The sequence below is a fragment of the Reichenbachiella faecimaris genome, from assembly GCF_900176375.1.
In the GTDB taxonomy this organism is placed as follows: domain Bacteria; phylum Bacteroidota; class Bacteroidia; order Cytophagales; family Cyclobacteriaceae; genus Reichenbachiella; species Reichenbachiella faecimaris.
On the sequence record NZ_FWYF01000004.1, the window covers coordinates 230,687 to 288,357 of the forward strand.

A 57,671-nucleotide genomic window follows, 5' to 3' on the forward strand; every position below is an offset into this window, starting at 1 on the left:
TGATCCCAAGTCAACTCACCAGCTTTGGCCGAGGTGCTTATTCCACCTAACTGACCATCTAAGATAGAAGTTACTTGATCCACATTGTAGTAGATAGATCTTGCACTAGGCCCTGCCGGGTTTTGTGCATTAAAAGGATCAGTGAATCCAAAATCCGAATGATAAGCGATAATCGTTTCATCTCTAACCGTTACTGAAGCACCAGGTAGCACGTCAGCAATATCTGCTTTCAAATTTGCAGTTGGCGTATTGATTTCAGTTCCGTCCGTATCTTCATCCGACACACTTACAAATTCTTCGATCAACACATTTTTAGATCGCTCTTGGATTGTAAAATCTGCCAATGCAAATCCAAAATATCCAGTTTTATCAGCAGAAGTTGCTCCCAGAGCAAATCTAAATCTGACATTGGAACGATCTGCATCTGGAATATCATCCAAGGTGTGTCTGGCACTCACCCATGAAGGTGTGGCCTGATTTCCTGACCATCCAACCGAGGTAGACAAGGTTGGATCTTCAATTTGTTGCTGCCCAGGATCAGAACCAACGTTATCAAAATTATACCATTCAAGGCCAGTTGTAATTCCATTCGAGTAGTTACCCAATGTCTCCCAAGATTCTCCTCTATCTGTCGAATATTGAACCACGGTTCCATCTTTTGATTCTTCAAAATTAAATGCCATGGTTAACTTCAACATGGGTTTGTCAAGTTGTGAGAAATCAAAAGCTGGGCTATATAACCAGGAATCTTCACCAGTCAAATAGTGATAACTAGAGCCATCCTGTGATAATGTACCCCAAGCCCAATTTTCAGTATAGCTGGTAATTAAATCATCATTTACCACACCATCAAGAGCCAAAGAATCAGCATTTAGATTAACCTCATTCCATATCCAACTGCTTGACCTGATTGATTCGATCCCCTCAAGACTCATTTGAGAAGTAATGATTGCATCATCAACTAATTTCTCGGCATACCATCCGTTGTTATCAGGATCGAAACCACTTGACGGGTCAAAAGTTTCGACAAATCCTGTAACAGGATCAATCAATTCAATAGGAATAATATTTACTTCTCGTAACAAACTATCGAAACAACCATTGCTATTTTCTAATATCACTTTCAGGTCGTACTTACCAACACTTGGGAAATCATAATCAAATGGTCCAAAAAGTTGAATATCATCGCCCGTAGAAATTGTTCTATTAGTCAGTGGCGCATTTACCGGGTCTAGCCATGATTCGTCAATTATTGTTATTCCATTAGTCTCATCCAATACTGTAATTGCTCGAATTTGATTCAAAGACAATTCGTTTTCATTCACATAAAAGGTAGTAGGCTGATCTACAATCACCTGATCCCATTCAATAGAAATATTTGGATTTATTCTAATTAATATGGATTGCTCTGTAATGCCCACTTCATTCAGGTCACTTGAGCATCCGTCCGCAGTTGTTGCAACTAGCACTACTCCAAATTGAGCATCGAGTCCATCAAATCCGTCGAAGTCATGTGTAACCATTTGACCATTTTTGACTGAGCCACCACCATCATCATAAGGACTGGTTTTCTGGATTACGCCATTATCATCAGCATTATAGAATTGCCATTCAAAAGTCAACTCATCCAAAGTGAATGGTGATTCTCTAGGAGGTTCTGGAATTTCTTCCGTTTCCCAAACATCGGTACCGTCATTCAGTAACTCCACATCAAATTGAACCTGAGGATCAATACACCCTCCATTTACAACTGCGAATACCTCAGGAAGGATGTTAACCACTATTTGTTTGGTTACATCATTATAACATCCAGTTTCGTTATCAGTGAATTCATACCTGAGATCAAAAGTCCCGGACTGAGCTTGAACTTCATCCGTAAAGTCTCTTAGGTCATACTCGACATCATCAGTACCGCTACCTGACGTAGAGCTTGTGAACAATTCTTGCTCCACTCCCCCATTATAAGAATGAAATATGAATCTATTTCCAGCATTGACAGTATTTCGATCACCTCTTAGAGTAAACGACTCATCGCTTTCACAAAATACAACACCATCATCCCCTGTTTGGAAATTATCCAAATCACTGTATAATTCCATCTCTGGAAGTGGTTCAATCGTCCATTCACTTACCAGTATGTTTTCACAACTATATGAGCCAGAAGCATCAGAATAAGTGAATTCTACATAATACACCCAAGTATCTCCATCAGAGCCATTTACATTAGCGTCATTTTCTACTGAAATTGCCGTAGCATCAACTGACGCCGTTCCGTCCCCATTGTCCACAAATCCAGAAGTAATTTCATCTGTTAATGCTTCGTCCGTAAAGAGTCTGAAGGAACCCGAGGTAGCATCTGATTCGCCTGACGCTGCTCCTGATATATGTGTGCCTTGAATGGTGAATTGTCCTTCATCATAACAAACATGTGTGCCATCTATAGACTCACCAGCAGAATTTCCACCAGCACTACTTGTATATTCTATATCCAGAGTAGGCTGAGGTTGGATGACAAATGAGGTTTGATATACATTTTCACAAGCATATTCAGAAGCTGATTCATCTGTATAAATAAATTCCACATAATAAGTCACAGGAACTCCGTCTCGATCAATGCCATTATCCTCTGAAATATCTGCTGGAATCACTGATGCTGTTCCATCACCATTGTCTACAAATCCAGAAGTCGAAAGCTCTGCAGTATATCCTGAGTTTGTATAAAGAGTGAAAATACCGGAAGCTGCGTCTGATTCGGCACTAGCAGCTCCAGAAATATGTGTACCCCGAATATCAAAAGAAGCTTCATCATAACAGACTATCGTGCTTGCCAAATCATCTCCAATTGCATTGGCTCCCGCAGCTGTATTATACTCTATTCCTAAAGTCGGTTGAGGATAAACAATAATTGATCTAACAATAATCTCTTCACAATTGTAACTACCATCATCATCTATATAGGTATACTCTATATAGTAAGTATGTGGCGTTCCCTCTCTTCCTCCGCTGTAGTTATCATTTTCAGCAGCATCAGACACATCAGCTGCTGTGAAGTCTGCAGTTCCATTTCCATTATCAGTAAATCCAGTGGTGATTTCATCAGTTAAACCAGAATCACTAAATAGTCTAAACACACCGTCAGTAGCATTAGACTCAGCTGTTTCGTCTCCAGATATATGCTTACCTCTAATCGTAAAAGTAGCCTGATCATAACACACCTCGGTAATTTCTGTTCCTACATCCTCAATTAAATCGCCATTGGAGTTTTCACCAGTATTAGCTGAATACCTCAATTCCAATTCAGGTTGTGAATTCACAGTGAACGTACTTTCGACTGTCCTACTCGTACAACCTTCTGCATCAGTATAAGTGAAACTTACAGTATGATCAGAATTCACACCAAATTCTGTGGTATATATTAATGCTGCTGTAGAAGCAGTCACGTCCGCGGTACCGTCAGCATTGTCAACAAGACCATCAGAATCTATTGTGAATAGACCACTAGTAGCATACCCGTCAACTGCATCTTTATCTTCTGTTCCTTGAATTAAGAATTCTGATTGATCATAACAAACTTCTGTTCCATCTAAGTCATCGTCAACTGCATTTTCATCAACAACCTCTCCATAAACTATATCCACCACAGGCAGTCTATTTATATCTAATGTTACCGTTGTTGCATTGACGGGATCATTGTGATCGCTTTCACAACCGTTTTGGATAGTGGTGACATAATATTCCAAATCAAGTACAGTGTTATCACCACCAAAAGTATAAGAAGGGTGATCCGAAACATTGATGACAGATCCGTCGGAACTAGCACCAGTTGAAATTTGATTGGTCAATGAGCCAGAATTATCTGCATACCATCTAAATGAGGGAGACGTATAGTCTCCAGCATTGGCTATAGCCATAGTGGTTATAGAGCCATCTGCACAATAGACATGCGTATCATCAAGCACTAGGTCTCCAGGTAAGTTGCCTACACCTGTCACAGTTGGTGGCACTGGTATTTCATATTTGGTGAAATCTATCTGTGTTTGGTTGATACTTTCACATCCAGTAAATCCAGAGCCTCCAATATTGTAATTAATGGTCTGTGTAGCAAAGAAAGTGAAATCACCTGTTGTTCCAACTGGATCCAAATGTGATGGTGCATAGATATTTGTTTGCGAGAATGTTGACCCTGTAGCCAACGTTATTCCATCAGCAGCATACCAGTTGAAGTAGGCATTGGCCTCACCATTGTTGATCTGGAAAGTGGGTATATCATCACTATCAATATCCGTACAAGTATTACTATAACTTGCTAATATGACATCAACAGGTTTACGAAGTATACGCACAGTGATCGCACGAGCAGCACTTTCGCATCCAGCGAAATTTGGAGGGCCTGAAACAATATCTTGCGTTTGAGTCACATAGAAAGTGTATGTACCTTCTTTAGGTGAACCGCTCAAATCTGTGACTGTGCTGCCATCTTCAGATAGCTCACTAGGAATTAACTCTGTAGGTTGTATGATACTTCCATCCGCATCAGCTACAGTCAATTCTGTAGATAAATCAGAATCATCATACCATCTGAATATTACTCCTCCTTCGCCCTCAACGATGATAGGCTGCACAGCATTATTATCTCCTTCACAATAATAGAATGTAGTCACCACGCCATCAGTAGCATCTTCGGTAGGTGCAGCCGGAATATCTCTTACACTTATGGTAAGAAAGGCCATATCAGCATCTTCAGTTTCACAACCTACATAACCTGAACCATCTTGATTAATATAATTAGTTTGAGATACTAAAAAGTAATAATTTCCATCAGACTCTTCAGCTGCTGTAACTCCTAAATCAATACCAGTTGCTGTTGTTCCAGTAAACCTTGGAGTAGGGCTTAGTTTTGCCCTTGATACATCAGAACGGTACCAGTTAAATTCTACTGGATCATCCGTTGTTTCATCTGTATCTCCAGAAACAGAAACACTCAGCCCGCTCAAATCACCCTCGCAGAATCTAAGTTCCAAATCAGTGGTTGCATCTAAATCAGCAGCAGATCCATCATCATCAAATGTCGGAGCAACTGGGTCTGTAAGAACATATATATTGATAGTAGTCCAGTCACTGGCACATCCATTGAAGTTTACAGCCTGATTTTCATCTGTATATTGTCTCACATAATACGTGTATGTTCCGGGCACATCTGGATCGTATGCAAAGTGATCGATCAATTCTTGTTCTGTTACTAATCGATTGGCAAATGCGGAAATGTCATTGGTAACTCCGCCCACTTCATCAACAAAAACCTCTGATCCCATGGTATTATCCGTAGCCCATTCATATACTGAGCCTGTAACTGACGGGGTTTCGATTTGACCAATGGACTCTCCTTCACAGATATAAAAATCTGCAGTAGCACCAGTCACATACGCACCATTGAAGCTATTGATATCAGGCGCATTTTGAGTCGCGTTTACGTTTATTGTAATTTTTGTAGAGCCACTTTCTGCACCCACATACTCAGCAGTAACACTGCCATCCTCTGTATTGTCTCTGTCTGTCTGAATCACATGTACTGTAATACTCGTACTCGCCGTTCCTGCGAAATCAAGTCCTAACAGCGCGTTGGTATTGGTAGGTACAAAAGTCACTAAATCTGTAGTCCCATAAGTTGAGAATAATTCTGAACCCAAATCAATATTCCCATTGCCATCATCTGCATAGAAAGTATAATATGATTGAGCAGGCTCATTATCCTCCATGTTATCTATTAGAATAATATCATCCAAGGCCACGGTACCCGTACCACAATACTCATATACATAAGTATCACTACCAGCGTCATATACAAAAGTCGAAGACCCGGTATCCACGATTGGTTCATTCGGTACTGAGTAGACGTCAATTGTGATCTCTCTAATATCGGACTCACACCCTTCAAAATCCGAATCATTGATTCTAAGATCCGTTGTCTGCGTAAAGAAAAATTCTTTCTCGATACCACCGTTTGGAGTAGTAGTACCGAATAAGGTAGTAGTGGCCATCACTTCACCAATCGTTCCAGCGTTTCCTGTGATTTCACCAGTCTTATTAATATTGTTATACCACCTTATAGAATCAGCGCCCGTAGTTGCTGTCATATTAGCAATTACAGTACCTGTAGTATATTCAAGTACGTATTCTCCTGACACATCCAGTTCTCCAATACCAGTTAGTGTATTAGCCAAGGTAGGCTGTGCAGGTTTAGATAAAAGTTCTACATACACAGAATCAAGGTTTACACACCCCTTAGTTGGGAAGTCTCCATCAGAATCAATTAGGAAATCTGACTCTTCAGAGGTATAAACTAACCTATATAACGCAGGCCCTGTTCCAATTGCACCAGGGTCTGTTAAGTCAAATATTGCTGAACCTACTGCCGCAGTATTTAATATTGTTGTTGAATCTGGATTTGGGTCTATTTCTTTTAATGTGTAACCCAGCAATGTAACAGCATTCCCGTCCACTTCAGCCGTTACATTGAATGAGCCAACTTGCTCACAATAGTAAGTATCATCAATGTCCAAAATTTCTACTGTAGGTAGTGCATTAATTCTGAAAGTGTTTGTAAGTAAGGTTAGCGTATTGGATTCATCAAAACCATTAATGGTTGTGTCCATTACAATCCTTTTAATGGTATAATTTCCTGGAGCCAATCCAGAAGGGTCAAATGTCCAACCATCAGTATATAATTGATCAAAATCATCTGGTACACCGTTTGCAAAATCTGGTCCAGCTGGTGCTTCACAATCTACCACGCCATCGCCATATCCATCATTCGTATTCTCATAACAGTTAGGAGCAGTCAATCCGGCCACAGGTGTATTCGTGTCATCAACGAGCTCAAATTCATAGAAAACATAGCGTTGGGTATCAAACCCATTAGCTGACAATGTATCGGCATTTAAGATTACAGCTGCATCGTCTTCACAAAAATCTTTATCCACTATATTATTGAATATAGTCGCAGTATTGGCAATTGAAAATATCTTTTCAAAAGTATACTCCTTTTGCGTTAGGTCACTTTTTAATTTATATGAAAAAGCATAATCTCCTTCACCAATACCTGGGTTGAAATTGACTGTAGCTGGATCCGATACTACGTCTGTACCTACTAAGCCTTGTCCAGAAAAAGTAACGGTATGATCAGCTGGGTTCGAACCCGATATTGCTATTTGGTTATCTTCTACCAAGAAGTTATCGCCAAGAGGAGTCTGAGTAATGTTTACAACTGCAATACTTATTTCTTCTGAAGCACTAATACATCCATCAACTTCAGTCTCATCAACAAATAGTGTATAAATACCAGTGGCGGAGACATCAAAGTTTTCTGGGTACGGATTGGTAATATCATATAAATTGACTTCTGTCGGACTGGCTCCTGTGTATGCCAGTTCGCCAGCCTCGTCAAAAGTATCGTCATAATAATACCAATTGTAGGTTCCTCCAGCTCCAGTGGCAGTAATTGAAAAGGATTCATTTTGATCCACTTGCATCACATCATTAGTAATAGTACCAGCAGGGTATGAAACCGTAGGTGCACCAAGTCCTGCTCTAGTCGAAACATCTAAGTGACTAAACTCATGCGACACACTGTTACCGTAAAGATCAGCTGAACCACCTGTACGAACTATGGTTGCAGATGTGATGGCTGGTGTAGAATTATTAATAGCCAAACCTGAAATCACAATTTCATCTAATTGATCTCCATTACCGTCATTTGAATACGTTACTGTAACCAAATTGCTAGTAACAGATAGATTAGTAATGGTAATGTTATTTTCGGTCGAGGATGCCACAGAGCCTATGCCAGGCTCAAATTCGTATCCTGCACCTAATGTCAATTCCAATGTATAACCTGTCCCATTAGCATCTCTAAAGTCATCTGGATTTGTTTCAGATATATAGATACTCTCACTACCACCTAAAGCATCAGTCACAAATCCATTGACACAAGATGCTAATGTAGCGGTAGAACCCGCACCATTATCAACTACCACTCCATCAATTGTAGTGAATCCCCACGTGGCATGTACATATTGATTAGATGACGCATCTACAAATGCGGTATTTGGCATGGTTACAGTATAAACAGTTCCTGTAAATAAATCGTCAGTAGGATTAATAGTAATTGTTGAAGTTCCATTGCCCAATACCTGAGAGGCATCCGTAACAGGTATTACTATATTACCATTTGGCCCTCCCGAAATTGTAATACTACCACTTCCTGAAATCACAGGTTCGTTAAAACTAAGAACAAGGTTCCCTCTGATATCCACGTCTATTGTCGTGTTTAACGGAGACAAAATCGCTGTGGGCGCATCAGAATCGCCTGCTATTGTCGTGAAATTCCATGTGGTTTCATCGGCAATGGCAGCAATGGCATTTGGTGTTATGTCGTTATCCTCAAACGATCCTGCATCTATTTGCACATAGTATGACGTATTACCCTGTAATCCAGAATTAGAATAAGAATAAGTAGTGTTTCCGTTTGATGGTGTACCAGAATTGGCTGCAATACTAAAAGCCAGCACATCATCAGACTGGTAGTAGAAATTTATATTAGTTAAAGCGACTGGATTCACTGGCTCATCAAAATTGATTTCAAAATCAGCGTTTAAAGTCAAGATTGAAGAACCATCTATTGGACTGAATACACCCGTATAATTCGGTTCCACACCATCATCTGCCATGCTAAATGCCCAACCATCAGCTTCAATCAATGCGCTGGAAGTATTACCAGTGGCGTCTTCAAATGCAGCAGCATCTAAAACTACATAATAATTTACACCTCCACTTAACTGATTGGAAACATCATAGGTATACACAGAGCCGGTTCCACTATTATCAGCTGTTTCACTATTTACTGCTATAGCAAGTGCTTCTGTATCATCAGAATCATACATCACCCTGATGAATCTACTCGGTTTTGCACTGGCGCGCTCATCTATAGTCACAACCAAACTTGTACTTGTAGGATCTTGTGAAGCTCCTGTAGGCGCAAAAGTTATTCCAGGGCTTGTAGCATCGGATCCAGTAGTAAAGTTCCAATCCGTGTTATTAGAAATCGCCAATGATGCATTAGGTGTCTTGTCTGCAAATGCACCAGCATCTACATTTACATAATATCCCGTACTTCCTGATAAAGTAGTAGAATACGTTACCGTAGATCCTGGAGCCGTAGCAATTGACTCATCATAGAGGGCGTCTGCATCAGCATCAAAAGTATGAGCCAAAACACCATCGTTATAATATATTTCAATATTATTCCCACCATTTCGATCTACTCTTTCATCGAAAGTAAAAATTAGATCAACATTAACGTTTTGGTTGGTTGTACCATCCGTAGGCGTAAATGAGAAATTAGGAACTGTAACATCTCCTGTAGTGGTAATTCCCCAGGTAGCTGCGTCACCAAATAAGGTATTCCCATTTGGGGCGGCATCAGAATCTTCGAATGCCGAAGCTTCTAGCTCGAAGAAGTAACCAATACCGCCACTCAGTTCCTGTCCTACTTCATCAGAAATATCATAGGTAAATGTTGCTTCGCCACCAGATACCACAGCGCTGACTGCATCCACTGGAATCTGGAATGCAAGTAAAGCATCGGAAGTATAATAGACATTAATAAAACTTCCAGGCTGAGGTGTAACGATTTCATCAAAAGTTAAAACAATTTGATCTGCTGAAGTTACATTCACTGAAGCCGAATTGGCTGGGCTAAATGCTGTCAAAGCTGGTGGAGTGGCGTCATCGTTTGTACTAAATTTCCATCGTCCTGAAACAGGAGATGCAGCATATCCTCCAAAGTCATTATCTGTAGCTCCTGCATTAAAAGTTACATCAGTTATTGCACCAGCATCTACAGTGATATAATAATCCGTACCACCTGAAGCCAGGTCAAATTCAAAACTTAGATGCGTATCAGAGGTATATATGAAATTATCTACAACAACATTAGATCCACCGTTTCCATTGCTTTTAATGATCACATAACCATCCACAGCACCAGCTAAGGATTGACTAAATGTGGCGTATGTCGTACTTGAGGTGTTGACAAAAGCACCTAATTGAGTGGTCAAAGAAGATCCATCAGTCGAATACCAAACTTCAAATTCAGCAGCACCTCCATCTTCAGATCTATATTCAAATTCAATGGCTTCAAAATTTGAAATAAGTGGTGTAACTAAACGATCATTATCTGCAGGCGAAATACTGATCGCATCACCAGTACCACCTACGGCAAGCCCTGCTCCCGCCAATGCGGCATTAGTTTGTGTCCAAGTTCCCGTTTCAAAATCGAACGTTCCTTCATCATAGTCAAAGTCTTCTATAACTTCATTTACTGGATTCACATCAGACGTTACGTCTAGAGATGCAATAGCTGAACCGTCAGCATCTGTGTAGTACAAATTGATATTTCCAGCACCCCATTGCACGGGTTCATTAAACTCCATCACAAAAGTTCTGGAAGCACGAACATCAGTGGTTCCATCAATAGACAAATCAAGACTCACAATTTCTGGAGCATCAGTATCTAGGATAGTAGTAAACTCCCAAACACCTGATCCACCAATGGCAGCCAGATTCTCATTGCCAGAGTTGTCCTGAATGGTATTAGCAGGAATCTCTATGTAATAAGTTGTGTTATATTCTAAGGTTACATTATTGATCTCAACAGTCTTACCTAAATAATCAATGCTGAAATCTGTGGCATCCAAGACTAAATGATTCTGTGCATTAGTTACATCATATATGATAATATTAGCTCCACCAATTCCATTTACTGGCTCAGTCATAGTGAAACTGATACTTGGTGTAATGCTCACCACTTTGTTTCCAGGGTCATGCGCAGGAACAAAGAAGTCTGCCACACCCGCATCTACTGTTGGGTTTGTAGCATCAAAATTACCAGTTGTAAAGTTCCATCCGTTTGCAGTCAAAATGCCTGCAAACGCATTTCCAGAATAGTCTTCAAAAGCACCCGCTGTGATTCTTACATTATATCCCGTAAGACCAGATAATTCATCAGTTGGAATGATCGTCAACTCATTACCTTCTAAGGAAAGAGAACCTGCGGCACCTGAATTTAGAATATCTGAGGTGACATCGAACTGATCTACTATATCTCCAGAGGCAGACAAGTAAAGCGTGACTGTCCCTGATGCACCTGCAACTACAGGTTCATCAAATTTCAGTACCAGATTATCGGTAGTAGATACATCCGTCTCATTATCCTCAGGGGTAAGTGTATTGACTTTAGGTGGAATAATTTCACTTGAAGTAGTAAAGTTCCAAGTGTATTTGTTGTCTATTCCCTCGAATGGGTTTCCAGCCAAATCTTCAATGGCACTTTCTGAAATTCCTACATAGAAAGTTACACTACCTGGAAGGTCACCTAAAGACGAAATGTCGATAGTCAACTCATTGCTATTGTAAGTCAAGAGGCCACTATTTGCACCAAATTGCAATACGGTAATATCTGGATCTGTTTTTGCAAAAAGCCTGATGGCGCCAGAACCTGGTTGAATATCTTCGTCAAACGAAATAGTCAGCGATCCTGTAGCCAAAGCCACATCGTCATTACCATCATAAGGACTAAACCCTCTATCCACACCTAATTCGTCAATAATGATACCTATGTCAGAAGCTCCTTCATCAATTTCAAGTCTAATATCTCCAGAATATGGTGTACCGAATTCATGATAAAACTCAAGGAACTCGCTATCATTTGTGGCATTGATGACATCCAGAACTACAGAACCTCCAGATTGATCAACTAAGTTGAGCACTGCGGTACCAACAGCACTTGTTTTATACAAGAACGTTATGCTATTAGCTGAAGCTAATGTAGGCAGTTGAATATATGCGGATGCCACATCAGGGATTCCAGAAGCATCCCCGCTTCCACCTACAGCATTTGCTGCACCTGCCAATACGTCATTGGAACTTGTCCAGCCGGCAAGGTCAGTACCAACATCAGTAATCAGGCCGTCAAAATTTTCATAAATCTGTGCCGAAATTTGTGGTGGCGTATTGTCTCCAGTATCAATAGTTCTGAATTCAATAGTTTCAATATTATCAGCAGGAAACGCATCAGTACCCGTTTCTTCAAAGTCAGTGCCATCATCTACTGATGCAAATGCTGTTTCAGGGATATCTACAGTGACCAATTCGTCAGAAACAAAACTAAAGTCGGGGTTGATGACAATAACATTTGTCCCATCACCTGTGACTTGCGATGGAGCCGTCCCTATGTCATAATTTTCAGTTACAAATCCATTATCACCTGATACTGTAATTGTACCAGTACCAAAATTAACTGCTTCATCAAAGGTCAATGTAATGTTGGTGCTTCTACTTATCGTTCCATTAGGAGAGCCAGGATCTATTGATACGGGATTGAAATTAACAATCGTGGGTGCCGCTGCATCTGCCGTAGTAAAAGACCAAGATCCAGCACCAATTAAACCTGCCCAATCATTTCCTCCATAATCCTCAAACGAATTGGCGGCAACAGTTACGAAGTAAGTCGTTCCCTTTTCTAGAATAGAAGACAAGGTGAATGTAACAACATTATCTACAATGGTAGTTTTGGATAAGTTAGTTACACTTATCGTTTCAACTACATCGAGCGTATTAAAATCCCTTAGAATCAAGTTACCCGAATTGGCGCGAACCTCTTCTGAGAATGTTATTACCAATTCTGTCACAGCCACTGCTGCACTTTCTGTATGTGCTGGAAGCAACGTTAGATCAACTGGAAAAGAATTGTCTTCAACCACCACAGAGGTGAAATCAATCTGCGTCAAATCTGGATCATAGAAATCATCAATTCCATCTCCATCTCCATCACTTCCTCCCGTATTAACTACTTCAAATCTATCGTCTATGCCATTCACAGGAGATACATCTAGCCCTAAAGTAAGGTCAACATCTACCACATCTGGAATACCATCTAAATCCGTATCTAGTGGTAGATTATCAATGGATACAGTACCACTAGGGAATACACTATTTATAACAATTCCATTTTCAGATAATATACCTGCAGTAAAATTAGTTGCTATCGGATCAATTGGAGAACCTGCAGGTAAGGTCAAAACTACCTTACCATTGACATCAGCATCAATATTGCCATTGGCATCTTGAGCTTCAAGTTCTATAGAAAATCCTGGGTCTCTTTCGAAAGTAGTTGCACTAGTCAGAGGATTGGCAAAAGTTACCACTTGTGTAAAGGCGTATGCCTTAACCTCAATTTCGTTATCACCTGAATCTGTAAAATTGGCAGTTGATGCTCCCCCGGCATCAGCAAGTGCAAAATCAGATCTTCCATTTCCTGTATTGGCCACTGCGCTACTAACAGTTAAGGTAATCACCTCATTGTCATCTACACTTACATCCTGTTTGAATGTAGCTCTAATAATGAAGGTAGCCTCCGAGTTATCGCTTGCTTCAATATCACTACCACCAGCATCAGCATTCAAAAATGCCACGGTTCCACTTGTTACTGCTACCTCCTCTTTTTCAGTAGTTCCGTTATAAATTGCCATACGATCCAAGTTTTCCCAATTGGTGACATTGAAAGTAATGTCTGCTAATCTGGTTCCGTTTGTATCTGTATCACTAGCACCAGCTCCACCATCCCGTACGATGAATTGAGCGATCACAAGTTCATCATCACCTGTGGCATCTATGTTTGTGGCATCGTATTGAGTATAATCAATATATTCAGGGTAGTCAAAAGAGTTATCTTCTATGATATCAGACTGAGCGTCAGATACGTCAAAAGCTACTGTACTAGAAACAAAATCCCCACTTCCCGCACTAAAATCATCAGTTACAGTGAAAGTATAGTTACCCACTAGCGTAATAGTTAAATCAGACCAGGTAGCCACTCCATTAGAGAATGGGTTGTCCGTTAAATTCGTGCCTGTTATATTAGATGCAGGAGAAGTGATATCAATAGTATATGGACCACCATTGTAATCCAAGTCCACATTACCCTGCGCATCCTGTGCTTCTACAATGGCAGTAAAAGCAGTATTCAATACCACCTGTATATTAGCATTTGAAACTTCTGCATCTGTGGCTCCACCAAATGAAGTTATCACTACATCAGAGGCCACTACATCAATATCAACATTACCACTATTTACAGATTGCGCTGCAGCCAGGGTACTTGAACCAGAAGCAAATGTAAAGTCAGTCGTATTCACTTCAAACTCAAAGGCCTCCTGATCAACAACAAATGTATTGGCGGCAATATCTGTTCTAAACCAAATAGATAAAGTATAAGTTTTGGTCTCATTATCTACAACATCACCTAACGCAGTAGAACCGTCTGTTGGTAAATTTGCAAATGTGATATTGTCAGCATTAATGGTAATAGTAGCTCCATTAGGAGTGTCTGTTGTAATTGAGGTAGATCCATCAGACAACGCAACTCCAGCAATGATTTGATCCAAATCCTCATCCAAAGTAACACCAGCACCTTCCTGAAAGACCATTTGCGAAATTACAGTATTGAACAAATCATTATCTAGCCCATTGTCTTCTACAAAATCAAAATCAAATACAGCTACTGCCGTTCCTTCACTAATCGCGATAGCAGGATTAAGAGACAAGGCAGACTCATCCAATGTTCCATTTGCAGCAAGAATTGAACTGTTGTCTGGATCAACAATGGCAATAGTAGTTGCATAAGTTCCATCTGCCTCAGCTGTGGTACCAGATGTCAAAATGACACCGTCATCAGAAACAATTAAGTCCAACGTGGCATAAGCCGTATTGTATGAAATGTCATCAAAGTCTGTAGTACCAGAAGCTAAAGTTTTTGACAAACTTGTTGCGGAAGATAAAGTGCCCGGTCCTGCAGAATTTTCGGCCAACGTCACATCAGAAACATCGTCTGTATCAATGTTACCATTTACATCTACTGCATTTACCGTTACGGTAAATTGCTCTCCTGTAGCAATGGCTACAGCTGGGCCTGCCGCCAAATCAAGCTCGCTTGCCGTTACATCTAAAGTGTTATTAGTTGCTTCTACTGCATTTGCAGCTCCAGTATTCATGCCTGAGCCTGTTGCTAAGGAGGAAGCTGAAGAAGCTAAAATAGTTACATCTATGTCGGTAGTTTTATCTACTACTCCTGTTGTGTTCGCAAAAGTTACTACCACGCTGAACGTTACGGTCTCATTGCCAGAAGCTCCAGTTTTGATCTGTTGAGCATCAGGCAAAGCAGCCAGACCTGAGAATACCGCATCAGTACCCGCTATGGCTACTTCAGCAACCTCTACAGGCGTACCTTCAAAATCGTTGTACAATGCTACTTTCTGAATAGTTGCTGCATTTGTGAATTGGACGGTTACCCCATCAAGAATAGTGGCTAGACCATCTCCATCGTCAGATCCGCCGCCATCACGCAATACGAACTGAGCCACTTCAACTCCATCTGTTCCAGCTCCTTCACGATCAATATTGGCCGCCATTTGACCATTGTAGTCTAAATTTGAAGCAGCCGTAAAGCCACCATTCGCCACAATATCCGATAATACAGCAGGTGTTACCCCTGTTCCTAGTATGTCAAAATTATAAGATCCATCTACAGCATCTGTAGCAAAAGAAACCGTATTATTTCTGACGCCATCCGCACTTGGATCAAAAGTGACTATCACATCTTCGGTAGCACCAATTGCCAGCGCACCTGTGATATCTGCATCTCTGGTAAAGTCATTGTCCGGACCAGCAAAAAGTAAATCACCAGCAATGCTACCAGCAACAAATCCAGCATTTTCAATCGTGTAAGTAAAGCTTACTGAATTCGTACCAGCAGTTACTATTGATCCAAAATCAGTACTGTTCAATGTACTTGGTGAAACTGAATTATCTTCAATCAAATCACCTTCAGCGTCATACACTATGATGTTCGGTACAGTAGCTGCAGTAGAACCTGTATAGTCGGAAAGCACCCAGTTGGAAGTGGCGCCAGTTTCGGCGAAACTGAACAAATTGGCATGATTGCCATTACCGCTTAAATCGATTAACTCAGGTGCAACTATACCTGTATTATCTTGTCCAGGTGATCCCACGTTAAAATCGTAATAAGCGACCAGATTACCTTGTCCAAACAGAGTGGTTTCGTCTGTTTCAAGAGCATTTCCTCTTATTTCAGCAGCAAATCGCTCGTCACTCCAAACTTTGAGTTCATCGATAAAGCCATCAAATTCCCCTGAACCAGAATTGTGATTACCTATTGTCAAGAGATCACCCGTTGTGTATAAAGTTCCCAAAGTTGTTGAAGTTGCTTCTTCTACACCATTCACAAATAGTCTACCTGGTTGGCCATTGGCAGCCACAATGGCCACATGATACCATTCACCAGGTGTTACCGTGGTAGTACCAGTCATTGTAACTGCTCCACCATCATTCGTGTAGTGCGCAAATTGACCAGTGCCATTGATTAGCATTCGATGAGAAAAATGTGACCCATCTCCTGTGTAACCATATTCTGATATCACCTGCGTACCACCTACTGAGGCTGGCTGCACCCAGGCTTCTACTGTATATGCAGTAGCAAATGTCATTGATACTTCGGCATAATCATTACCAGTGGTGAAATCTAATGTTCTATCAATACCATAGCCAAGAGAAACAAATTGTCCATTGACTAAATCAATTCCTTCGAAAGTCAGCAAACCTGACCCTCCATTGTCATCAGAAACACTATAGATGGTAGCACCAGACCAATCGCCACTATTGTTGCTTACTAAAAGCACATAATCACCACCATCTGTACTTGGCCAGCCACCAGTCGCAGTTGAAATATCAATAGAAAAGTCTATGTCTGATATGTTGCTTGTCCCTTCGTTGGGTTCATTGACCAACCATGCTCTGTGCATTCGCTCAGATATACCGACAGGTCTATCCGTCGCACCAGAGACTACAGCACCATAATCTGCACTTCCAGCATACCCCATTGACAGGAAAATATTGTCTACAGCAAACTGAGAAGTAGCTCCAAGTGCCACATTGGCTGCATTATCTGATTCAATGGTAGTATGTCCCAATTCCACGTACAACGCATCAGAGGCACTTGTTACCTGTCTGGTATCAAGGTTAGAAGCATCGTCCCGACCGATTGTAATTACCCCATCACTAAACCCAGAGGCAAAATTCCAAACCGTAGTAGCACTTCCTGATGATACCACATCTTGCGCGTAAGAAACACCATACTTCATCGCTAGGTAAGATTCTACTTCTTGAAGTTCTGTACCTGAAAGTACGCGATTATAAATAATGACCTCGGCAATATTACCATCAAAAAAGTTTCCTGCCAGATTTGCTCCTAACTGAAGTTTGCCGTTGTCAGTATAAGTAGATGTGGAATTGTCAACCGCATCAAAAATCCCATTCAATGCAATTTGCGAACTAGTAGCACCTTGATCATACTGATACGTAATAATGGCAGCTTGATCCGTAATACTAGTTGAATTAGTTGCCTCGGTAGCACCATGATAAATCATCGGAGTTTCGTCAGCCTGCACGCCGACAGCAAAAGTATTTCCAGCTTCACTTCCAATTATATTTTTGGGAGAAGCAGTGTCATTTGGTCGGACTATTGCCACAATCGTATAATTCGAACCATTTAAAATTCCAGTTGTTGTTTGAGACTCAAAATATTGCGTACTAGCAGCTGTGAAATTCAATCCTGGTTGGAAACCTATCGCTGTATTGGATGGTACTGGATCATTTCCAGTAGAAATAAAGTCTTCTCCAGTTCCACTAAAGTCATTCCAATTTGCAGCTGCGGCTTCTTCACCTCTCAACCATGTGACAATACCGTCACTTACTCCTGTTGGTCCTTGAACATTTCTTCCTTCCAGTGTCAACTGATAATTGGTTTCGTCTGGATCATTTGTAGTAAAGGTCAAGGCATTTACTTCTTGATCGAGACCTAATACCGTACCAGTAAAACTTACTGTAAATGTTTCTGTGGCGCCTGGGGATATGGCAGCGTTGCTAATATCTCCATTGTATACAAAATCTCCTACGCCAGCACTGATGCTGCTGATATTCAATACGGCTCCACCTATGTTGGTAATATCAAAAGTGGCCGTAACAGAGGCGTCATTGATATCTTTATCACCAATAAAGGCAACATCACTGTTATAGTATTCTGCTCCTGCGATTTGTACGGATATGTCTGGTGCTAATACCCCAGAATATACCCAGTTGGAAACATCAGTGTTCATTAAGAAGTTTTGTGCCGTACCATCATAATTTCCTGTTTTGTCTGTTACATCATTTCTAGTTCCAACGCCAGAGTTGTCTGCTAATGGTGAAACTGTCGTATTATCAAATGAGTAGTAAGCCACTAAGCCTGATTCAGTACCTACCAGGGAGGTGTACATAGTTGATTGTATAGCTGCATCATCCCGAGTCTCATCCCAAATGCGTACTTCATCCATTTGAGATTCAAAGAAATAACCAGGAACTACTCCTGTATCAAATCCAGCTCCTATAGAACTAAACGCTGTCTGTCCGGTTTCATAAGTAATATTACCAGAGCCATCAATTACCCCGTCCACGTACAAGTTGATATCACCAGTGGCCTGATCGTGCGTGACGGCTACATGGTGCCATGTACCATCACTAACTGTCGTACCTCCGTCAACATTGAACCAAGATCCTCCATCATAATGAGCATATCTCAGTAAACCTCCGTCAATTCCAAATGAAAGTCTTACGTTATTATTAATATCTCCGATAATAGCTACTGCAGGGTTTGTTGCCTCATAGGCATTTCCAGAAGCCATATTATCCGTTCTTATCCAAGCTTCAAATGTCAATCCACTTGCCAATCCTACTCTAGCTGTGCTGATATAATCATTCACGCCATCAAAATCGAGGGCTAAATCCTGAACAGATGCACCAGCTACATCAAATGTAAATGGTGGAGTACCAACTTCAGCATCATTGGCTATGGAGATGGTGGTAGCATCAGTCCCACTATTTGGTGTATAGATGATATCAAATTGCTCAAAACCTAAAGTAGAAGGCAATGTTGGTTGGTTGTCGATATCAAAAATGGCATCACCAGTGATTCCCGAAACGGTCAAATCATTGATGCCTAAGTTTTCCATGTAGAAAGTCTGACGAGCAGTTCTGGTTTCTGAAACATTTCCGAAGTCAGTACCTGTAGCAAATGCACCTGGCGTATCACCATCTGTTATAAGTGTTGCGCCATCTACAAATACACTGAGTTCGCTGGCCGCAGTGGCTAATGCTCCAGAAGCTTGCCAATCCGTACCATCCAGGTCGAATGCTGCGTCTAATGTTCCGTCGACACCATTTCCAGTAATATCTCTCAATAAATTAGTTCCACTTCCGGCATTATTAAAATCATACGAGGCAATTAGTCCTTCAGCCTCTCGTAATGAGACTCCTGCGCTAGCTGCAATTTCGTTTTCTGTTTTGGCATAATCCCAAATTCGGAATTCATCCATTAGGCCATTAAAATTATTAGGATGCGTATCGACACCTAATCCAAGATTAAATTCATCCAGTGTATTATATAAACTACCTATTGACCCTGTACTTCCTTCTTCTACTCCATTAATGAACAATTTTATGTCTCCACTATTTTCTGCAGTAATAGCTACATGGTACCAGGTTCCGGGCGTTAGTGTGGTTGAGCTTGACACAGTATATGCAGCTCCTGCAAAAGTGTAATGTTCTAGGACTCCAGAGGTATTGATACCTAATTTTTGACTAAAATCTAAGCCCTCATTTCCATCCAATGTTGAATAAAATATTGTTCTATCAGAAGCAAGATCAGTCACATTGATCCAAGCTTCCATTGTATAAGCAGTGACACCTGAATTATCATATGGGATTTCGACGTGATCACCTGTACCATCAAAATCCAGAGCATTTTCGACTACACTGGTGATGGCAGTATTAATTTCAAAAGTTCCTTCTGTAGCATCTGTATCATTATTGGTAATAGTAATGACTTGAGTCAATTCTGTACCAGATAAAATATCAAATGTCATATCACCGCCCGAACCAATAATAGCAGGCAAAGTTTCTGAGGTATTGATCACACTCCAATCTCCATCAGGAAGGATTGAAGTTATTGATAAATCAGCCAATCCTGTATTTCTTATAGTAAAAGTCTTGGCATAACCGATTGCACCTACATAGCCATAATCAGTATCATTCGCAACTACAGTTGCATCGTCGGCAATGTTGGAAGACAGTGGCGAGTCTACTTCTATTTCTGGGCTAGTTGAAGCGCTTACTGTTGAAGCTACCCAATTGGAAGTTGTAGTATTAAGTGCAAAGTTTATTAAGGTTCCATCAAATCCATTCCCAGAGATATCAGGTAAATTGTTAATAGGGCCTCCAGTATTGTCTGCCCCAGCATCTCCATTATTAAAATCATAGGAGGCTGCTAGACCTGTACCTGTAGAAAGACCAAAGTTTGTCATATTAGCAGCAATTTCAGACTGGTCTCTAGCCACATCCCAAATTCTTACTTCGTCTATTCTTCCATCAAAATTATTTGTGGCATTATTGGTATAACCAATATAAGTCTCTCGTACACCACCGCCTGATGCCGACCCAGTAATAGAAAGCGTGGTAGCGTCTTGAACTCCATTTATATATATGTACAAATCACTATTATCATATACCATGGCCACATGTGACCAAGCGCTCGCTGATATAGTTGTACTTGATGTTAAGGATTGTTCAGTGCCACCAGCTACAATAGTTGCCACTATATTTCCAGTACCATTGATCGCTAAATAAAATTCACCATTGTTTGTAGAAGAGGGCTGTGTCCATCGACCTACTATATGCCTTACTCCTGAAAGTAAATTAGGGTAAACCCAGCTTTCTACTGTCAGTTGATCATTTGCGTCAGCTGGATTAAACGAGGTAGGAAGAATATCTACTCTATCATCACTACCATCAGAAGCACCATTGAAATCCAGAGCATTGTTATCCACACCTGTTCCTTGAACATTCAAAGTAAAGGCCGCATCGTTGGAAGTGATTGAAATAGCCTGTGGCCCATCTGTTTCTACTAGAGCTGGATCATATTCCACAGCAAAAGCGGTCGATTCGCTTGGCTCTAAAGTAGCTAAGGTACTTGCAGAATTTGAAGTAAAATCTCCTCCAGCGGCACCTACAGCAATAGTATTCAATTGTCCAACCCCATGATTTTCAATGGTAAATATTTGGGTTCTCACACCATCGTCAACACCTACATTGCCAAAGTCTGTACCATCCGCTGTGGCAGGTGTGTTGGTATTGTCAATAGCGTTTTTATCATCCGATCCGAATATCTTTATAACTGGTTTTGCATCTTCAAAAGCAGTAGAAGATGTCCAGCTGTTAGCAACTGCTTGGTCAACATACCCATTTAAAGTTCCGTCAATTCCTCCTTTTGAATCTACTGCAGTCAAAGCATGACCAGCTTCGTCCAACCTATAGTAGGCCAAGAGTTCTGGCTCACTTGTATTAACAATGCCTGCTGCGCTGGTTCTAATATCTTCTGCTTTTCGAGCTTCACTCCATATTCGAACTTCATCAATTTGTCCATTGAAATAAGCGCTCAGATTGGATTGTGCACCTAGAGTCACGATACTTGAACTTGCAAATAACTGATTTGGAGCCCCCGAATTAGAATCTATCAATTCACCATTAATATATAATTCCATTGTTGTGTTCGCTCCATCATATGTTCCTGCTACATGCGTCCAACCATCAGCTACGCTGATCCGTGGAGCATTCAATACTGTGTATCCACCACCAGATGCTTGTACATAAAAACGCGTAGTCCCACCAGAAAACAGGTCAAATGAATATTGCTCATTAGGCCCACCTCCTTTATTCACCATGGTATAGTCATTGGCCAGGTCACTTCCAGCTTTCACCCAAAACTCCACAGTAAAGGCATCGCTGGCTGCACCAAAGTTATTGGATGGGTCGTCAGGGATAGAAACGTACTGAGAAGACGCATCGTCAAAGGACAATGCGCTTCCATTTTCGCTAAAGGTTAACGAAACCTCTCCAGTATTAGGAAAATCATACTGTAAAATCCATCCTTCTGGAATAACCGTAGTTGCAAAACTTCCCGATATGGCGTCAGCATCTATTAGTATTATTTGATTTAGATCATCTGGTGCATATTGTACATCCACTTCCAAAGTACCACTCAAAGTAGCCGTCCCGGTCACTTGAAGCTGATCATATCCGGAACAAGCCGCGGTACCTTCTACTTCAATCTCAAGGGTTCCCCCACCGTCATCGTATCCAGATGCAAATACCATGCAGCCTGGAGATGTACCTGGTGCTACTGTACCTGTCGATGTATTGGTGAACAAACCATTACAAGTAAATGTACCGCCTAGCGTTCCATTATTTATAAGTTGCGTTCCGTCGGATATGGTAGCATTAGTCAAGACAACTGTACCATTATTCGTAAAAGTTCCACTTGTTAAATCAAGTGAGTTACCTCCCAAATCCAATTCTAAATTGACGCCAGTCTCTACTACAATGTCTCCACCAGCTGTCATATTGGATGCTATATCCAAATCAATATCTGCAGAGAAAGTAAGTCCTGAGGTTACATTCGTATAATCAGGCAATATATTATCACACCAATTGGCCGGATCAGATGGGTCGCTATTATGATCCCCAATGTAGTCTCCAGGTGTACACCCAACGCTACTGACCCAGTTAGAAACCGATCCATTTTTGTCAAAACCAGAAAGGTCTCCATTATAATTTCCTGTCAGATCCAAAATAGCTCCCGTATTCGAAACTCCAGTGTTATCAGCGAAAGCTGAGTGTTCGTCAAAGCGGTACACGGCTTTAAACAAATTTATACTCTCTTCTACCTGCTCACTTCCTTTGACCTCCAATTCACTTACAAAATCTATGTCTCCAGATTCCAATGGGAAATCCCAGAATCTAAGATTTTCAAGCGTCCCTCTTAATGGCCCCAAATCATCTGGTGTTTGTCCAATTTTCAACAAACCAGATAAACTAGAACTGAATGATGAGGCTCCATTGAGCCCAGAGTCAGTGACATCTACTCCATTGATATAAACAAACCCTTCTGGTATAGATCCATCACTCACGACTGCTAGGTGAAACCAATCTCCTGCGGATACTGCGGCAGAGGTAGATCGCAGTACCAAACTATTGCTACCATCTACTACTTCAACAGTCCCATTATTAATGCTTATTGAATTGGCATTTCCAGTCCCACTGGTCCCACCTATGATACCATTGTAACCTGAAATATCGTCAATGAAGATCCATGCATCCAACGCCCAACTATTCTGTCCTAATGACAGGTTGTCGAACATGGCTTCACCACCAGGTACGTTCACCACATCATCTCCGCCATTAAAATGCAATGCACGGTCTTCTTCTGAAAAGCCTTCCACTGTAAATGTGTATTGATCTTCGTTTGAAGAAGGGTCGTCACTCGTGACTCTCACTGTGGCAGTATGTGTACCTAAAGCTAGTGGTAAGTAGGTGATATTGACTGTGGCTTGCTCGTACTGATTAAGCACTCCACTAAAATCATCAATACTAAAATACCCTGATACATTAGTTTCTAAATCAACACTAGAAACTGTTAAAGCAGTTTGGCCTTCATTAGTAATTTCGAGCGTGATTGTGATAGGCTCTCCAACATCTGCTCTGCCAACAAAAGCACCATTCACAGCATCAGGTGCGTTGTGTCCATCAGGAAATTCAAAATCACTTCCTGAAATTTCTAACCAAATGCTCGATAAATTTGCATCTGTAAAGTCCGAATTCACCCAATTAGAAGTACTTCCATTAAAAGTAAATCCAGAAGTAACTCCATCCATTTCTGGATCTAAATTTCCATCATTATTGTTTCCAGTAATATCTTCCAAATTATCTTCAAGGGATGGGGTGGTATTATCTCCTGATGGGTTGCCTGAGTTAAAGTCGTAAGCAGCAATTAGATTTGGATCACTAGTTATAGTGTTCAATAAATCAGTTCCAATCTGATAGCCATCTCTTACCATATCCCAAATTCGAATATTATCCATTTGACCATCCCACTTACGAGTGGCATCCAAATTATAAGAGGCACCAAGGACCATTTCAGGTATAGATGAAGGCCAAGAGCTGTTGGTTTCATTAAATACTTCTTCACCATTCACATATCCAATAATTTCATTAGTGGATGTATTCCAAGAAAATGCACAGTGAATCCATGTGCCCACTTGCATGGGTGAGACAGATGTATAAAAATAGTATGCTTGTGCTGCCTCATCAATATATAAGTAAAGTTCTCCACTTGCATTGGTTTCAATTCTAAATCCAGATCCAGTATTAGATATATCTGAATCGAATACTCCATGATTACTGTCGATTGTTCTGGCATTGAGCCAAAACTCCATAGTCCCTTGTGCAGTCAATGCGCCAAAATCTTCAAACCTGACATAATCATCCGACCCATCAAAATCTAATGCATTGTCAATGATCACTCCCGTAAAAGTGTAAGTGTTTGCATCTGCATTTACACCATCGCTCACATTGCTATAATCAAAGGATCCAGAAGTGGGGGGTGTTCCAGTTATATCTATTTTTAATCGACCTTCATTAAAATCAGCTCTAGTAATGGTATACGGTAAAGAAAGTCCGCTACCCAGATCCTCCGACCCATCTACCGCACGGTCTCCACTTGCATCTACGTCATAATACAGGTCTGCGTCACTCCCAAAGTTATTGGCAGTGATATCCAGTGATTGCAAAACATCAGCGCCATCAATATCTGTAAAAGGTATAAAATCAGCATCAAACGTTTTGCTCACTCCTGTACCTGTATAGCCTGTGAAACTTGAACTCGCAGGAGAATTGTTGTTAGTCCCAAATGGCCAGAAATCATCTGTACCAGATCCATCATACACATAGGCAGCATTACCTGTATCCCAATTCTTATAATTATTAGCAGATATCAATATATTTTCTATAGAACCTGCGTGCTTTGCATTGGTGGGATCATAAACTGCACTTTCATTAATTCCTCCAGATTGTGGATACATAGCAATACATGTTTCTCCATTTTCCAATCCCTTGGGTAATTCAGAAGATTGACCATCTCCTTGCGTCAAACCTACAGACCATTCAGTACCACCAGCATCTTGACTCGCCACATCTTGATTAATTGCAGCAATAAAAGAGTTATTGTCTAAAGTGAATTGCGTATATCCTGTCCCTGAAATGGTACCCTGAAATGCTAATAACTGATCTCCAGATGTTGGTAATGTAAAACCACCATAGGGTTCTGTAACAGATCCAATTTGGGTATTGGTACTTTCTTGGATTGCGGTTAATGCAGTCGGGTTAATTATTACCTGCTCTCTAGCTGCAAGCGATACATCTGTGGTAAAAATAATAAATCCTTCGTTATTGGTTATCCACTGGTCATTCGCAATATCCCAGCCTTTATCAGTAAAAATAATTTCCGTCCCTGGCTCTATTGCTTTCAACAATACAATCGCAAATTCATCCTGTCCGCCAGTCATGTTCATCATGGTGAATGCTATATCTCCAGCAAATAATGGCGTTGGGTTGGATCCTACTCCCTCAATAATGAAATTGTATGGATTTTCGTCAGAGTCATCGTTAGGAATTGAAATATTGGCTGATAGATGTCCTGTTGTTAATGGATTGAAAGTAACCGTAAAAGAAGTACTTCCCCCTGATACCAAAGCAGTATTCAATCCTGTATCGTCCAATGAAAAATGAGTAGCATCATCTAATTGTATAGGTGGTGAGCCACCTAAATTCAATGTTGTTATCCCCGTATTCGTAATGGTAAAAGTAACTGCACCACTTGAACCACTATTTTGAACATAGCCAAAGGAGTAAGCATCATCATCAGCAGCTAGATCAATTTCAATTTCTGGTTCTATAGGCTGAGGGAGTGTAGAACTTAAAAAATTTGATGCTGAAGCAGAATTTGAAGGGAATTGTCCAGAAGTGGTCGCTAATGTCAAATCAAAACTTCCTTTTTCATCATATAAAGTAGTCAACGAAGTATTGTCCTGAGAAGCGTCTCCTTGATCAAATTTATAGTAAGCGATTAATCCAGCTTCCTCTGAAGGATCACTTATTCCATTGACCGCATCACTCATAATTGATCCCGATCGATTGGTGCTCCAGATCATGACTTCATCAATTTCTCCATCAAAATTTTGCCCTACTGCCCCATTTTCTCCTATAGTCAGTGTATTTGTCTGAGGATCTGCTGGTGAATTAAAAGTAAAGGCGGCGCCTGCTGCTACACCATCCACATAAAATTGTGATCCAGCGCCATTGTCATGATCAAAAACCAACGCCACATGATGCCAATTACCATCTGCCACATTTACACCCGATGACTCGGCTCCACCGTCCCAGGTTTGCAATACGCCGCCACTGACGTACATTAAATAATTGGGATTATTCGATACTATTACTCCAAGTGAAGTCTGAGTGGTTTTTATCCATGCCTCGATAGTGCCTGAAGTCATATTTGCTCCAGCATCTGTAACTATTGCTTCATTTTGTGAAGTCGCATCGAAATGAAGAGAGTTATTTTGAGCAAAGAGTAGCGTAGGTACTGTAGTTGAAAACCCTCCTGAACTATTATCTATCCCATTATTGCCATTGCCAGTAATATCATTCAAATCACCATTCATAGGCAGATAAGCTTCCAAACTGCCTTCGGTTCCAAATAGCTCTCTATCTTTATAATTGAGTAACTGTGAAGAGCTCCTCACCGTGCTCCAAACTCTAAAGTCATCGTAAAGTGCGTCTGCGATAGTTGCATTATCATCTCTATCTCCAATTCGTATAGGATTAGAATTATCAGTCGGAGTGACAATAGCATGCACATCCAGTGTATTGTCTAAAACACCATCTACGTAGAGCATAGCTTCGGCTCCTGTGTTATTAGGATCGTAGACCAAAGCAATATGGTACCACTGCGATGTATTGAAAATGGTCGTTGAGTTTTGACTGGCAAATGAGGCACCATTCCCAAACAAATAATTCAACTGCCCGGTGGAGTTATCAATATACAGATCAAAAGGGTGCGGCAAGTTTCCGCTTGTCTTTGAAAACACACCTGATGAGCTGCTTAATGTATTCAGATACATCCAGGTTTCCACAGTAAACCCTGTTAAATCCACACTGTTATTGATATCCACACTATTGCCTCCTCCCGTCAGATCAAGTGAATTCTGAGCACTCAGTCTACCAGACCCAAAAACAAAAATGATAAGACATAAGAATAGCGTACGCAGTCCACGTGAGGGTAAATTCTTAAACATAGTTTGAGATGTTAACATACCAAAAATCCAATTTCCAATCAGCAAATCACGGGTGTGACTTTTTTTACAACGGTTTGAACTATTCAAATAACACTTTTTGATTATTGCATTTTCCCAATTTGCAATAGCATTAATGAAATAATTCCTATCCATCATACCTAATTCAAGTAAAAAATATAACCAATTATCAACAAATACTCTAATACTAAAATCTTGTATTAGAATATTTATATTTTATTAATTTCGAAGAAACTCTCCTTTTTTGTTCGTTTTCAAGAGCGACATCATAGTTGCACTACCACCAAAATGTACAGTTGCTCCTATGACCATGCTTCCGTCAGCTCGGCGGATAATCGCGTTGCCTCCATCGTCCTGAACACTACCGTATTCTTGGACATCTCCCTCGTTTACCTCACCTATACCATTGGTAGATAAAATCATGATTTCATCTTCTCTAGGGTCTGCCGAGGCATCACTAAATGAATTCACTTTTCCAACAATATAAAAATCGCCGCTCGAGCTTTGTGCCAAATCAGCACCTTGTGTATTCCAGGTTTGGTCAGGGTTGTCCGCGTCTCTTGGGTAGGTGAGTGGTACGAGTTGTGCCGCACCCAAGCTCGACGATAAACGCAGCAGAAAGGCATACTGATTACTTCCAGTACCTGTAGTGCCTACTAAGGCTATTCCAGGGTTAGTAAAGATCATATTTGATGCTTCTTCATTATTGACTGTACCATAGTCTGTCTGATTGTCTTCATTTCCACTGGTAAAATCAAACTGCTCAACCAGCACATCCAGACCTCCTTCTCCAATTCCAGAAGTAGTGGTAATAGTGGCTGAATAATAATAATTACCATTAGCTACTAACAAGCTTTTGCCAAAATCATCACCAGAAAAGCCTTTTATTCTTTCCCAGTCTACCGTCTGAAAATCAGAAGAAATTTTCATTAACAAGATGCTATTGTCATCCAATGCTGGATTATTTGAACCCGTAGTAACAGAACCTAGTATAATCAACTGCCCACCAACCGCTATAACATCAGCCCCACTTGTAGGTCTATATCCTTCCTCATACGCGGTCGAAGATACCCTGTCTTCATAATATCTATATAGCAGGGTGTCGGTAATACTGAATCCCGTAGATTCAATTTTTATACTTGCCAAATACAAATGGTCTACTGGTATCCGATCCAAATCGTCATCTGTTATATCAAAAGTTGATGTTCCAATAATATATAAGTCGTCATTGTCTTCATCATAAAACATCTTAGAAGGGATGTCTACAGTCTCGTCAGAATAATCGTTGTGAATGATACCTTCCCAAAGGCGATTTCCCGAAGAATCTGTTCTTACAAGATAAAAGTCTGTGTTCTCCGCGTCCGTTCTCGACCCTAGAAGCAAAAAACCATCATTTAGTTCCAACAAGTCAATAGTTTCTTCTGCAGATTCAGACCCATAATATTTAATGAAAATTTCAGATGGATCAAGACTATTAGAATCCTCGGACATGCAGCCAACCTGGCTTACAAGTACTAAAAAACTAAGAATAGCGATGTAAACTTTTCTATTCATCGGTTTTGTTTTTCTTACCAAATCGTTTTTCTAACCTTTTATTGGAATATTTTTTGGGCTTATATATAGACTTAATATAGCCAATAGATAGACTCAAACTATTTACAATTTTATCATCATCTACATGCGCCATATCAAAAAGCAATCGCTCATTGCTGTACCTATATTTCGTTCTCACCGTATTGGATCCACCCATATTATACCGTACTTCAAACAAAATATAATCTGTTTTGGATTTAACTTTCAGACCTAAACCAGCAAAATAAGACCAGTTGATTTCCTTTCGTAGTTTGTCGTCGAGCAAAGCAAGGCTAGGCAACTGTCTAGTGGTTGTACCTGATCTGCTACCGCTCATAGAACTGTTCAATAAAAAGTCTAGCGATAACCCGACTGTGGCGTATGGCATTAAATTCCCAAATGGGTAGCCATATCTCACCATCACTGGTATTTTGATGATGTTCTGTGTTTCAGTTAATGCCACTTGAAAACTTGTAGACGTAGGATATAAATCCTCAAGAGAAGTAATACTATTGTAGCTGATATCGTACTTGTTGAGGTTCCAACCAAAACCGCCAAGGACTTCCAAGTTCTCTATTATGGTATATTCAAAAGTTAACTCAGCTTGTAACCCAAGCCCTGATTTATATTCTTTGGGTACTTCATCTTCATTCGAATAAGATCCAAATTCTCCAATGGACTTAATGAAAGTTTGATTAGCTCCAAACTTGGCTCCAATTCTAAAAATGGGTTCAGATCTGTATTTATCAAACAAATATTTCAATTCAATCGGGTCATCAGCGCTCAGAGGATGTTCTGGATCTGCAGTCAATAAATTAATAACTGCATCTTCCGCTTCTGGCCCATTGTCATTGAAAAGGTGCACTAAAGCTAAAAGCCTATAAGCTCTAATTTTTTCTTCTTTTGAAAACCCGCCTTTGTTAAAACATTTTCCTCTATTGCTATTTAATAGCTGTGGAATCTCGCTCAAACTTCCAGCATCAAACATATCCTCTGCTTGATTAAGCTTTTGAGTACAGTTGAGCTGGCGCTGCTGTGCCAGCAAGTCAGTAGTACAACAAAAAATTAAAATTCCAAAAATGAAAACTGCCGATGTAATTCTATTTATCATCATTGATTATCCTCTCGTTGTGGTTTTCCTTCACAAGTTTCACTAAAATCAATACCTGCTCCTACGTAGGCTCTCCACGAATTATCACTCAAGTTATGAGCAACTTTTGGATCACTACATATATTCTCAGCCATCTCGTCTGGATGTGTTGGCCAATATCTTATGATTCCATCTCCTGCTCCTGTCATCAATGTTTTTCCATCTGGTGAAAAAGCAGCTGACCACACCCATTTTTTACTTCCTCTACCAGTACCATGATCATCTAGTACAAGCGGTAAATCGTTTAGATACTCCATCACCCAAACCCTAGCTGTACCATCAAAACTGGTAGAAGCCAAGAGCGAATTATCTTCACTGAATTCTAGATCAGTAATTTTTGCAGTATGTCCAGTAAGGCGTCTCATCTGTTTGCCCTCTTCCATATTCCATAAAATCACATCTCCTTCTTGATCACCAATAGCTATGATATTGCCCTCCTTATTGAATGTAAGAGCATGAACAGGGGCGCCATCTTTGATATATATAGACTTCTCTTCATTTTCATTTTCCAAATCCCATATATACACACTTCCAGACTCGCTGCCTCCGGCCAGATATCTCCCATCAGGACTCAAGGCCAGTGCTTTGACTCGTGAAGCCACTCGGGCGATTTCTGTATTGGTTTTGTAATCATTTCTTCTAATAACTTTGTCTCCTGAAGAAGAGATAAAACCTTTGTCTTCTTTCAAGAACACCAAGTCAAACACGGTTCCTGAATGCCCTGTCAAAGACTTTGGCTCACTTCCCTTGTTTTTCAAATCGTAAAGTAAAATTTGATCGTCATCACTACCTACGGCCAGCCAACGTTCTTCTGGACTCAAATCCACTACGCGATTCACGAAGTTGTTATCAATTAACACTTCACTTCTTTTTTTGTCATTGGTCATATCCCAAAACAAAAGTTTTCCATCACTTCCAGCAGAAAATAAGTGTTTTCCATCATTTGCAAATCTGACTGATCTTACCGCATTGCCTGCAATATGTCCTTTATAATGATTGAATATATCTGTAGAATCTGTAGATAACAGCTCTTTGTAAGCATAGTAAACACCAGAATACACATCCGCATTATATTCCTTCACACCATGTTGTTTGTCAAACAACCACGCTTGTCTTGCTATCAATGCTTTTTGCTCTACATCATCATCTATGCCTTTAGATTTAATAGCCATAGAGTTAGCAATGGCTTGATAGCGAAGTGCTTGTGCAGCTAATCGCTCTAGTTCAGCACGGTTTGCGTTGTCTTCAGCCAGCTTAGTCTGTTTTCTGGCCTCTTCTGCACTAGCTTCTGCTTTTTTCTGATTGGCTTGTGCTAATGCAGATGCTTCAAGTGCTTTTTGCTCTTGAGCCTTTGCTTCAGCCTCAGCTTTTCGTGCATTTTCAGCCTCTACCTGAGCAAGCTTTTCTGCCTCACGTGCCTTTCTTGCCTCTATCCTAGCCAAAGCAGCTGCCTCAGCGGCCTTTTCTTCTTCCTGTTTAGCACGTTCAGCATTTTCGTTAGCAAGTTTCAAGTTTTGTTCTGCCAACAAAGTTTGTTTCACAGCCTCATTCGCCTTAATGTTGGCAAATACCACGAAGAAAATACATATCAACATGGCAAATCCAAGTACCATTGCAACTACCCTTGATCTCTGAAGGGCTCTTTTTTGCAGAAGTTCCTTGTTTCGTTGCTCTGTTTCGTAGGCCTTTTTACTTGTTTCTAAGAAAACTAAAGTTCTCTCGAAGGCAGGGTCGTATCTTTGCCCCCAAACTAATGTAGGCTTGTTCTCTTCTTGCCAGTTCAATGCCAATTGCAAATCAGGCATTTTCCAAAGACCTGCTCTTCCTAACTGGAATCTCTCAGCAGATTCAGCCAATTTCAAATACATCTCAGCCGATCTTGACTCTTCATCCAGCCATGATTTCAACCTTGTCCAAATCCTCATCAAGGATTCGTGAGAAATATCGATTACAGTATCTGAGTCTAATTTAATACCGTGTGGGGGCATTAACAATGTTCTTCCTGGTTCACGGAATTTGTCCACCACTCTTGTGACCTCTTCTTCATTGACACCAGATATCGCAGCTATGGTAGATAGCTTCGTCGGACGTCTAATACCAGAAGTTTCAGTACCTCGCTCCGTCAATGCCTTAAACATAGACTCGCATATCTGTTGCTCTCTCTTAGACAGTGAATCAAATGCTTCATTGGCATGCTGAGAAAGTGCTTCCCTCAATGTACCTATAGCATTATAATGCTTTAGATCCATGGGTTCACCTTCTTTTTTGTATTCTTTCCAGAATTGCCAAGTACGCATTAAGGCATGCTGAAGAATCGGTAACTGATCTGGGTTATCTCCAACGTCATTGAGCAACTGCTGGGTCAAACGAGGAGCGATTTTTCCACCCCCAACGGCCACAGGCCCTTCAATGGCCAACCTTTTCTGGTCACGTGTCATTTGAGGAATCAAATAGTGACTGTCATTGATCATCTGGGTAAGATCAGGGAAAGCCGCGCAATCGCCAATAAAGTCAGAACGCATCGTCAATGCCACATAAATAGGTGCATCATACTGATGTACCGCCTCCAAAAGGAGGTTTACAAAAGCTGAAGACTCATCAAGATCAGAAGATAATGTTTCTAATTTCTTATATCTAAATAGCTCTTCAAACTGATCGACAAGAACCAAGACATTTTCCTGATCGGAAGATTTGAGCTGTTTTACTGCTTCAATTAAACCTAAAGAACTACTACGAAGGACTGTAGAAGTAATAGTTTTTCGTATTAACTGCTCCTCATCATCCAATTCATTATAAACCTGATCCTTTTTAAGTAAGGCTTCCGCTAAATTATCAATAGGGCCACCACCAGGTCGAGTAACCACGATTCGCCAATTCGAACCTGCTTGAGTCATGAACCCACCATAAAGTGTAGGTATCAAGCCACAATACATCAGGGAAGATTTTCCGCTACCAGATGCTCCAAGAATACCAACAAACTTGTTTTCTGAAAGCTTCATAAGTACCTCATCACTTTGCCCTTCACGGCCAAAGAATAAATGACTCTCCTCAATTCCAAAAGGTCTTAGCCCTGGAAATGGGTCAACAAACTGTGTAATATCAGCCTGTTGTTCTTGTCCTACTTCTAATTCTTTTTCGCTCATTAGTCTTGTAGTTTAGCTAAAAAGGGTTCGATTTTTTGGGGTTCAAATGATCCGCCTCCTAATACCAGCGTACCCGAATGATTGACCAAATTATCAACCTTACTATTATCTTCAGTAAAAATGGCAGTGGCCTTCATGGGTTTTGTTCTACCAAACCCAGGTGCCTTTAATAAATCCTGCATTTTTGTCCTTATCCATTCTGGTGAAGATTTTCCAAAATAGATTAATGAAGCATCACACCGTCTCAGGTTTTCCTGATGCAAATATCTCAAGTCCATGAGGTCACCTTCAAACATAGAAGTGACCACGCTAAATCCTTTTTCTTTGAGGCAATCCATAACGGGTTTCACCGCTTCAATGTCCAATTGATCACAAATCAAATAAATCAAATTGCCATCTTCCGGGAGCTGTTCATCTACTTCTATTTCTTTAGCTTTGAAACGACCTCCCGTGACCAGCTCTTCTCTGATAATAGATTTCAACTCCTGCAATGGGATTTGTAATACTTCTGCTTCATCCAATGATGCCGCGTCACTTTTCAAATCCTCAATAAATATTTTCTGTCTTTCGCTTACATTCTTCAAATCTGGCGACAACCAGATCAACCTACTAAACTTCTCTCCACCACCATGCTTGACATTGTAGTCATGAACATCATGTGTATGCTTGGATGCAATTTGATTTTGAATATCCACTACAGACAACTCTGAACCAGCAGGTTTGTAACCATAATCCTCACCTATTAAGTGAATAGATAGACAGCATCTGTCCAGGTCTTGCTTAATCAAAGGTTCCAGAGCATGAACGTCTTTGGGTAGAGACTGATCTGGTAAAACGCGATATCCATGACGTATCAATTCTCGTTTTACAGTATCCCTTTGGATGATCATGTCTACCCCTGAGTTGGCCAAGTAAATCGTCTTATCCTTCCCAACGTCCTTCTCTTCTTTCTTCTTCGTGCCAAGTTCTACCAGCTTGGATTGAATTTGATAGATGTCATAAGACATATCCACCATTTTCATCCAATAGCTTCTTTCTGCTTCATTACCGAAAAATCGTTTGAATTCTTGAGGTTCCCCAGTCAAAGGGTCGATATGAAAGAAATCATAAGATAAAATATCTGAGTACTCAGGCAAAAATTCATCTACATCAATCGGAAATTTGATCACTTTAAATAGCCTCGAAAGTCCGGCCATAGATAAGGTGCTACTTTCCTTTGCCGTACTTGCAAATAGGTTTACCCCATTAGTCAAAGTCGGGTTATTTAAAAATTCTTTCGACAAGATGGCTACTAATATGCCGCTAGATGCATATAAATCCGCATGGCTATCATTCTCAGAAACCATTTTTATTTTTGGTTCTTCACCAGAAACCTGCTGCAATAAAGTAGTCAGGAATTTATAAAAATTCGTCACCCAGCCCTTGCTCGATCCTCCTCCTATTGGCTGATCGTCTGCAGTATGATAAGCAAGCAATATTTCCTGTTCGATGTTCATTGATAAAATATTTTGTTAGCTGGTTTAGTGGAATATTGATTCTACTTCTTCTTCAATCTCGGCTTCGTTTACGATGGTCAAAATTCCATCCACCATTTCAATGTTTCTAGAAACCGCATCATATAACTCACCCTTCTCGATGGTCAATATTAGACATTCGGTATCTGTGGTCAATGAATAAGGACATACATCAGAACTTAAAATTAATTTATGTCCAATAATATCTCTTTGTTCAAGTTTTCTGGTATCTCCATTTTCGTAAGATACGGTAAGCTTTCCTTTCACTATTATATAAACGGGTGCATCACCAGAATCCCCTTCCTCCAAAATGGTCGTATTCTGTTCGACCATGATTTCTTCAAATCGCTTAGCTAAATCTAATAGGATAACCCCAGGTATTGTCATAAAAGATGGTATTTGCTTCAGCAAAATGGCTCTTTCTATGATCAATAATTTTTGATGGAATTTTTCCTCAGTAGACTTAAACACTGGTGGCACTATGGCCTTATCCAGCTTCTTTTTAACTGAGTTTTTAAGTCGTTTGGTGTGGTACTGATATTGGTCCGGATCCAATTTATAAATTACAGCAGCGGCTGTCTGAACCATGGTGTCATCAGGGTTAAATAGATTAGCTAATAAGTCATCAGTGACTTTCTGCCCTCTCATAAGTGTCAACTTATACATAGCTAAGCATTTCGTCCACTTATTTATATTATTATAATCTCTATTTACAACCTGTAAAAGTAAATCAGCATAGTCTTCAAAACTTTCTGGAGGGTAGAAATTATGAAGCTTCTCAAGTTTATCTTTTGGATCGTCATCGTCCAAAACTGCCGTCAGCTTAGGGCGAAGAATTTCATCAACAAAAATTCCAAGCATTTCGATACCAAAAGACACACTATCTGTGGTGCCTACCTCGATATTGTCTCTTACCAATTTGATACTTTGTGCATCATAAATCATGGCCAACAGCATAAATAGATGCTCATGGTTTCTCTTATTCTCTTCCTCAAAAGCCTGTACAATTAGCTTGTCAAAGAAGTCATCTCTAGGGATCTCCAAAAGAGCTTTAATGTTCCATGTCAAATCGCTAATGGTACTCTCAATGGCCAGCTTAATTCTAGCTGCATGAAAATCCTTTGCCTCAAATCCAATATAACTCAATGAAAGCAATAACTCTGAGATAATATTTTTATCGGGGAAATCGATTTTCTTCCAGAGCATTTCGGTAGCCTGCTTACCACCTACTTTACCAAAAATCTGCATGGTACGAATCATGGTATCCAACTCCTGACCTGTCTTATAAAAAGCCGAGTCAATTGCATGAAACATAGTTTCACCTGAGGAGATAAGTGCTGAATCTGCGGTGTTGCTATAAGCTGGCAAATGTAAATTTTCAATTAAAATCGACCAAAACTCGGGTCTTTTCAATTTGCCCGCACTAACCATGGCTGCTTTGCGTACAGCTGGATTAATATCACGTAGAAGTTCAACCAAAAAAGGAACGAACTTATCATCCTCCAACTTAGCCAAAACTCTGGCCGCGTAGATTCTGTCCTGAATGTCTGTGGAGCGAACGAGTTTCTTGATTCCAATCTCAGTCAACTCATAATCCACCATAGCTTTGAGGCTTTTGATGGTTTCGATACCAACTCGTTTCACTTCATCATCCTCTTCCTTCCTAATTTCCCGTGCTAGTATTTCTAAGGTATTGAAACTTTTGAGCTCACCTAATTTTTGATATGCATATATCCTGATATGCTTGTGTTCAGATCGAATAAAATCCAATAAAGAAAAATCGAGCATAATAGGCTCCATACGCTCAAGCAACTTCAATGCATTTAAAATCCTTTCTGGATTTCTTTTCCTAAACTCACCTTTTATCACATTGACCGTATTATGGTCGTTTCGCGTACCAGAACCTTTTAATTTAGATTTTTGATCCTCTAGCGTCTTCTTCAATTCAATTTTATATTCAGCGTATAGCTTCCCTGCATAAAAAATAATCAAAGCAGCCAGCACCATGATGAAATAAGCATAGTGGATGAGCTTAAAGAAAGACAGTGTACCTAGGGCAATTTGCAAGGCACCAGCAGACAATACAGCTATTTCATTTACAACCCCTTCAATTCTAGACTGGATGTCAAAACGAATCTTAACATCAAATGGAAGAAAGAATAACTTAAAGGCCGGATTTTCAAGTGCATCCTTCAGAGAGGAGGTGAAAACCTTTCCTACTACAAGGAAGATAAAGAAAAACAGGAAGTCATCTGTTTTCACATCATAGACGAAAAGATGACCAGAAAATATTGCACCTAATGTAAAGAGTGCTAAAATCAATGGCATAACCATAAGAGACACACGAAGACCGTATCTACCAATGATAATATCATTGATAAAACTTTGGATGATAAAACTGAGCAGCATGACAACACCATTTGTAAACGACAAAAAGGTTCTGAGCTCTGTTTCATCAGGGTACATGATTTCTGTAGCCGAGAAATAAACAAAATTTGCAAATACCGCCGAGGCCATGGAGAACACCATAAAAATACAAAGCATTCTTAGGTATTTATCTTTTACCAAATCCACATAGGTAATCTTTCTTACTTTGGCATCAGAAGGTCTGATTTTGGTTGCAGAATCCAGGTTGAAATCTTTAACGATTAATATGGAAAATACTAATATCCCAAATCCTGCAATTGTAGAAAGAAGAAGCAAATCATGCGTCTCATTGATCAGTCCTAATGCGGACAATATCGGAATGGAAAAGAAGGCTATCATAGTAGCCACCAATTGTCCAGTATCAATTCCACCAATAATTCTTTTAGCCTGCTTCAAATCCCAAATTCTACCAAACACCCCCCAAAATGAGAGAACTGTGATAGATATCAAGGGCATCATCATCACAAACAGGATGAAGGGTAAATAGTGAAAACCTAAATGATCAGTTTTATAGTCCGTATACCAAAACGCAAATCGGATACCTGCAATAAATAGAAAAACGAGGAGGCCAATAGAAAGTAGAAGCGTTGAAAAATTAACCTTCTTCTGAAACTGCACATACAATCCTGCGCTTATAATACCCAAAACCCCAGACAAGAAAAAAGCTCTTGCCAAGTATTGCTCCCCGACAGTTGAAACAAATAAAGTCTCTCCTCCAACAGTTAAGCTAGCAATTAATACTCCCATGAAAAAGCCTTGGCCAAGCAATAGGAGCATTGGTTTTTCCTCACCAGGTTCGCCTCCAAGAAACGCTAGAAATGATTGTAGCAAAGTTTCGAGTTTATTTAAGTTTATTTAATTTTTTAATATAATTTGAATTCCAGCCTATTCCAAAGGAAATTAGATTTTTCCAAGAAATCACCAGCGTCAAATATAACTTTTTAAAGTTTCAACAAGATGCTCTGTTCACCTCTGTAAAAACCCAACCTTGATCCTGAGCTACCAAATTAAAAACCAAACATAAATAAAATAAACCGTACTATGCAAGCAGATTTACGTGTATCAAGTAAAAGAAATCTCCTATTCAATAGGTATTTATACCTATACTATGATACGTTCAATTTTTCCCTCCTATTGTCCTATTTTAAATTTGGATTATCCTTCGGTTAAATATCTTTTGCAAATCATTTTCTGCCTGCCATAAATCCATTAATTTCGCGCCTAGATAGTTAACCCAAAACTAATTAAACATGCAGCAATATGGATTGATACCAACAACAAATGGTATCGAAACTTCAGGCATCAAAACAGCCAAAAGCATTCACTGGAATCTCACTCCTGCCGAACTTGTAGAGGAGGCCATCAAAAACAACGAAGGGCGTATCACTGATACTGGTGCTTTGATGTGTGATACAGGTAAATTTACTGGTAGATCACCTAAAGATCGTTTCATCGTAGAAGATGCGAAAACGAAAGACACCGTATGGTGGGGCAACGTCAATATCCCTCTTTCGGACGATCAATTTGATAAATTGCATCAGAAAATGATCTCCTTTTTGGAAGATAAAAAGCTCTATGTAAGAGACGCTTACGCTGGTGCTGACAAGACTTACAGGTTGAACTTACGAGTAATCAACACTTTAGCCTGGCAAAATCTATTTTGCAATAACATGTTTCTCAGACCAGAGCAATATAAGCTAAAAGAGTTTGATCCAAATTTCACTATTATCTGTGCACCTGAATTTGAGGCTGATCCAGAAACTGATGGTACACGCCAAAAAAACTTTGCCGTAATAAATTTGACCAAACGCATTATCCTCATTGGTGGTACAGCGTATGCGGGTGAAATGAAGAAGGGTATTTTCTCAGTACTCAATTATATCCTTCCGCAGGAAAGAGGTGTACTTTCCATGCATTGTTCTGCAAACATTGGTAAAGAAGATCATGATACAGCTATTTTCTTTGGTCTCTCTGGAACAGGGAAAACCACTTTATCGGCTGATCCCAACAGGGGATTGATTGGTGATGACGAACACGGCTGGACAGAAGACAATGTGTTTAACTTTGAAGGTGGGTGCTATGCCAAGGTAATAGACCTCACTAGAGAAAAAGAGCCTGAAATATTTGACGCCATAAAGTTTGGGGCTATCGTAGAAAACACCAGGTTTCATGAGAATACAAACACGGTAGATTACGAAAATGTATCCGTAACTGAAAATACGAGAACCGCCTACCCGATTAACCATATATCTAATGCTGTAGTGCCTTCAATTGGCGGCATACCTAAGAATATTTTCTTTTTAACCTGTGATGCGTTTGGTGTAATTCCGCCAGTTTCCAAAATGACCAAAGGTCAGGCGATGTACCACTTCATCTCTGGCTATACTGCCAAAGTCGCTGGCACGGAGGCAGGAATTACTGAGCCACAAACGGCATTTAGTGCTTGTTTTGGTGCTCCATTCCTACCACTGCATCCTACTAAATATGCGGAGATGCTAGGTGAGAAAATGGAAAAATATGACGTGAATGTATGGCTAATTAACACAGGTTGGACAGGTGGGCCGTACGGTGTTGGGTCTAGGATGAAACTCAAATACACCAGAGCAATGATTACAGCTGCTCTCAATGGAACACTTGACAATGTTGGTTTCAGAACGCACTCTATTTTTGGTGTTCAAATTCCATTGACTTGTCCAGAAGTACCGTCAGAAGTACTAAGCCCCAGAGAAACCTGGAAAAACGATCAGGGATACTACAAAAAGGCTAATGACTTGGCTAGACAATTTGTCGAGAATTTCAAAAAATACAGTGACTTTGCAAATGATGAGATCATGTCAGGAGAACCTGTTCCAAATCCAAAATATGATTGATTAAGATCAAGAAATTGATATTTATTAAAGCTCTTCAAATAGAAGAGCTTTTTTTATACCCTATAAAAGCATCCCAACAATAGTAGCGGAAAGTAAAGAAGCTAAAGTCCCACCTAACAAAGCTCTTAAACCTAGCTCAGAAAGCAGAACGCGCTTAGATGGAGCCAAACCGCCAATACCTCCAATTTGAATGCCTATGGAGGCAAAATTGGCAAACCCACAAAGCATATACGTAGACATAATAATGGATCTGGTGCTGGCAAAAGCTCCCTCTCCTTTCAAACGAGCAAGGCTTTCATATCCAACGAATTCACTGGCAATCAGTTTTTCACCCAACAATCTACCCACAAGGGTAATATCTTCTGATGCAACCCCAATCAGCCACATGATTGGCGCAAAAGCATAACCAAAAATGAATTCAAAACTCAGACGGGAATAACTCCCATCAGTGGCATTTGATATTAGTTCATTTAAACCTAGTAGATTTCCTATTTCCCCTAAACCAAAATTGATCATGGCCAGAAAAGCGAAAAATACAAGAAGCATAGCGCCAATGTTCAATGCCAACTTTAAGCCTTCAGTAGTTCCATTGGACATGGCATCCAACAGGTTGCTACCAACATTGACATTGCTTACCTCTACCTTTTCATTGATGTTCTCTGTTTGCGGTATTAGTACTTTCGAAATGACTACAGCACCTGGTGCCGCCATAATGGATGCTGCCAGCAGGTGCTTGGCAAAAATCAAGCGTTGCACAGGATCATCTCCTCCAAGAAACCCAATATAAGCGGCCAGCACCCCTCCAGCCACTGTAGCCATCCCTCCTGTCATCACTAAAAGCATCTCAGACTTATTCATTCGATCCAAGTAGGCCTTTATCATCAATGGTGCTTCTGTCTGACCCAAGAAAATATTTCCTGCCACACTTAAGCTCTCAGCACCACTCAATTTCATTGCTTTGGTCATGAGCCAAGCTAAAGCATAAACCACCCGCTGAATGATTCCCAAATAGAACAACACACTGGTAATGGCAGAAAAGAAGATAACTGTTGGCAAAATTTGCAAGGCAAATACAAATCCATAGGAGTCAATGTCCATAAATCCTCTAAACAAGAACTCGCTCCCAATTTTCGTAAAATCCAATATCTTGGTGAAGATTCTCCCAACCACCTCAAATAGTCCGCGAACAAGTGGGATATGCAAAATCGACAAGGCGAGACCCAACTGAATAAACAAACCAATCCCAACTACTTTCCACGAGATGGCTTTTCTATCTGTGCTAAAAACCCAGGCGATAAATATCAACACGGCCATACCCAATACTCCGCGAACAACAGTCCATACATTGCTTTCAACGTTCTGGTCATTTTCAACAGAAAGTATATTCGATTTTTCCTCTTTGGCTACTTGATATTCATTCTGAAGAGGGTCAGAGGCATTTTCCTCAACTAATTCTAGTGAATCAGTAACCAATAAGACAGAATCAGGTTGACCACACGCTTGGACGTGTGTTTGACTGGCCAATACAGCAATCAAAAAAAGTAACGTTATAAATTTCTTCATTATGGGCACAAAAAAATTCCAGCCGGATTGACTGGAATTGCAATATAATAATTTCTATGGCTTATTGAATAATATCTCTACTGAACCACAATACAACCTTCTCCAGAAAGAAAAAACTCATTCTTTCCAGATTTTGTTAAATCAAGGTTAAACGTTCTGCTCAAAATCTCAAGTACAGACTCTACTGGTTGATTGTCAAACTTAGCTGACATGTGGCAATCGTAAATTTTTTCATTGGATACCACTATCTTCACGCTGTAAACTTCTCTCAGCGTTTCCAATACACTACTAAGTTCTTCATTGTTGAATTCAATGAGTTTAGTTTTCCAAGCCAGGTAGTTATAATTTTCAATTGTAGATTTTTCAAATACTCCTGCATGCTCTACTAGTCTCCCAACCTCTCCAGCTATCAATTCTATTTTTTCAGATGGCCTACTTTCTTTTTTACTCACTGCTACTCGGCCTGTCTTTACCATTACTTCAGTTAGTGCGTTTTCTGATTCTGTGTTGACCAGAAAGGAAGTTCCTAACACTTCAATTTTAGATTGATCAGTATTTACAATGAATGGTTTGGATTCATCTCTTTTAACATCAAAAAATGCCTTACCCTTCAAAGTCACACTTCTGGTGTCACCAACAAATTTTTCGCTATAAGAAAGAGAAGAATTTTCACTCAACGTAACCACTGAGCCATCAGGCAAAGCAATGATCTCAAGATTATTGAGCGACTCTACCGCCAATTGCTGTGGTGCTTTGACGAAAGCTTCTCTGCCAAAAAACAGCACGCCAATTGCTAAAATAGCTACAGCAGCATATTTGAAATATGTACCTATACTAAAGTTAGCAGACTTGACAACTCCTTCGTGGTCTTCGATTCGGCTCATTATTGTATTCAATGCCCCTTTAGCATCAATTTCTAACTCTGCGCTAAACTTCCATGCCCTATGAAATTCTAAGAACTCTGAAGCATTTGTATCACTCTCACATCTCCACTCTTCTATTTTCTGCTTCTCCTCGGATGTGAGGTTGCCAGAAAAATATTTTACTAACTGCTCTTCCATATTTACGGTTTATATCGCTTTTTTAACAAGTCATATAAATACAACCCCTACTGCTTAGCAAAACAAATTTAAACATCATGGCGAATAATCAAAAGGCATATACTCTGCCACTCTTTCCCATGACCAATAACCATAGGTTGTAACTGCAAATGGTTCATTAAAAAAACCCTTTTCATTTATAGTTACAGAGGGTAAATTAAGTTTAATAAATGATATCTGCCCAGCGCTATTAGATGCGCCTAAAGGCACACCATTCATCAGGATATCTGTTCTATTTGCTAATTTAAGCCGATCCATTATATAAGCCTGACTTTCATATTCTTTAACATAAATTACCATCAAATATTTTGTAAACTTAAGTGAGTTATCAAATGCGTACTGCCCACTATTGGCCGCCAATTTAGCTGGTAGTTCAAATTGAGAAATATTGATTACAGCTGGTAGTTCATCTACTTCATCAATAATATATCCCTCTTTTTTAAGCCTACCATTGGTAAGGGATCTTAAAAAATGCGTCATCGAGCCATTGAAACTTCTTTTCCTATTTTTCAATACTCGTCTATATTCAGCTTTGTTAGCTACTGGTAGTTCCTCAAAATTAGAGATGCCTAATAGTCGGGTGACAGTGGGTGTATGCTCAAATAACTCAAGGATGTAATTGATACGATAGCCTAGTGCCAAATTTTCAATAATCAATGGCTGATCTGCAGTTGCTGCAAGTTCTCCAGTTTCGCGATCGTAATCAATGTCCAATACTTCTGGATTAAGGATATTACACTTACTTGCATTTTGTGTATTTCCGAAAAATTCCTCCTCAAAAATTTTAAATCCACGCTGCCAGTTTTTCTGAGTTTCGCTATTGCTTTTGGCTATTATTTCTATGTCTTCGAGTTGTGTTGTCTTGGGCTCTAGTTTCTGTGGAATATGGACAAACTGCTGATCTCCTTCTAATGTCACAAGCCTATGAGCCAAATTATATACAATGTGCGAAAACACAATTTCGTATCGCCCAGGTGCCAAGCCTTTTATTTCGAAATTGCCGTTAACATCTGTAGAACTACCTTTAAGGTTTCCTGCCACATAGACATTTATTCCAGGTATAGGTTCATTTGTTTGTGAATCCCTCACATTCCCTCTGATATTTACTTTTTCGAAGAAATACTGCGTGGTAGTATTCTTGTCACTCTTAAATAAAATTATTTGACCGTTAATAATTGTGTATTCAACACCTGTTCCTAGTAACAATTGGTGCAAGACCTCTTCTAAATTAGAATCGTTGTAAGCAATAGTAAATCGTTGACGTTCATCAATAATGTCAGAGCTGTACGAAAAAAAAACGTTGGTCTTATAACTTACATAGTTTAATGCGCTGTCTATAGTTACTTCACGTAGGTTAATTTGAAGCTTTTTATTTAAAACTCCTTTTTTTTGTCCATAACTAAGACTGGAAAAGAAAATCAGGCCTACAACCAATGGTAGAGCATTGCTTAACAAATGTGCCAGGCGTCTGATCATTTTATTTTGAGGTGACTATCGTTTAAATTCCTTCAGGCTTTCGCGCAACACACGCAAGGCCTTTCCCATTTGAACTTCAATAGTCTTAATGGACAGCCCCATGTGGTCTGCAATTTCCTGATATTTTAATCCCTCAAATCTACTCAGTTTAAATATTTTTTTGCACTGTGGAGGCAACTCATCTATGGCTTTATAAATTTCGGCTTGAATGTTTTTACCCTCATCTCCTTCATAATTTGCTTCTTCAGCATGCTCCATCTGATCTATGATGTGCTGACGATAAGAATCCCTCACCTTCAAGTGCTTGATGTGGTTCAAGCAAGTATTATGAACTGAGCGGTACAAATAGGATTTGAGAGAAGAGTCCTCTGCTATGGTGTCACATTTTTCCCAAAATTTGACAAATACATCTTGTACGATTTCTTCTGCCTCTTCGTATTCGTCCAAGAATCTAAAAGCGTAATTACAAAGTGCTTTGTAGTATTCATTAAAAACAATTTCGAAGGCCTCCTTTTCCTTATTTATGATTCTCTTAACGAGCAGATTGACCTGATTATCTAACATTCTATAATTTTCCCAAACCCGATAAGCAATGAGTTTATGTTGCAATTTCAAACATAATACATTCTGTACGGATATAAAATTATCGAGATTGGTAATGGTTTTTTTTTGATATTTGACGGAAATAAAATTACTAAATATACTGTCTACAGATGAAAATAGTTTTTGAGCGGTCTGAATACCATTTAGATAGACTCAGTGAGTTGCTAACTAAATATCCAAATGCAGCTAAGATCGTCGATTTCATCAATCACTGGCAGCAAAATGCTCGTACCTTTCAATTTCAAACTTCAGGATCTACGGGTACTTCTAAATCTATTGATGTCAGTCGAACCCAAATAGTTGCAAGCGTGCAAGCCACTACTGAGTTTTTGGGATTAAAAAAAAATCAATCTGCACTATTATGCCTTGATCCAAGCTTTGTGGCCTCTCTGATGATGGTTGCCAGATGCCTGGTTAACGACATGAATTTAATCCTTCAAAGACCAAGCTCTACTCCTTTAAAAGAATTTGACTATCCAATTGATTTCGCCTCATTTGTCCCTGTACAGATTTATAAAATGATCGAAGATGGAACTATTGGACATTTGGCTAAAATTCAAAACATATTAATAGGCGGAGCACCATTATCATCCATGGCTTTTGAAACATTGGCCAAAATAGACACCAACATTTATGCAACTTATGGCATGACAGAAACGGTCAGTCATGTTGCATTGATGCCAGTAAAAGGCGAATATAAAAATGCTCAATATGAGGTTTTGCCAGGAATCACTTTAAATCAAGACGCTGAAGAATGTCTGGGCATACTTGGCACAGTAACCAATCATGAGTGGCTTCAAACCAATGACATTGTGAAACTTACTGATTCTAATAAGTTTCAATGGCTGGGTCGTAGAGATCATGTCATTAATTCTGGCGGCATCAAAATACATCCAGAACAGCTGGAAAAATTTATTGAAGGCTATATCTTCACTGATTTTATCATTAGTTGGAAACCCAATGATCAACTGGGAAGTGAGTGTATGATCATCGCAGAAAGCTGTCAGGTAGAAAAGAAAGTATTGGATCAAATTCAAAGCATTGTCACTCAGAATTTTTCAAAATATCACGCGCCTAAATCAGCGCTGTTTATTGACGAATTTATACGAACGGATTCTGGAAAAGTAAAGCGAGAAGCAACACGTAGAAAAGCACTTGACCTATCTTAATCGCTTGAACATAGTTCTCAAACCATCAAGAGTCAGATTCACATCCACTGCATCAAAAAGGTCATGAAGTGGTTTAAATATGAAGGATAATCCTCCAGTAGCAATAACCTGAGGGCTCCCGCCCATTTCCGCTTTTATCTGGCTTACCATGTGGCGAACCAGCCCGACATAACCTTGCATAATCCCAGACTGCAAAGCCTCCACAGTATTATTCCCTAAAACCTTGGATGGGATTTCTAATGGAATTTCGGGTAGTCGTGCCGTATTTGATGACAATGATTTCATAGCCGTCCGCACACCTGGCGCAATGGCTACACCAAGTATTTGTCCCTTATCATTTACACTCGTAAAAGTCAGAGCCGTCCCAAAATCAACGACAATTACACTTTGCTGAAAACGCTCAAAAGCACCAACAGCATTTGCTGCCAGGTCAGATCCTAACTCGTAAGGATTGATAGACCCTAATTCGAGTCGTTTGAGTAATTCGCCATCTACTACAGTGATGTCTCCTTCATAAAACTGATCGAATACTTCCAAAATCACTGGTGTAAGATCAGGCACCACGCTGCTCAATATCACTTGACGGATGGTAGGTACAGGCACGTCTGCTTCCAAAAGAAATACTCTCAAACGTTTCTCGTACTCTGCCGCTTCCATTTCCAGATTGCTGGGCACTCTAAAGATATGTTTCCACTCCTGATCATAGAAACCTACCACTACATCTGTATTCCCTATGTCTATGGCAATAGTCATGCTTTTGTTTTTACCACTACCTTACCCGTTGATTTGCCACTCTGAAACAACTTAATGGCGTCATGCATCTGATCAAATTCGAAAGTCCGGCCAACCATGGGCTTGCCCAAATCAAGCCTAGCCATATCCTTCAGGAGATCATCCATCACATCCACTTTTTCATACAGCCAAATCAAGTTGAAACCCATCACAGAACGATTCTCCTGAATCATCTGCTGCGGATCTATTTTAGGTCTCGTGAGAAATTTCCAAAGGAGTTTGAAGTAATTTGGTTTAGACCCAGGTGAAGCAAACTGTGAAGCGCCAACAACAACCATTCTGCCTTGTGGTGCGAGTAGATTATACCCAGCTTTAAATATCTCACCGCCTATCGTTTCAATAATAAGATTCAGTTCACGTCCGCCCAGTACTTTTTCCAGATCCTTACCAAAGTTTTTGCTACGAACAATTTTACCATCAAAACCTTCAGTTTCCAAGACATTCATTTTCTTGTCGCTACCAATTGTACCAATCGTAAAGGCCTCGTAGCACTTAGCAATGCGATTGGACATGATGCCAACACCACCCGCTCCACTATGGATCAAAACGGTATGATGCTTTTCTAAACCACCAAGGTTAACCAAAGCATAGTAGGCTGTCATGCCTTGCACCAAATATGCCGCCCCTTCCTCAAAAGACCAACCCTCAGCCAAAGGCACAATATGTCGGTCGTCAATATTGAGATGACTGGCATAACCACCAAATCGGGTCACACCCATGATTCGATCACCCACTTTGTAGTTGGATACTTCTGCTCCTGCTTTCGTTATTACACCAGAAAATTCCAGGCCTGGCACAAAACTACCTTTTGGAGTGGCGCTGTAAAGGCCATGTATAGCAAAGACATCAGCAAAGTTCAATCCTATGGCGTGCACCTCCACTTGCACTTCATTGGTTTTTGGTTCTTCAAGTGATTCTGTGACTAATTTCAGGTTTGAAGTGGAGCCGACTTTGTCGATTCGATAGGCTTGTCTTTCCATGTTTGGTATTCGTTTTAAAGAAAGTCAAAGATTGGGAAATTATATGAGGGCATTACAAGAAGGAGGAATTTTTGTAATCTATTTATACTCAGAAGATATCGTTACAAAATAATCGCAATTATCTAGTTGGTCACAAGACCAACCAGGGTTAAAACCATAAAACTAGGTACCGTTCTACTTCTTCGGACTTAAATCAAACACTCTAGAAATATTGAAACCAAGATGAATATCTCTGTCTCCCCAGTTGCCTGTGGTTTCGGAAATGAAACCTTGCTCGATCATAGAACGGGAGTTGGTGATATGGATTTGAAAGACATGGCCACCCGTTTCGATATCTACACCAAAGGACAAGGCATCGTAAATCTCTGGGCCTTTTTCGGTCACTTGAGGAAACCATTCCGCATTGATGGCTACTCGCTTGCTGATTTTGTATCGTCCGCCTACGCCTAAGGCTATTACATCATTTGGGTACTCGTTGGATGGAACCAAATTGCGATGCATAAAAGTGGGCATAAATTGCAAGGACAAATTGGTATTCATTTTGCGCGAAGCCAACAACTGAAAAGTAGAATACAAACGATCACTGAATGGATGGTCAGCCGTAGGGTCAGTAAATGCACCTTCTCCAGTTTTGATTGCCAAACTGGTAAAAGCAACCAAAGAAACAGGTATAGACTTTTCTCCAGTCTGCTGGATTAGAATCTTATATTTCAACGACCCATCTACTATTTTCTGAAAAGAGGAACGTCCAATTCCTACATTGAACCGATCAGTAATGCCATAATCCAAACCCAAACGAATTTGCGAATCGTCCAGTCCATAAAACTGTTCAATGCCTTGATTGATTGTGCCGAAACGATGAGAGATCACAAAATCCAAAATACCTGCTGTACGCATCTCAGTTGTCTGACCACTGATCAATCGGGTACTTTTAAATGTAGCCTCTACTTCTTGGCTTCCTTCTTCATCATTCAACAAAGACATCAAATCATCCTGAGCAAAACCTGAGAATGAGCAGCATAATAATATAACAGTTAAGCGTCTCATGAGTTATTTGGTTAAAGGTTTGTATTCGAAATGTACAGTCACTTCCACGGTATCGGCAATGTTGTAGAACAAGGCTTTTGGAATTTTGATTTTGTATTCGGCCAAGGCAATAGGAAAAACACTATCCACAATCAACTGGTCATTTTGTATATTCAATTGGGCCGCAATATCTACTTTTTTTGTCTCGCCATGAATGGTTAAATCTCCTGAGGCCACCACTTCCTGTTCTCCTGAAAACATAGACCAGTTTTTTACTTTTCCAGTAAAAGTAGCTTTCGGGTATTTTTCAGACTCCATATAGTTTTCGTTGAAATGCTCCTGCATCAGTGATTTCTTGAACTGAAACTTATTGCTTGGAATTGAGAAAGCAAATCCACCATTGGACAAATCTATGGCACTTTGAGATTGTGTATTGACAGCTTCAATATCTTCTACTGGAGCACTTGAGTAAAAACGAATGCTGCTTTGGTTACTCACATATTTTTGGGCGAAAGCCGAAAGACAGCAAAAAAGAACAAGTAGTAAAGTGGTTGATTTTTTCATGATCTAGTTGTTTAAGGCACCATCATCTATCCAGCAGACAATAGCCTGAATCTCAGCATCAGACAGCGCCCCATCCTTAGGCATGACTTTAGATACCACTTGCGATTTTATTGAGCTGGTTCTGGATTGAATGATATTAAAGTTAGTGAAATCAGACAATCCATTACCACTTCTATGGCAGTCTGTAGTAGCACAGCTGACATTGATAATGGGCTGAACGTCGGACTTGAAACTTATTCCTGACAATACTTTAATTCCTTTGATATTAATACAGCCCGCTCCATCCATTACGCTAATTTGGTAAGTTCCTGTTTTCAGACCTGCGAAAGTATTACTATCATTAAAATTTTCATCTTTAAACCTATATTGATAATCCCCCTCTCCCCCACTGGCTGTTATTGAAATGGTTCCGCCAGACATCCCACAACCAGCCGCGGTAGTTTCTGCATCAAAAGAAACTGTATTCTCATCTCCCGAGACAAACACTTCTAAGGTAGCTTCACAGCCTTTGGCATCCTTTACTTCAGCCAAGAATGGGCCACCCAGAGGAACTCCATTAAATTCTGTTAAATCCTGAAATGGAGAACCCTCAAATCTAAACAAGTAAGGGCCTTCTCCACCTTGAGCATCAAAAGAAATGGTCGCTCCAGCATTGCAATCTGCATTTTCATTTCCAGAAACGGTAAGTGCCAAATCAGATAAATCACAATTCACTTCCTGATTATCACTACAAGCGAAAACTACTAAAGACATTAAGCTAAGTATCCTTTTTCTCATTCTTTAAGTATAACATTCGATACATGTACATACACGTATGTACGAAGAAAAGTTCTTTCAAAGATTTAAAAAAATCAACTTCCAGAAGCGGCCTGCATTAAAAGACCACAGATGTAGGCTGCATAAGTGCCTAAGGTATATCCCAATACAGCCAATAAAACACCCACTGGAGCTAAAGATGGGTGGAAGGCTGCTGCAACCACAGGTGCAGAAGCTGCACCTCCAACATTGGCTTGGCTACCCACGGCTACAAAGAAGAATGGCGCTTTGATCAGTTTGGCTACGCCCAGCAACAGGGCCACATGAACCAACATCCAAATGATCCCCAACAAAAACAGCCCTGGTGATTCAAAAATGGCCATCACATCCATGTGCATACCAATGGTTGCGATGAGAATATAAATGAACGCACTCCCCACTCTGGTAGAACCTACTCCTTCCAGATTTCTGTATTTTGTAAAAGACAAACTCAATCCGATAGCAGTAGCAATTACCACAATCCAGAAAAATCCACTGGTCAAGCTATACTCTTCCATGGCAGGGTAGTTCGCTTGAATATATGGGGCTATGATGTCACTTAAAAAATGGGCTGCACCAGTGGCTCCACAGGCGATCGCCAAAATCATCATTAGATCTGGTAGTGTAGGCATCTTGGCAATACTCGCACTGTATTCTTCAATTCGAGTCTTCACGTCATCAATAGCTGAGGAATCAGCGTGAAACATCTTATCAACCATTTTAGATTTGCCAGCACCAATCAAAATGACAGCCATCCAGACATTAGCTACCAGAATATCAACTGTCACCATTTTTGAAAAAATGACATCACCTACTTCAAACACTTCTTTCATGGCTGCCTGATTGGCACTACCACCAATCCAACTTCCTGCTACTGTGGTCATCCCTCTCCATACTTCATCTGCTGTAGCACCTATCACATCTGGAGCGATCCAGCCAATCACTAAAAGTGCAATGGGTCCTCCAATCACTATACCAACTGTACCTGTCAAGAACATAATAACAGCCTTTGAACCCAGCTTCCTGATTTCTTTAAAATCTGTGCTCAACGTCAGCAACACCAAAGCAGCAGGCAATAGGTAGCGTGAGGCCACAAAATACAATTTAGACCCATTTCCGTCTATTATTCCAAGAGAATTGAAAACTGATGGCAAAAAATAACAAACCAAAACAGAGGGGAAAATGCCATAAAATTTCTTCCAGAATGGATGGGAGGAAGCGTTGGTTTTGAAGACTATACCCAATAGCAGCATTAAGAGTCCAAAGACCACGGCATCGTTGGTGATCATTGCTGTAGATTCGTTCATTTTTTACTATTTATGTTGTTAATAATTGTTGCAAATTCGCTAAGAATCATAGCTGTGGCTCCCCACACTACCCTTTCTTCAATATCAAAATAAGGTACTTCTACATTGATTCCGTTGTAAAACGTCATTTGCTTTTGTTTTCTTTTTGTTTGGTCGTTCAAGACCTGTATATCCGCAATCACCAATTCTTCCACTTCTTTTTCTTCAAGTATAAAACTGGGGACTTCTGATAGCACGCCAATCACAGGGAGGATATTGAAATTACTAGGTGGCACGTACAGTTCAGAGAGTTGACCAATCACTTCAACCTGATGCATGTCTACACCCACTTCTTCTTGCGTTTCGCGAAGTGCCGTATAAATCAAGTCCTTATCCTCCTCCTCATATTTACCACCTGGAAGGGCTATTTGACCACTGTGAACACCCGGGTACTGAGGCCTTACGATTAGAGGAAACTTGATTTTTCCATCTTCATGATAAAGTAAAATCATGACCGCACTCTGACGGGCTTTCTTGGCGCTTTCTTTGTCAAACCGTTGGGAGACATCTGGCAATGGTGCCATCTCAATTTGCGCCTGCATACCTAAAGGCTCTGCCTTCAATGCTGTTTTCAGTGCGTCTTTAAGTGTCTGCCAGTTACTGCTATCAATCAACTTTTAAGGTATTTATCCAATTCAAAAAATAATTGCGGACTGACAAACATATCAAGATAATTATTAACTTAGTTCTACATCATTAAAAACCTTATGAGTGAACTTCCCTCCTACGTCAGTGGAGTATTCTTAACCACTGTCGCGGCCACCTTTGGGTTCCTTTACTACGGTATCAAATTAGCCCAAAAGAACAAAACCAGTAACCAAGCAGTTGTGGCCTCAACCTTTCTTATGGTCTGGCTATTTATCATTGCTCTCCTTGCACTGAACGATTTTTTTCTTGCTTTTGACGCCATGCCTCCAAGACTCATATTTGTCTTACTTCCTCCCATTATTGGAATCCTGGTTATCCTATTTAATTCTCGATCCAGGAGCTTTCTCATGCGAGTTCCTATCACCACACTCACATATTTACATATCGTTCGTGTGCCTATTGAGATCGTATTGTGGTGGCTGGCTGGTAGTCAACTACTACCCTACTTACTCACCTTTGAAGGCATCAACTATGACATCCTTTCAGGAATTACAGCACCTTTTGTTGCTATTTTCATGGTGGGTCTAAGAAGCAAAAGTAGAATTGGCGCCATCCTTTGGAACTTTATTGCACTTGGTTTGCTGATCAATATTGTCGGACATGCCATACTGGCTGCACCTACCCCCTTCCAGGTCTTTGCAAAGGATCAACCCAATGTGGCCGTGTTCTATTTTCCATTCATTTGGCTGCCAGGTTTTGTAGTGCCAGCAGTTCTATTCTCACATTTGGTGAGTTTGATGAAGCTCTTCGCCAATGACAGCGAACTCAAGTAATTGTCTTAATTTTATTCGAAACCATTTTCAAACGTGAAAATCACTTTATAAATGGGTGGAGACTGAAAAATCTGCTTATTTTGATGATTCATTATGGCATTGAACAAAGAATACGTCAAACTCATCTTTGGGATCAAACTGAAGCAGCTGAGACTAAATCATGGATTGTCTCTTCAGCAACTTTCAGATTTATCTGGCATTTCGGTTTCCTATTTGAATGAGATTGAAAAAGGCAAAAAATACCCAAAATCAGAAAAACTCATCGCGCTCGCTGATGCGCTAAAAGTAAAACCTACGGAACTAAAATCTGAGATTTTAAACAAGAAACTGGCACCCGTTTCTCGATTGCTACACTCAGGGATTTTATCAGAGCTACCGTTAGATTTGTTTGGGCTGGAGCTTTCCAGACTCCTTGATTTGCTCTCCAATGCACCCTCTAAACTCAATGCTTTTATTGGAACCCTGCTGGAGGTTAGCCGTAATTACGACGTACGGGTAGAAACTTTTTATTTTTCTGTACTGCGTTCCTATCAAGAAATTCATGAGAACTTCTTTCCAGAAATAGAAGAAGCTGCCGAACGGTTTTCTGAAGAAGTTCGATTATTGGCGGGTAAATACATACCTGAATCAGAGTTTGAAGATTACTTGACAGAAAAATACAACTACAAACTGGTCAACAATGATTTTACTGAACATTCTTCTCTCAGCGAATTACGCAGTGTGATGATTCAGGAAAAGCGCAGAAAAAAATTGGTACTCAATAGCGAACTGAGTCAGCGTCAGCGTGCCTTCTATCTGGCCAAGGAAGTGGGTTTTAATTACCTCAAATTCAAGCAGCGAAATACTGCGACTCCTTGGGTGAAAATCGACAATTTTGATCAGGTGCTCAATGACTTCAAAGCTTCCTATTTTGCCTCGGCCGTACTGATCAATCGGAAAAATTTTCTCCAAGACCTTCAGGATTTTTTCTCCAATGAGCAATGGAATCAGAACATTCTCATCGATACCATGCGCCACTACAACACCACGCCTGAGATGGTATTGCAACGTATGACTAACCTTCTGCCAGAATATTTCGGATTCCATGAATTGTTCTTTTTTAAATTCAACCACAAACCTGGGACAGATCATTATCATCTGAGCAAAGAAATGCACCTGTCTAGAATGAACCAGCCTAGAGGCACTACACTCCAAGAGCATTTTTGTAGAAGGTGGAAGTTTATCACCATGCTGGATGAGCTAGAGGAAATTCACAAAACCAAGCCAGGTGAAATCATAGGGGGAGCTCAAATCGCACGCTACATAGATACGGGTGAAGAATTCTTGCTGCTATCCTTAGCGAAACCTTTTGCTCCTACTAAGGGCATCAACAACAGTTTGGCGTTAGGCATCAAACTGGATGACAAAGTTAGAAAAACAATCAAGTTCTTAGGAGACACTGCTATCAAAACACAGCTCGTCAATGATACCTGTGAGCGCTGCATGGCGCAAAACTGTAAGGTACGCGCCTCTCCACCTTATGTCTATGAGCGTCTCAAAAAGGAGGAAGAGCGTAAGGAAGTGTTGAAGGATTTTAATCCTAAATAATCAAACTTTGAACTCATGAACAACAGTTTCTTTCAATCAAGGTCTGGTTCTAAGGCACTAAAGCTAACGCTTCTTATTCTTGCGGGTGAATCCATTTTCTTCCTTCCTTTTGTTTTGGCTCGTGTTTTTCGGCCTACATTTTTAGCTGTATTTGAGATCACTAACTTGGAACTAGGCTCGCTTTACTCAGTTTATGGAGTGGTAGCTATGGTGGCCTATTTTCTGGGTGGTCCGCTAGCTGATCGATTCTCTCCTCGTTTGCTCATAGCTTCTGCTCTGCTTTCCACTGGGTTTGGTGGCTTTTGCTTGGCATTTGCCCATTCATTATCCTCACTCTTATGGCTGTATGGTTTTTGGGGGATGACCACTATTTTGTTATTCTGGGCGGCGTTAATCAAGGCCACCCGATCAATAGGTGGAAGTTATTCTCAGGGAAGAGCCTTTGGATTTCTTGAAGGTGGTAGGGGTTTTATAGCTGCATTTGCTGGCTCAGTGGCTGTAGGTATATTCTCATTTTACTTGAATAATGAATCGGAACCAGCCACATTAGCCGAACAGCAAATGGCTTTTCGCTATGTGATATACTTTTTCTCAGGCTGGGTAATTGTAATAGGTTTGTTGATCTGGTTCTTCTTTCGAAAAACTGATCACCCCAAAACCGAACGCCACAATAAAATTTCACTCAAACAAATGACTCTCATAGCCAAAGAACCGAAAATTTGGCTTCAAGCTATTATTATCGTTTGTGCTTATGTGGGGTACAAGATCACTGATGATTTTTCACTCTTGGCTAAAGATGTGCTGGCTTATTCAGATGTTGAAGCTGCACAGGTTGGTGCTTTAGCACTTTGGATGCGAATGATAGTGGCCATAACAGCTGGCTTCCTCGCAGATCGAATTGCTCAGTCTTCTAAGGTTATCTCTTGGGGATTTGCCACCATGATTTTTAGCGGACTAGCCATTGGCTCTGGCCTTCTGCCCCATCAAATACCTTACTACTATATTTTCGTAATTTTATCTACCTGTGTAGGTGTTTATGCGGTGCGAGGCTTATATTTTTCATTGATCCAAGAGGCTCTCATTCCTTTAGAAATTTCAGGTACCTCAATTGGATTGATATCAGTCATTGGATTCACGCCAGACATTTTTATGGGGCCTCTTATGGGCTATTTTCTAGATGAAAATCCAGGTGCATTAGGCCATCAGCTGGTATTTATGCTATTAGCGGGGTTTGCCTTTATAGGATTATTGGCAACTACTTGGTTTAGAAAGCTCAATAGAGCTAGCTGACTTTTCCAAGAATGTGTAGCATTCTGAAATGACTCTTTATCGCATCAAAAAACGTAGGATACTCATTGTAATGAATGTCAAAATCCTTTGCCGTTCGACGTACAATATGAGAGATTTTTTCATAATGCACATGGCAAATATTTGGAAATAGATGATGCTCTACCTGATAATTTAAACCTCCAATCAACCAAGAAAATAACCTCCCTTTTTTTGCAAAATTGGCTGTAGTATTCAATTGATGAATGGCCCAACAGTTGTCTATACTCCCGTTTTCATCTGCTTGATAAAATTGGGTACTGTCTAGCACATGAGCTGATTGAAATATCAAAGCTAAAATGATCCCACAAATAAAATGCATAATGAGAAATCCAATCAACGTTTGCCACCATGGCATGGTCAAAATCAGCATAGGAAGAGCCAAGGTTGCACCCAAATAAATTAGTTTATTGACAGTAATCTGAAGAATGGCCCCGTTTAGAGTAACCCCTTGACTCGACAACAAATTGTTTTTATTGAATCTCTTGATTTGCTCAAAATCCTTGCTGAAAGTTTTGTATAAGGAAAGTAATCCATAAAGAAATGGAGCATAGAAGGCCTGATATTTATTGATGTTTTTTCTCTCTTGATCAGGTGAAAACCTTAAAATTTGATTGTTCAAATCTTCGTCATACTCATGAACATTGGTAGATGAGTGATGCAATACATTGTGCTGAATTTTCCAAGTGATGTGATAAGAACCAATCACATTGAGCAGATAGCCCAAAGCATTGTTGACATATTTTTTCTTTGAATAAGCACCATGATTGGCATCATGCATGATTGACAATCCTATACCACACATGCCCAATCCCATCAAGCTCCAGAGCAATAGCATGGTTCCAAAATTTTGGACTGAACCTGAAACTAAAATAATAAATGGTGCAAAATAAAGAGTTAACATAAAAGCAGTCTTCAATTGCATGTTTGTATCGGCAAACTTTGAAAGCTCCTTGTCTGCAAAATACTTGTTTACACGTTTTCTTAACTCACTAACAAAATCGATCTCTGGTGATCGATTAAACCTCACAACTGCTTTCTTCATGTTCTTCTTTTATGCTACCAACTCGGAAGATAGGTGAACTTAGCTTAAGAATGTCATGATTTAGATCATTCCCAAAAGGTCTGACAAAATTTAATTATTTATAAAAATATATAAAGAATAAATAGAACTATATCATGATGTTTATTCTTTGATACTTTTTATTTCTAACAGAGCTTCTGTCAAATACTGATTGAATAATTCGGGTTGCTCCACCATAGGGAAATGCCCAGTTTTGCTCATTTCAAACACCTTATAGGTTAAAGCAGTATTTCGTAACCCTATGGTATCCACAGGAGACATGTCGCTCGAAATGATGTACAAGGGAACATCCAAATTAGAAAGTCTTTCCTGTTCAGTATATGGGTAATTGAAATAAGTCAAAATAGCAGGAACTGAGGCCTTTGGATCAGCTGTTTGATAATCATTCACGATTCTATTTCTTACGATACTATCTGTCTTGGGATGAATCAAGTACTGGTCTGCATAACTTACAGCATTGATTGCAAAATCAGTCTGAAGCCATTCTACAAAACCATGAGCTTCAGCTTGCAACTTTTCTGTCAGTCTTTGCCTAACTTCCTTGTAATTGTCCACCCCAACTAAAGCGACAATTTCCCCATTATTCTGGGCTGCTTCTAAAACAATTCTCCCACCCATAGAATGGCCAATCAGGACTACTTTTTTCAAATCAAGATGATTGATTAGTTCCTTTACATCATTGGCGTAAGCATCTATTGAATACACTCCTCTCGTATTTATAGACTTACCAAA

24 protein-coding genes (2 of these 24 running past the window's edge) are annotated in these 57,671 nt (G+C 40.0%); 5 read left to right on the forward strand and 19 right to left on the reverse strand.

The window, feature by feature from the left end; translation table 11 throughout:
- From B9A58_RS20265 to B9A58_RS17755, 6 genes are all read right to left on the reverse strand, one after another.
- A protein-coding gene (locus B9A58_RS20265; protein WP_176214833.1) for a LamG-like jellyroll fold domain-containing protein crosses the window boundary here: on the reverse strand, positions 1-27,413 show its 5' portion. 766 nt of this gene lie to the left of the window's left edge; only the first 27,413 of its 28,179 coding nucleotides appear in the window; it begins with the start codon at positions 27,411-27,413; its stop codon lies beyond the left edge, outside the window.
- A 237-nt stretch (positions 27,414-27,650) separates the two neighbouring features.
- Entirely contained in the window at positions 27,651-28,985 is a 1,335-nt protein-coding gene (locus B9A58_RS17735) for a hypothetical protein (protein WP_084374214.1), read from the reverse strand.
- Positions 28,978-30,117: a porin family protein gene (locus tag B9A58_RS17740; protein ID WP_084374215.1), complete on the reverse strand. Its 1,140-nt coding sequence runs from the start codon at positions 30,115-30,117 to the stop codon at positions 28,978-28,980. Before B9A58_RS17740 ends, B9A58_RS17735 begins: the two co-directional genes overlap by 8 nt.
- Positions 30,114-33,296 carry an nSTAND1 domain-containing NTPase gene (locus tag B9A58_RS17745; RefSeq protein ID WP_084374216.1) on the reverse strand — a complete coding sequence of 1,061 codons (3,183 nt, stop codon included), beginning with the start codon at positions 33,294-33,296 and terminating at the stop codon, positions 30,114-30,116. Before B9A58_RS17745 ends, B9A58_RS17740 begins: the two co-directional genes overlap by 4 nt.
- Complete coding sequence (locus tag B9A58_RS17750; RefSeq protein ID WP_084374217.1) at positions 33,296-34,792, reverse strand: hypothetical protein; 1,497 nt, start codon at positions 34,790-34,792, stop codon at positions 33,296-33,298. Before B9A58_RS17750 ends, B9A58_RS17745 begins: the two co-directional genes overlap by 1 nt.
- A 24-nt stretch (positions 34,793-34,816) precedes the next feature.
- Positions 34,817-38,068, reverse strand: a complete 3,252-nt coding sequence (locus B9A58_RS17755; RefSeq protein ID WP_084374218.1) for a HEAT repeat domain-containing protein — start codon at positions 38,066-38,068, stop codon at positions 34,817-34,819.
- Between the two features lie 419 nt (positions 38,069-38,487).
- Between B9A58_RS17755 and pckA the strand changes: the two genes are divergently transcribed.
- Positions 38,488-40,107, forward strand: coding sequence for a phosphoenolpyruvate carboxykinase (ATP) (gene pckA / locus B9A58_RS17760; protein WP_084374219.1), 1,620 nt, complete (start codon positions 38,488-38,490; stop codon positions 40,105-40,107).
- Positions 40,108-40,167: 60 nt separating this feature from the next.
- Here the strand turns inward: pckA and B9A58_RS17765 are convergent, their stop codons facing one another.
- The 4 genes from B9A58_RS17765 to B9A58_RS17780 all read right to left on the reverse strand — a co-directional run bounded on the left by B9A58_RS17765 (position 40,168) and on the right by B9A58_RS17780 (position 44,861).
- On the reverse strand, positions 40,168-41,670 hold the full coding sequence (locus tag B9A58_RS17765; RefSeq protein WP_084374220.1) for a NupC/NupG family nucleoside CNT transporter: 1,503 nt from the start codon (positions 41,668-41,670) through the stop codon (positions 40,168-40,170).
- 77 nt (positions 41,671-41,747) lie between these two features.
- Positions 41,748-42,731 carry a FecR family protein gene (locus B9A58_RS17770; protein WP_084374221.1) on the reverse strand — a complete coding sequence of 328 codons (984 nt, stop codon included), beginning with the start codon at positions 42,729-42,731 and terminating at the stop codon, positions 41,748-41,750.
- Positions 42,732-42,806: 75 nt separating this feature from the next.
- A complete protein-coding gene (locus B9A58_RS17775; protein ID WP_084374222.1) occupies positions 42,807-44,246 on the reverse strand; it encodes a carboxypeptidase-like regulatory domain-containing protein in 1,440 nt (479 codons plus the stop codon).
- A 15-nt stretch (positions 44,247-44,261) separates the two neighbouring features.
- Positions 44,262-44,861, reverse strand: coding sequence for an RNA polymerase sigma-70 factor (locus B9A58_RS17780; RefSeq protein ID WP_245827107.1), 600 nt, complete (start codon positions 44,859-44,861; stop codon positions 44,262-44,264).
- Positions 44,862-44,959: 98 nt separating this feature from the next.
- On the opposite strand from B9A58_RS17780, the gene B9A58_RS17785 reads away from it, so the two are divergent.
- Positions 44,960-46,018, forward strand: coding sequence for an AMP-binding protein (locus B9A58_RS17785; RefSeq protein ID WP_084374223.1), 1,059 nt, complete (start codon positions 44,960-44,962; stop codon positions 46,016-46,018).
- Here the strand turns inward: B9A58_RS17785 and B9A58_RS17790 are convergent.
- From B9A58_RS17790 to B9A58_RS17820, 7 genes are all read right to left on the reverse strand, one after another.
- On the reverse strand, positions 46,010-46,771 hold the full coding sequence (locus tag B9A58_RS17790; RefSeq protein ID WP_084374224.1) for a type III pantothenate kinase: 762 nt from the start codon (positions 46,769-46,771) through the stop codon (positions 46,010-46,012). The two genes, B9A58_RS17785 and B9A58_RS17790, sit on opposite strands and share 9 nt — an antisense overlap.
- A complete protein-coding gene (locus tag B9A58_RS17795) occupies positions 46,768-47,790 on the reverse strand; it encodes a zinc-binding dehydrogenase (RefSeq protein WP_084374225.1) in 1,023 nt (340 codons plus the stop codon). Before B9A58_RS17795 ends, B9A58_RS17790 begins: the two co-directional genes overlap by 4 nt.
- A 174-nt stretch (positions 47,791-47,964) precedes the next feature.
- Positions 47,965-48,837, reverse strand: coding sequence for a DUF5777 family beta-barrel protein (locus B9A58_RS17800; protein ID WP_084374226.1), 873 nt, complete (start codon positions 48,835-48,837; stop codon positions 47,965-47,967).
- A 3-nt stretch (positions 48,838-48,840) separates the two neighbouring features.
- Positions 48,841-49,380: a YceI family protein gene (locus tag B9A58_RS17805; RefSeq protein WP_084374227.1), complete on the reverse strand. Its 540-nt coding sequence runs from the start codon at positions 49,378-49,380 to the stop codon at positions 48,841-48,843.
- A gap of 3 nt (positions 49,381-49,383) precedes the next feature.
- The gene (locus B9A58_RS17810) at positions 49,384-50,157 is read right to left on the reverse strand and encodes a hypothetical protein (RefSeq protein WP_139793968.1); all 774 of its coding nucleotides are present in this window, start codon (positions 50,155-50,157) and stop codon (positions 49,384-49,386) included.
- A gap of 74 nt (positions 50,158-50,231) precedes the next feature.
- Positions 50,232-51,482, reverse strand: coding sequence for a DUF819 family protein (locus tag B9A58_RS17815; protein WP_084374229.1), 1,251 nt, complete (start codon positions 51,480-51,482; stop codon positions 50,232-50,234).
- The gene (locus B9A58_RS17820) at positions 51,479-52,135 is read right to left on the reverse strand and encodes an NUDIX hydrolase (protein ID WP_245827108.1); all 657 of its coding nucleotides are present in this window, start codon (positions 52,133-52,135) and stop codon (positions 51,479-51,481) included. Before B9A58_RS17820 ends, B9A58_RS17815 begins: the two co-directional genes overlap by 4 nt.
- Before the next feature lie 93 nt (positions 52,136-52,228).
- Here B9A58_RS17820 and B9A58_RS17825 point away from each other — a divergent pair, with 93 nt between their 5' ends.
- The 3 genes from B9A58_RS17825 to B9A58_RS17835 all read left to right on the forward strand — a co-directional run bounded on the left by B9A58_RS17825 (position 52,229) and on the right by B9A58_RS17835 (position 55,819).
- Positions 52,229-52,942 (forward strand): hypothetical protein, encoded by a 714-nt coding sequence (locus B9A58_RS17825; RefSeq protein ID WP_084374230.1) that lies wholly within the window; start codon positions 52,229-52,231, stop codon positions 52,940-52,942.
- Between the two features lie 93 nt (positions 52,943-53,035).
- Positions 53,036-54,529 (forward strand): helix-turn-helix domain-containing protein, encoded by a 1,494-nt coding sequence (locus tag B9A58_RS17830; protein WP_084374231.1) that lies wholly within the window; start codon positions 53,036-53,038, stop codon positions 54,527-54,529.
- A gap of 15 nt (positions 54,530-54,544) precedes the next feature.
- Complete coding sequence (locus tag B9A58_RS17835) at positions 54,545-55,819, forward strand: MFS transporter (protein WP_084374232.1); 1,275 nt, start codon at positions 54,545-54,547, stop codon at positions 55,817-55,819.
- Here the strand turns inward: B9A58_RS17835 and B9A58_RS17840 are convergent.
- Positions 55,812-56,900 carry a fatty acid desaturase family protein gene (locus B9A58_RS17840; RefSeq protein WP_084374233.1) on the reverse strand — a complete coding sequence of 363 codons (1,089 nt, stop codon included), beginning with the start codon at positions 56,898-56,900 and terminating at the stop codon, positions 55,812-55,814. The genes B9A58_RS17835 and B9A58_RS17840 overlap by 8 nt on opposite strands.
- Positions 56,901-57,041: 141 nt before the next feature.
- A protein-coding gene (locus tag B9A58_RS17845; protein WP_084374234.1) for an alpha/beta fold hydrolase crosses the window boundary here: on the reverse strand, positions 57,042-57,671 show its 3' portion. The gene runs 252 nt beyond the window's last position; the window shows 630 of its 882 coding nt (coding positions 253-882); the start codon falls outside the window, past its right edge; its stop codon occupies positions 57,042-57,044.

Bases quoted from the DNA above. Each gene is read 5' to 3' on its own strand.
- B9A58_RS17775 (WP_084374222.1), bottom strand. From the start codon at position 44,246: ATGATCAGACGCCTGGCACATTTGTTAAGCAATGCTCTACCATTGGTT.
- B9A58_RS17750 (WP_084374217.1), bottom strand. From the start codon at position 34,792: ATGAACATCGAACAGGAAATATTGCTTGCTTATCATACTGCAGACGAT.
- pckA (WP_084374219.1), top strand. From the start codon at position 38,488: ATGCAGCAATATGGATTGATACCAACAACAAATGGTATCGAAACTTCA.
- B9A58_RS17790 (WP_084374224.1), bottom strand. From the start codon at position 46,771: ATGACTATTGCCATAGACATAGGGAATACAGATGTAGTGGTAGGTTTC.
- B9A58_RS17805 (WP_084374227.1), bottom strand. From the start codon at position 49,380: ATGAAAAAATCAACCACTTTACTACTTGTTCTTTTTTGCTGTCTTTCG.
- B9A58_RS17815 (WP_084374229.1), bottom strand. From the start codon at position 51,482: ATGAACGAATCTACAGCAATGATCACCAACGATGCCGTGGTCTTTGGA.
- B9A58_RS17740 (WP_084374215.1), bottom strand. From the start codon at position 30,117: ATGATGATAAATAGAATTACATCGGCAGTTTTCATTTTTGGAATTTTA.
- B9A58_RS17785 (WP_084374223.1), top strand. From the start codon at position 44,960: ATGAAAATAGTTTTTGAGCGGTCTGAATACCATTTAGATAGACTCAGT.
- B9A58_RS17835 (WP_084374232.1), top strand. From the start codon at position 54,545: ATGAACAACAGTTTCTTTCAATCAAGGTCTGGTTCTAAGGCACTAAAG.
- B9A58_RS17830 (WP_084374231.1), top strand. From the start codon at position 53,036: ATGGCATTGAACAAAGAATACGTCAAACTCATCTTTGGGATCAAACTG.
- B9A58_RS17770 (WP_084374221.1), bottom strand. From the start codon at position 42,731: ATGGAAGAGCAGTTAGTAAAATATTTTTCTGGCAACCTCACATCCGAG.
- B9A58_RS17825 (WP_084374230.1), top strand. From the start codon at position 52,229: ATGAGTGAACTTCCCTCCTACGTCAGTGGAGTATTCTTAACCACTGTC.
- B9A58_RS17810 (WP_139793968.1), bottom strand. From the start codon at position 50,157: ATGAGAAAAAGGATACTTAGCTTAATGTCTTTAGTAGTTTTCGCTTGT.
- B9A58_RS17795 (WP_084374225.1), bottom strand. From the start codon at position 47,790: ATGGAAAGACAAGCCTATCGAATCGACAAAGTCGGCTCCACTTCAAAC.
- B9A58_RS17735 (WP_084374214.1), bottom strand. From the start codon at position 28,985: ATGAATAGAAAAGTTTACATCGCTATTCTTAGTTTTTTAGTACTTGTA.
- B9A58_RS17745 (WP_084374216.1), bottom strand. From the start codon at position 33,296: ATGAGCGAAAAAGAATTAGAAGTAGGACAAGAACAACAGGCTGATATT.
- B9A58_RS17765 (WP_084374220.1), bottom strand. From the start codon at position 41,670: ATGAAGAAATTTATAACGTTACTTTTTTTGATTGCTGTATTGGCCAGT.
- B9A58_RS17840 (WP_084374233.1), bottom strand. From the start codon at position 56,900: ATGAAGAAAGCAGTTGTGAGGTTTAATCGATCACCAGAGATCGATTTT.
- B9A58_RS17800 (WP_084374226.1), bottom strand. From the start codon at position 48,837: ATGAGACGCTTAACTGTTATATTATTATGCTGCTCATTCTCAGGTTTT.